Raw genomic sequence first — 48,016 nt, 5'->3', positions numbered from 1 at the left:
CCAAGTCTAATGTAATATTTACTTGGGTCATATTGATTCCCCCTGTTCATAATTTTCATGGCGAAAACATTGTAACATGGGATCAATATGACCCTTTTGACTTTTACACAATTATATGGACTCTACCAACGAAAAAGTGTAAGCCCCGGATTTTGTGCCGGAGAAGGGCGCTGTGCGGAACGAAAAAGTGTAAGCCCCGGAATTTGTGCCGGAGACGGGTGCTGTGCGGAACGAAAACGATTAAGCCCCGGATTTTGTACCGGCAAGAGGGGCTAGGTGGGCACCACCAGCGTAAACATCCCTCTTCGCCTTCCAGAACAGCTTTTCCTTGTTGACTTAGTTAACTTCATAAGAATTCCTCCAATATTTAGCGTTTGCTGTGCGCTTAACTCATTGAATTGTTTGGGAGGTGGTCATTTTTTGTGGCGTGAAAACTTTGGGAGATTAAGGCTGACAGTTATGAAATTCCTTCAATTATAAAGAAAAGCGAATAATGGATCATAAGTCATTATACGCATCTATTATCTAATGTCGTAACCCGACTTTTAGAAGTTAATAGATGTTAAACTGTACATGTCGTTAGGAGGTCACCGTAATTAAGAATGCATATCTGATTTCCACAGTAGTCTAATGCATATTCGGAATAATTTCTACTTTATGTCATCATTCCTTTTGAATTACCTTTATTTCCTGTACTTTTAGCAGTAAGTGTGTTGTTTAATACTGAATTTTTTTCTGAAAAAGAAAATCTGGCGGGTAAAACTGCAAATTTTATATTGTCGTTCTTATTCTTCATTTTGTTCGTTTTATTTATGTTTTCCTTTATTTCTTGATCCGTTCTTTACATTAGCATTAAGAAGTCCAACTGCCCCATATATTCATTTAAGTGACACTTGAGAAAGAAAAATTATCATTTTACACGTGGATGTGCACATAAACGGAGTCAACGGTCACAAAATGTGATCTATGTGACCGTTGACGGCCGAAAGTGCCCGGTTTAAAGGCTGGATTGTCACATAAGCGACAGGTCATAATATTCCTTGCTCCAGGTGGTGACCCTAGGTCACATCTTTATACCCTTCGGCCAACGTTTTTCGTGTTGTCCGCAACCTTTGCAGTATCGCTCAAAGGTCGGCAACGAAGTTGTTGAAGTGAGATGAACTTGAACAGACAATAGGAGGGCGTTTGCCTGTAAAGACCGATTTCAGTCATCGGTTTCAGTGAATTTCTTTCGTTCAACTTATACAACTTAAAATCTGCGCTAAAGTTAGCGGTAAAGAAACGATTTCGCTTAGGAAACCTCAAACTAGAGCGCAGATTCAACAGACATGAAGCCCTTCCCTCTACAAAAACTCCGAAAACGAGCGGGCAATACGGGTTTTTGCTCGGTCAAGCAGTGTGCGGTTGCCGACATCGGCTTCAGTCAATTGGCGTGCACCAGCGAAGTCGTCTTCGAGGGTTTGCACGAGTTGTTGAACGAACGGACTGCCGGGCAGAAAGAGGTCAAGCTCATCATTAAGATGAAAGCTGCGTTTGTCAAAGTTGCTTGAGCCGACGAGAGCCGTTCTTTTGTCGACGATGATCGCTTTGCCGTGATAGAAGCCTTCCACATATTGATATACTCCGCAACCGGCGGCGAGCAGGCTTGGAATGTAGGCGTAGGCGGCGGCTTTGACGAAGTTATGGTCTTCGATGGCTGGAATAAGGACGGTGACGTTGACGCCGTTTTTTTGTTTGGCAATGAGCAGGTCTTGCAGCGCTTTGCCGGGTACATAGTAGGGTGTCACAATTCGAATAGAGTGCTCGGCTGTAGCGAGCCAATCGTACAATTGATCGGCCAACCCTTTTCCTTCACTATAAAGCAGTTGTAATCCCTCGCCACTAACGGGTGAGACGGACTTTTGAGGGAGCAAAGGGGTAGGGGCTCCTGCTCCCGACCAGTCATCTAAGAATAATTGCTGGAGGTCATCGACGATTTGACCTTCTACACGCACGTGAAGGTCCCGCCAAAATCCGTACTTCGGGTCTTTGCTCACATATTCTTGGCCAACGTTAAAACCACCGATATAACCGATCTTTTGGTCAATGACCCCAATTTTTCGGTGGTACCTTCGGTTAAGATTATAGAACAAGTACGGGAATCTCGGAGCGTGGATGTAGGAGAAATAAACGCCAGAATGTCGCAAGCGCTGAATGGTGGGCTTGGAAATGGACGAGCCCAGCCGGTCAACGAGTATACATACTTGTACACCGTCTCGTGCTCGGCGTTCCAGTAAGTTCAGCAATTCTGTACCAATGCCGGGTTCTTTCCATATAAAAAAAGAGAGATGGATGGTTTGTGAGGCTGATTCGATATCGGTCTTTAATTGCTCGAAGAACGCGCGACCATCGCTGATCAGTTGTGGATGCCCGTAGCGGATGTTGGTGCGGGTCGCTGTCGTCGCCTTTTTATGATGATCAGCTCGGCCCCCACGAAAATCAAGATTGATAAGAAGTAGGATGAGAAGAACGATAATAAGTATTGACAATACAATCGCGGTGGTCACGGTAGCGCCTCCTTTCTAACATTATTATGTCCGAGAAAGAGTCTGTTCATGAGCAACGAAAAAAATGAATGGTCGTTCAGTGTTTTTTTTGTTATACTCTTTGTAATAGACAAAAAAAGGGGTAGGAAAGGAGCGTACTCATATGGAGATTTTCCATTGGATTCATGTAATCGCTTTCTTGCTAGTCACAGCGTACGCCGTATACTTATTTGCAAAACTCGTAAAAACGAGAATAGGATTTATTAAGCTCGGTCAAGAAGCGAAGTTCATTCTCACGTCGAAAGAACGTCGGCAAGCGGTGCTTGTAAACGTCTTTGGGCAAAAGAAATTACTGAAAGATAAGAAAAGTGGTATCATTCACCTGATTTTCTTTTATGGCTTTTTAATTGTACAGCTCAGTGCCATTGATGTGATTTGGAAGGGGATTAACCCAGGCAGTAGTTTGCCACTAGGGCCTTTGTATCCGTTTTTCACGCTTTCACAAGAAATTGTCGTACTTTTAATTCTTTTCGGTGTCGTTTGGGCATTCTATCGCCGCTACATTGAGAAGATTGTTCGCTTAAAGAGAAACTGGAAAGCTGGTCTCGTACTCATCCTCTTGAGTGGTGTCATGGTATTCAAGCTCATGACGAAAGGAATGGAGGCGGTTGCTGGTGGATCGGCAGTATGGTCGGTTTATGAGCCTGCTTCCTCAGCAATTGCTGCCGGACTTGGGTTTGTTGGCGCTGATGTAGCGACAGCATTGTTTTACGTGTTCTGGTGGTTCCACTTATTGTTCTTGCTCACTTTCCTCGTGTACATTCCGCAATCCAAGCACGCCCACTTAATTGCCGGGCCTGCAAATGTATGGGTTGGCCCGACGCACAAAACCGGGAAGCTTGAAGCGATTGACTTTGAAGATGAGTCAAAAGAAGAGTTTGGTAAAGGGAAAATTGAAGATTTTGATCAGAAGCAATTGCTTGATTTATATGCTTGTGTAGAGTGCGGACGTTGTACGAATATGTGCCCTGCAACTGGAAGCGGGAAGATTCTTTCACCGATGGACTTACTGCTAAAGATGCGTGATCACTTAACAGAAAAAGGTGCGGCAGTTACGTCGCAAAGCCCGTGGTTACCAGCATTTGCATTTGGCAATGCGACAGCGAATCAACTCGCTGCACAAGGTAGTGAAGAAGCAGCGGCTTCATATGATGTGAACCTCATTGGGGATGTCATTACTGAAGATGAACTATGGGCATGTACGACGTGCCGAAACTGTGAAGACCAGTGTCCAGTTATGAACGAACATGTTGATAAGATTATTGATATGCGCCGATATCTTGTGCTGACAGAAGGGAAAATGGACCCAGAAGCACAGCGGGCCATGACGAACATTGAACGTCAAGGCAACCCGTGGGGCATTAACCGAAAAGAGCGCGAGAATTGGAGAGACGGTCGCGATGATATCGATGCTCCGACTGTAAAAGAAATGAAGAAACGGGAAGAGACGTTTGAATATCTGTTTTTCGTTGGATCGATGGGTTCATATGATAAGCGTAGCCAGAAGATTGCTGCATCGTTTGCGAAGCTGATGAATGAAGCGGGCGTGAAGTTCGCAATTCTTGGAAACAAAGAGAAGAACTCTGGAGATACACCGAGACGTATCGGTAACGAGTTCTTGTTCCAAGAGCTTGCTGCGGCAAACATTAGTGAATTCCAAAAGAACGACGTGAAAAAGATCGTCACAATTGATCCCCATGCGTACAACATATTTAAGAATGAGTACCCGGAGTTTGGTCTTGAAGATGTCGAAGTGTACCATCATACCGAATTACTCATTGATTTGTTACAAGCTGGAAAGTTAACACCGACGCACGAGTTAAATGAAACGATTACGTATCACGATTCTTGTTATTTAGGCCGTTACAACGATGTGTATGATCCACCAAGAGAAATCTTACGTGCCATCCCAGGTCTTAAAGTTGTTGAGATGGAGCGAAATCGCGAAGACGGCATGTGCTGTGGTGCTGGTGGCGGTATGATGTGGATGGAAGAAGAAGCTGGACAGCGTGTGAACGTATCCCGTACCGAGCAAGCGTTAGCCGTTGACCCAACAATGATCGGGAGTGCGTGTCCATACTGCTTAACGATGCTTAGTGACGGTACGAAAGATAAAGAAGTTGAAGAGTCTGTTGAGACCCTTGACATTGTTGAAATTCTTGAACGTTCGGTTGTTGGCGTAAAATCAGACGTCACAGAGTCTGCGTAACAGATTTGAATGTGAAGGAGCGAGTGTGATGACAAAGACGGTCATTGTCGACGGGGCGAGAACCCCGTTCGGCCGCTTAGGTGGAGGGTTGTCGAGTTTAACTGCGATGGAACTTGGTGGCGAGGCGATGAGAGAGGCACTGCGGCGAGCAGGGACAGACCCAAATCGTGTAGATGAAGTTATCGTCGGTCATGTATTGCAAGGGGGTCAAGGTCAGCTCACCTCGCGCCAAGCGGCAAGACAAGCGGGCATTCCTTGGGAAGTAAAGACGGAAACAGTGAATAAAGTGTGCGCTTCAGGGATGAGAAGTGTGACGCTAGCGGATCAGATTATTCGTAGCGGGGACGCAAGCCGAATCGTTGCTGCAGGAATGGAGTCAATGAGTGCGGCACCTCATTTTATGAAAGGAATGCGTACCGGTCAGAAGATGGGAGACGCTTCGCTTCAAGACCTTATGATTCACGATGGGCTCACTTGTGCGTTTGAAGGAGTACACATGGGCGTGTACGGTAATGAGAATGCTACGAAGTTCGGCATTAGCCGTGAGTCTCAAGATGAATGGGCGCTTCGCAGTCACAATCGTGCTACAGCAGCTGAAGAACGCGGCGTGTTCGCAGAAGAAATTGTACCGGTGACGGTATCAACGCGTAAAGGCGACGTGACAGTATCTGTTGACGAAGCAATTCGAAAAGATGCGACACTCGAAGGGTTCCAAAAGTTAAAGCCGGTCTTTGGCAAAGACGGAACGATTACCGCAGGCAATGCTCCGGGTGTCAATGATGGTGCGTGTGCGCTCGTCGTCATGAGTGAAGATGCGGCTAAAGAAGATGGTCTGACCCCAATTGCAACGATTATCGGCCATACAGCTCTTGCTGTGGAAACAGAAAGGTTTCCTGAAACCCCAGGGCTCATCATTGATCAGCTATGTGAAAAAACAGGCTTGTCCAAAGATCAAATTGATTTATTTGAAATGAATGAAGCATTCTCAGTCGTGGCACTTGTCGGTGAAAAACTGGCGGGCATTGACCCTGAAAAGGTAAATGTAAACGGAGGTGCTGTTGCGCTCGGTCACCCGATTGGTGCGAGTGGAAACCGCATTCTTTTAACACTTGCGTACGAACTGAGAAGACGTGGCGGAGGCATCGGTGTTGCTGCGATTTGTAGTGGTGGCGGTCAAGGTGACGCTGTGATGATTTCTGTGTGAAGGCTAGAGGACCGGGCGTAGTTGTTCCGGTTCCTCTTTGTTTGATGTAATACTGAGCGCTCGCTCAGATTAACAGGAAGGGAAGTAACGCTGTGAATCTTAATCCGAATGAACAAGAGGAGATGCTTCGCAACGTCGTGCGAAAATTCGCTGAAAATGAGGTTCAGTCTTGGGTTCCTTCGATGGAAAAAGATGAGTTTCCTTATGGGCTTGTGGAGCAAATGGGTGAGCTAGGTTTGATGGGGATACCGGTCCCAGAGGAGTACGGTGGGTCAGAGATGGGCTTTGTTGCGTACATCGCCACGATTCATGAGTTATCTAAAATTTCTGCGTCAACAGGTGTGATTCTTTCCGTGCACACATCCGTTGGAACCGGTCCGATTGTGAAGTACGGAACAAAAGAACAAAAGCACGCCTATGTGACCGACCTTGCACAAGGCAAAAAAATTGGTGCTTTTGCACTCACTGAACCTGGCGCAGGCTCGGATGCGGCTTCTCTTAAGACGACAGCGGTCGACCGAGGAGACCATTACGTGTTAAATGGCACAAAGGCGTTTATTACAAATGCGGGTGCTGCAGGCGTGTATATTGTATTCGCACGTACGGGCGAGGAGCCAGGCAATCGAGGCATTAGCGCGTTTATCGTTGATGCAGATTCACAAGGGCTGATTGTCGGCAAAAAAGAGGAAAAGATGGGGATGCACGGGACGAATACGAGTGAGCTCATTTTTGAAAATATGATCGTTCCGAAGGAGAATCTCCTCGGGGAGTTAAACGATGGCTACCGTGTCGCTTTAGCGAACCTTAATGCAGGAAGAATTGGGATTGCGGCTCAAGCCCTTGGCATCGCTGAAGGAGCGCTACAGCGAGCCGTTCGGTATGCGAAAGAACGGAAACAGTTCGGCGCGAGCATTTCCAGAAATCAAGGCATCTCCTTTAAGCTCGCGGAAATGGCAACTGAAGTTGAAGCAGCGAAGTGTCTCGTCTATCAAGCCGCAAATCTTGAGCAGTCTGGTGTGCCCTGTGTGAAAGAAGCGTCGATTGCCAAATTGATTGCGTCAAAAGCGGCAGTTGAAGTCTCACAACAAGCATTGCAAGTATTTGGTGGTTACGGGTATACGAAAGAATATGAAATTGAGCGATATTTCCGTGACGCCAAAGTGTGTGAGATCTATGAAGGCACAAGTGAAATACAAAAAATGGTCATCAGTAAGCAGCTGATGAACAAAGGGTGATAAAGCGTGAACTTTCAACTAACAGACGAACAACAAATGATCCGAAAAATGGTGCGGGATTTTGCTAAGCAAGAAGTTGAACCTACAGCGGCAATTCGTGACCATGAAGAGCGCTTTGATCGTGAAATTTTTACGAAGATGGCAGAGCTTGGCCTGACGGGTTTGCCTTGGCCTGAAGAGGAAGGCGGTGCCGGTAGTGGATATGTGAGCTATGTGCTTGCGGTTGAGGAGTTGTCCCGAGTGTGTGCGAGTACCGGGGTTACGCTGTCCGCTCATTTATCACTAGCAAGCTGGCCAATTCATAAATTTGGCAATCAAGAACAAAAGGAAAAGTATTTAAAACCCCTGGCAGAAGGAAAATTCATCGGTGCGTATGCGCTAACAGAACCTGGAGCAGGCTCTGACGTTGCGTCAATGAAAACATCCGCCGTTCTTGATGGAGACGATTACGTGTTGAACGGATCAAAGATTTTTATTACGAATGGCGGCGTTGCCGATGTGTATATTGTGTTCGCCAAAACGGAATCTGCGGACGGTCATGGTGGTGTGACGGCGTTTATCGTTGAACAATCGTTTGCCGGCTTTTCCGTCGGTAAAAAAGAAGAAAAGCTCGGCATTCGCTCATCACCAACGACAGAGGTGCGGTTTGATCAATGTCGTGTACCGAAAGCGAACGTGCTTGGTGACGTGGGGGCTGGCTTTAAGATTGCAATGCAAACGCTCGATGGAGGCAGAAATGGGATTGCTGCTCAAGCGGTCGGCATTGCTCAAGGGGCACTGGACGCAGCTGTCCAATATGCAAAGGAGCGTAAGCAATTTGGCAAACCGATTGCTACGAATCAAGGCATTTCGTTTAAGTTAGCAGAGATGGCTGCTAAAGTAGAAGCAGCACGCTTGCTCACGTATCAAGCCGCTTGGCTCGAAGAGAACAATCAACCGTACGGACACGCATCGGCAATCTCCAAGCTATACGCCGGAGATGCGGCAATGGAAGTGACGACCGAAGCGGTCCAAGTATTCGGTGGGTATGGATACACACGAGAATATCCAGTTGAACGGTACATGCGTGATGCGAAGATCACACAAATTTATGAAGGAACGAATGAGATTCAAAAGGTGGTTATTAGTAAAGGGTTGTTAAAGGGGTGACCACAGGATGAAACGTCACGTACCAGCGATGGTAAAAGATGAAGTGTTAATAAAAAAACGTCGAGAACAGATGGTTAAAGCCGCTGTCCAATTGTTCCATGAAAAAGGGTTCCACCGAACGACAACACGAGAGATTGCAAAAGCGTCTGGGTTTAGCATCGGCACACTTTATGAATACATCGGCTCGAAAGAAGACGTCCTCTATCTCGTGTGCGACGCTGTGCATGATGGAGTAAAAGGGCGATTTAATGAACTGCTAGAAGAAAGCAGCCCAGGCATCGAACGCTTTAAACACTTAATTCGCAGCCTTATTCAAGTAATGGATGAAATGCAAGATGAAGTGTTAGTCATGTATCAAGAGTCAAAATCGTTACCAAAAGATGCACTAACGTATGTATTGGACCGAGATCGGAGCATGACCGACGATATTCGGAATGTCATCGTCGATTGTCGTGAACGAGGAGAGATCATTGCAAGCGATCAAGAGATTCAATTGCTGTCAGAAAACATCATGACAAAAGGCTATATGTGGACGTTTCGCCGGTGGGCACTTCGCAAGAATTTCTCGTTAGAAGAGTATACAGAATTGCAGTTGCAAGACGTGATGAGAAGCATACGTACCCAACAGTAAATGAAAGAAATAAAAGAAAGGGATTTTTATAGCATAAAGCTTGTGTTTATGTTTATAATGGTAGGTATGCACGCCGCTTTGCAGATCGAAAGCGAGCCACTTACGAAAGGGTGTAGGTTGCATTGACCATTAAAGAGCTTAGCCGTGAAGAGATTACGGAAATGTCTGCTGTCGAGATTTCGTATCGTTTGATTAAAGAAAAGAATGGCCCAGCAGAGTTTGCTAATTTCTTTACTCAAGTTTCAGAATTAAAGCAGATTCCGAGTAAAGACCTCGATGATCGTCGCACCAAGTTATTTACAACCTTGAATATAGATGGCCGGTTCGTTCATCTTGGAAACAATCATTGGGGGCTAAAAGAGTGGTATCCCGTGGATAAGACGGACGAAGACCTTGGGAATACCTTCCAAGCACCCGAACCAGAAGAAGCACAGGAATTTGAAGACATCGAAGATGAGTTGGATGAGATTGCCAACGAAGACGATTCGGATGCCGATGAACAATCAGACGATGACTTTGACGGCTACGACGACAATGATGAAAGCGACGACTATGACGAAGAAGACGACGCTGAAGATGATGACGAAGAAGACGATGATAACAACTAAGCGATAACTTACCTGCTGTCTGAGTGTATACTCAGCAGCTTTTTTTGTAGGTTAATTTAACTATGTTGCGCTAAAGAAATTCACTGTTTCTTCAGAGTGTACTTGCACAGAACCTCGTTTTCATACGCTCGGCGTAAAAAGCTCCACTACCCTTTTTGATTACATAAACGAACGAGACGTCAGCATGGGCTATGCCGAAGAGCACTCGGTTCACCTTCGGCACCTCCGGTGCCGATCGTTGCTCGCACTTGAGGTTTAGATGAATAAACAGGGTTGACGTACGGTTTTCAAAAACGAAGCATATGGGGAACGGCGGTGTTATCGTGCGACGTATATAGAATGAACGTAAGATTTTCCTGATTTGCGCTGTTGAGCGTTAGTTGGGAGGGATCGCCTGGTGCGGACTGCCTTTTTGCGCGCAGTTTGTTCCAACTGGAGCGCAGATTCAATGCCGATAAACGAGCAAACTGTCGGCCCCGCCGGATTCGGTTCGGCGCGAACCACGCCATCGTCTCCATATGTTCCCATCAAGCTTATCAGGCGGGGAAAAGCAAAGAGTGGCGATTGCGAGAGCGTGGATGAACGAACCTGATCTTATTCTCGCTGACGAGCCGACGGCCAGTCTCGATACTAAGCGCGGCCACCAAGTCATTGAGCAACTAAGTGAGCAAGTGAAAATGCGAAAAAAAGCAGCAGTGCTCGTTACACATGACGAACGTTTATTACCGATTTGTGATCGTGTCATTCAGGTCGTGGATGGTCATACCGAAGACACGTAAGTAAAGTTACGCCCAATGGTCGATACCATTGGGCTTAAGATGTTTTAGAATAATGGTAAAGGTTGTTGCTGCACGGGCTGAGTGACTGTACCAGGACCATTAATTAGGTTGTTATTAATGACAATACGAAATGGAGGTTGGTGAGAAAAGCCACCGTCATGACATTGTGAGCGAATAAAATCTCTCGTAGGGTTCCACAAATGATAAGGTTGTCTCATATTGAGCACACTCCTTTCTGAAAAGGATACAGTACATCGTATGTGTACGAGTTTGAAAAGCGTGTTCTCTTATCCCTAGTAAAGAAAAAAAGGCGCTGTCAAATATTGCCCGGGAAATAAAAAACGTGGCATATAAAAGAGGAATTTTTCGAGGAATGCTAGAGATTTCTTTAAGAATTCTATTTCGAATCTATAATAATCCAAAAAGATTTATAGTGAAAGGAAGAATGATCATGTCGTATGAAGTGAATATTGGCTTGCAGGTAGAGGAAGATGAAGTGCCGGCGTTACGGGAAAAGGTAGGGTGGGAGCGGCGTGACGAAGATTATCCAACACTTTTTGAGCGGTGTAACTTCTGGGCAGTTGTCCGCGATGAACACGACGAACTCATCGGCTTTGGTTATGTATGTGGGATGAGATTGGAGCACGGTTATATGGAAGACATCATTGTCCATCCAAGTTACAGAAAGAAAGGTATTGGAGGTCAGATCGTTGAGGCGTTGCTGCAAGAAGCTCGTGTTATCGGACTTGAGGTTGTGACAGTAACGTATGATCCCACGCACGAAAGTTTTTACCGTAAATCTGGGTTTTTACCCGGTGGTGGCGGTGTATGGCGAGCATCCTTATAAGACTCAACCCGTGCACTCACACTTGGCATTTCAATTCTTGACAATTGGGCGATCCGGGGGTAGAATCAATTTTGGGCTTGTCCAGAAGGTATAAAATAGGTTTGTCAGATAAATAGTAAGTAGACGCGAGAAGTGTGCCCCCGATGAAGGCGGAGGTCTCACTTTTTTTTATTGTATAAGCAAAATGGATGAAGAAGGAAGGGGTTGGCGAAATGGCCGTAAAGTATATTTTTGTCACAGGGGGAGTTGTGTCGTCCTTAGGAAAAGGGATTACAGCAGCATCTCTAGGACGTCTTCTAAAAAACAGAGGTTTGAATGTAACGATTCAGAAGTTTGATCCTTATATTAACGTAGACCCAGGGACAATGAGCCCTTACCAGCACGGTGAGGTTTTCGTTACCGATGATGGTGCCGAAACGGATTTGGACCTCGGTCATTATGAACGTTTTATTGACATTAACTTGAATCAAAACAGCAACGTGACAACAGGAAAAGTGTATTCATCGGTCATTCGTAAAGAACGCCGCGGCGATTATCTCGGAGGAACAGTTCAAGTTATCCCCCACGTAACAAATGAATTGAAAGACCGTGTGTACCGCGCTGGCAATGAAGCCAATGTAGATGTTGTCATTACAGAAATTGGCGGTACCGTCGGCGATATTGAAAGCTTGCCTTTCCTAGAAGCGATTCGCCAAATTAAGAGCGATGTAGGTAGAGAGAACGTAATGTACATTCATTGTACGTTGATCCCGTATTTATCAGCAGCAGGTGAAATGAAGTCTAAGCCAACGCAACATAGCGTAAAAGAATTAAGAAGCTTAGGGATTCAGCCGAATGTCATTGTCGTGAGAACAGAGCAACCCGTACCTGAAGAGATGAAAGAGAAAATTGCCCTTTTCTGTGACATTCATAAGGACTCGGTCATTGAAGCTAGAAATGCAAATCCGCTCTATCAAGTTGCACTCGATTTGCAAGATCAGCACCTCGATGATATCGTCTGCAATCACTTGAAGATTGATTCGCCAAAGCCTGAAGCTGATATGAAAGAATGGACCGAGTTGGTTGAGAAAGTGAAGCACCTTTCTAAGAAAACGACGATCGGGCTCGTTGGAAAGTACGTCTCGCTCCCAGACGCGTACCTTTCAATTGCTGAGTCGTTGAAGCATGCGGGTTATGCTTATGACGCAGATATCGACATTCGTTGGATTGATTCAGAAAACGTGACCGACGACAATGTCGCAGATCAACTTAAAGACGTTGACGGCGTATTAGTTCCTTATGGGTTTGGACATCGCGGAGTGGAAGGCAAGATTTCTGCCATCCGTTATGCAAGAGAAAACCGCGTGCCATTCTTTGGGATCTGTTTAGGAATGCAACTTGCATCTGTTGAATTTGCACGTAATGCACTTGGGCTAAGTGATGCAGCTTCTGCGGAGATGGTGCCAGAGACGAGCAACCCAATCATTGACTTGCTTCCCGAACAAAAGGACATTGAAGACCTTGGGGGAACTCTCCGCCTTGGACTTTATCCTTGTAAGTTAAAAGAAGGTACGGTCGCCAAACGTGCGTATGGTGAAGAAGTTGTGTACGAGCGTCACCGTCATCGTTACGAGTTTAACAACGCGTACCGCGAAGCATTTGAAGAGGCAGGGTTCATATTTTCAGGGGTTAGCCCAGATAACCGCCTCGTAGAGATTATTGAACTTGCTGACCACCCATACTTCGTTGCGGCGCAGTTCCACCCGGAATTCGTTTCACGACCAACACGTCCGCAACCGCTATTTAGAGAATTTATCCGTTGCTCCTTAGGAGAGAACTAAAAAAGCGCTGCATCCGTTTCCGAACGGAGCAGCGCTTTTTTTGTGCGAATAAGAAAAAACCACTGGTAATACAAGATTCTCGACAGCTTTTTCACATTTTGAGCGAGAAACCGTGATACACTGAATTCAATCTAGTAGTTCCTTTATGTGGAACATGAGCATTTGATACGCGTATACGATGGCAATTTCACCGGGATATCCGCTTCTCGAACCATCCAAGTTAGGGACAAGGCCTTTTGATGACGTTTCTACGTAGAAAGGTTCTTCCATGCCTTCGACTTGTTGTAGGTCTGGTGCTGCTGAACCAAGAAACACGACCGGCGTTTCGGCTGAAAGAATTTGTTGCAGACGTTGATTATCGTTCTCGTTGTCTGATTCTTCGGTGATATAAACGAGACGATCTGCTGGTGTGACGACCTTTAAGGCGTCATCTAATGGAAGATATACCGTTTTATCTAATGTGTCCGGGTTTTCTGTTAGTGCTTGTGCGAGTGATTGAAAACGTGCCGACGCACAAAGATAAATGGTTCCTTCACCGACGAGGGCGGCAGCGAGCATCCGGCTGCTTTCTTCTATTTGTTCTTCTTGGTTTTGAATAAGTGTAAAGACGCGTTGTAGTTGCGTCGTATACATTTTCATCATCTTAAAGTCACCTTTTCTAACGTTATTATCCACAAGTTTACCCGATTCTCAAGCTTACAAAAAGAGGAGATTTCAGTTGCTGTGAAGAATTCATGTAATGTGATGATGAATTCCGTACCATACCAAGTGGAATCTTTTAATGGCAAGAGGTGACTATATTTGCAAAAAATACTCATTGTAGACGACGAAGCAGGTATTCGTAAACTAATTGAAGCCATTTTGACAGAAGAAGGGTATGAGGTTCACCTTGCTTCTAATGGATATCAAGCATTGGAAGTGTTGGCAGAAGATTCCTTTAAACTTGCCATCTTAGATGTTAAACTCCCTGGTATAAATGGGATTGATGTTCTGAAACGAATTCGGGGGAGAAATTCGTCCATTCGCATCATTATGATGACAGCTTACGAAGAACTTGATTTTAATGACGTATTAAAAGAGCAAGGGGTGTATGGGTCAATTGCCAAGCCATTTGACATTAAAGAAATTCGCGATCTTGTGAGCGGTGCGATGGATACATAGATGTATCATGAAAACAGGATATGCTATAATATCAGAGAATGAAATTCTTTAGCCAGTACAAGGAGGAAGTAACATATGCCATTAGTTTCTATGACAGAAATGCTCAGAACAGCAAAGGAAAACCGCTATGCTGTTGGACAATACAATTTAAATAATATGGAATTTACTCAAGCAATTTTACAAGCGGCAGAAGAAGAGAAATCACCGCTTATTTGTGGTGTTTCTGAAGGAGCAGCCCGATATATGGGAGGCTTTGAAGCAGTTGTACAAATGGTGAAGTCATACATGAAGACATACAACGTCACAGTACCGGTAGCGATTCACCTTGATCACGGTTCAAGTTTTGAAGCGTGTGCCCAAGCGATTCATGCTGGATTTACTTCAGTTATGATCGACGGTTCTCATGATCCACTTGAGGAGAACATTGCGCTCACAAAACGTGTCGTTGAAATGGCTCATGCTGTTGGTGTATCTGTAGAAGCCGAACTTGGAAGAATTGGTGGACAGGAAGATGACCTCGTCGTGGATGCGGCAGATGCAAATTATGCCATTCCTGAAGAATGTGAGCGTCTCGTTAAAGAAACAGGTGTTGACTGCTTTGCACCAGCGCTTGGCTCAGTTCATGGTCCATACAAAGGCGAACCGAATCTTGGGTTTAAGCAAATGGAAGAAATCAACAAACTTGTCGGCTTAACGCCACTCGTATTGCATGGTGGTACAGGTCTACCTGTGAAAGATGTACAAAAAGCGATTGAATACGGCCATGCGAAAGTAAATGTAAATACTGAAAGTCAAATTGCGGCGACAGAGGCTGTAAAAGCGGTGTTTGAATCGAACCCTGAACAGTATGACCCGCGTAAATATATGGGTCCTGCACGCGATGCGATTAAAGAAACGGTAAAAGGAAAAATGCGTGACTTCGGCTCATCCGGAAAAGCGAAGTAACTTTTTACAGCAGGAGAGGAGAATTTCATGAAGTTTTTTATTGATACAGCAAACATTGAAGAGATTAAAAAGGCCTATGCACTAGGCATTTTGGACGGTGTAACAACAAACCCGAGCCTCGTCGCAAAAGAAGGCGTTGATTTTAAAGATCGTCTGAAAGAGATTACTGCACTTGTCGACGGTTCTGTGAGCGCTGAAGTTATTGCATTAGAAGCAGATGCGATGATTGAAGAAGGAAAAGAACTTGCAGCTGTTGCTCCAAACGTTACAGTAAAAGTGCCAATGACGGTTGAAGGGTTAAAAGCAGTTAAAGCATTTAAAGATCTCGGCATTAAGACGAACGTGACACTTATCTTCTCAAGTGTACAGGCGCTTCTAGCCGCACGTGCAGGCGCCTCGTACGTATCCCCATTTCTCGGTCGTGTAGATGATATTGGCGGCAATGGACTTGCCCTTGTTGAAGAAATTGCCGATATCTTCCTTACACATGACATTGATACTGAAATTATTGCCGCGAGTGTTCGCCACCCTGTCCATGTGACAGAAGCCGCGAAGCTTGGCGCCGATATCGCAACCATTCCTTATAATGTGATTGAGCAGTTAGCGAAGCACCCACTAACAGACCAAGGCATCGAGAAGTTTTTAGCTGATTGGGACAAAGTCGCAGGCAACAAGTAAACGTGTCTAGCATATAGAACTCGTGACTATACTGGCAAATAAGAGGATATGACCAGGCTTTCTTCGGAAAGCCTGCGTTTCTAATTGATTCCGATGGATGAGGGAAGTGACATACCAATGGAAAAGTTAATGGTCGAAGGGGGTCATCCGCTGACAGGAGAAGTGCAAATCGGCGGAGCCAAAAACAGTGCAGTTGCGCTTATACCGGCAGCTTTGCTTGCCGATTCACCAGTAAGGATTGATAACCTGCCAAACATTTCCGATGTGGAAGTACTTAGTGATCTGCTAACACATATTGGGGGCCATGTGACCCAAAAAGGCGATGAGATTACAATAGACCCGCGAGGAATCAAACCTATGCCCTTGCCAAACGGTCGAGTGAAGCAAATGAGAGCATCCTATTATATGATGGGCGCTATGCTTGGCAAATTCAAAAAAGCAGCCATCGGTCTTCCTGGAGGCTGTAACTTAGGCCCGCGTCCGATTGATCAGCACATTAAAGGATTTGAAGCACTAGGTGCAGTGGTCACGAATGAGCAAGGATCGATTTATTTACGTGCAAAAGAACTTGTTGGTGCACGAATTTATTTGGATGTGGTCAGTGTTGGTGCAACCATCAATATTATGCTCGCTGCTGTAAAAGCAAAAGGAAAAACGATTATTGAAAATGCTGCAAAAGAACCTGAGATTATTGATGTGGCAACGCTCCTTTCGAGTATGGGTGCAGACATTAAAGGCGCAGGAACGGATGTCATTCGTATCGAAGGAAAAGAACAGCTCAAAGGTTGCGGACATTCAATTATTCCTGATCGAATAGAGGCAGGCACTTACATTATTGCTGCTGCGTGTATGGGCACAGATGTAAAGATAAAAAATGTCATTCCAGATCATTTGGAATCACTCATTGCGAAGCTGGATGAAATGGGTGTGAACGTGCAAAGTGACGATGATGTAATTATCGTCGAGAAAAGTAAGCAAATTACAGGTGCAGACATTAAAACCCTCGTCCATCCAGGTTTTCCAACCGACTTGCAACAACCAGTAACATCTTTGCTCGTCAAAGCGAAGGGCACAAGCATTATTACCGATACGATCTATAATGCCAGGTTTAAACACATTGATGAGCTTCGCCGTATGGGTGCAGACATTAAGGTCGAAGGACGTTCGGCAATGATCAATGGTGGCAAACGCCTAGAAGGTGCTCGTGTAAAAGCAAGTGATCTTCGTGCCGGTGCAGCGCTGGTCATAGCAGGACTTATGGCAAATGGTGTGACCGAGATTACTGGCGTACATCATATCGATCGTGGGTATGAATCATTAGAAGAAAAGCTTAAAGGGCTTGGTGCTAAATTGTGGCGAGAACCGTTAAGTCATGAAGAGCAGGAACAGTTAAAAAGTTCATAACGATCGATCAGGGGGCAAAAAGATGGAACGTAGTTTATCAATGGAGCTTGTCCGTGTGACAGAAGCAGCCGCTTTATCTGCAGCCAGATGGATGGGCAGAGGCATGAAAGAAGAGGCTGATGATGCAGCAACAAGTGCCATGCGTGATGTGTTCGATACCATTCCAATGAAAGGTACGGTCGTCATCGGTGAAGGTGAGAAAGACGAAGCACCGATGCTCTATATTGGTGAAAAGTTAGGGAATGGCTACGGACCGAGAGTGGACGTTGCCGTCGATCCAGTTGAAGGAACGAACATCGTTGCCGCAGGTACTTGGAATGCACTTGCTGTCCTCGCTGTCGCAGACAACGGCAGATTGTTGCATGCACCGGACATGTACATGGACAAAATTGCCGTCGGTCCCGAGGCTGTAGGTGTTGTCAGTCTCGATGCTTCTGTGGAGGATAATTTGAAGGCGGTTGCAAAAGCGAAGAACAAAGATGTTGAAGACCTCGTCGTTAGCATTTTAAATCGTGATCGTCACGCCAAGCTTATTCAAGAGGTGCGTGAAGCAGGGGCAAGAATCAAACTCATTCAAGACGGTGACGTGGCTGCAGCCATTAACACCGCATTTGATGAAACCGGTATGGATTTATTAATGGGAACAGGCGGTGCTCCTGAAGGAGTAATCTCGGCAGTTGCCCTCAAATGCTTAGGTGGAGAATTCCAAGGACGTCTGTTACCAAAAGATGCTGCTGAAGAAGAGCGTTGTAAGCGAATGGGCATCGATGATACGAGCCGTATTTTAGAGATGGATGACCTTGTTGGTGGCGATGATTGCATTTTTGCAGCGACGGGCGTAACCGACGGAGAACTACTAAAAGGCGTTCACTATAAAAGCACCAAGGCGACAACACAATCGCTCGTCATGCGTGCAAAATCAGGAACTGTCCGATTCATCGACGGAAAACATAACGTTGTGAAAAAGCCTGATTTTGTGATGAAAGACTAGAAAGACGAGGGGGAGCGTGACAAAAATTCGGTTTTCATTCGAAGAAGACTATGGTACGTTATTACCAAGAGTTACACGCACCCCCCATCCTTATATATGAACATAGTTTACAAGTACATTCCCCTCATTGTTTTGCCTACCCGGTTTGAATCCAACAATTACAACTAGACACCAATGAAAATTAAATGAAAGCGGTGATGTAGATTGACTTTAGCTGAGCTAGAGCAAAAAACGCTACGTGATCTTTACAAACATGCAAAGGATTTGAAGATTTCTTACTATAGTAAGTTAACGAAACAAGAATTAATTTTTGCGATCTTAAAAGGGCAAGCAGAACAAGATGGGCACATGTTTATGGAAGGTGTATTAGAGATAATTCAGACAGAAGGCTATGGGTTTTTACGACCGATCAACTACATGGCTAGTTCTGAAGATATTTATATTTCAGCATCACAAATTCGTCGGTTTGACTTGCGCAACGGTGATCGTGTGTCTGGTAAAGTCCGAAAGCCAAAAGACAATGAACGTTACCATGGGTTATTGCAAGTGTCTGCAGTGAATGGTGATGAGCCAGATCTTGCGAAGGAACGACCACATTTCCCGGCGTTAACCCCACTATTCCCAGACAAACGAATCCAACTTGAAACGAACCCTGGGCGTCTGTCCGCTCGAATTATCGACATTGTGACGCCAGTCGGCTTCGGTCAACGTGGATTAATCGTTGCACCACCAAAGGCGGGTAAAACGTCTTTATTAAAACAAGTCGCAAATAGCATTTCCGAAAATCATCCAGATGCAGAATTGATCGTTTTGTTAATTGACGAACGCCCCGAAGAAGTGACCGACATTCAACGTTCGGTACAAGGGGAAGTTGTGCATTCGACTTTCGATGAAGTGCCAGAGAATCACATTAAAGTGACGGAGCTCGTATTGGAACGGGCGATGCGTCTCGTTGAACAGAAGAAAGACGTTGTCATCTTGATGGACAGTCTTACTCGTCTTGCGCGGGCGTACAATCTTGTCATTCCACCAAGCGGTCGTACGTTATCCGGGGGGATTGATCCCGCTGCATTTCACCGGCCGAAACGCTTCTTCGGTGCAGCGCGAAACATTGAAGAAGGTGGCAGTATGACGATTCTCGCGACAGCTCTTGTGGACACTGGCTCTCGCATGGATGATGTCATTTATGAAGAATTTAAAGGAACGGGAAATATGGAATTGCACTTAGATCGTCGCCTAGCTGAGCGTAGAATCTTCCCGTCCATTGACATTCGTCGCTCATCTACTCGTAAAGAAGAACTGCTCATTCCAAAAGGGCATTTAGAGAGCCTCTGGGCGATGCGTAAAACGATGAATGATTCGCCGGAGTTCGTTGACCATTTCATTCGCAGAATTAAAGATACAAAAACGAATGATGAGTTCTTTGAACGAATGGAACGAGAAAAAACGAGACAAAAGCAAAAGTCAAAAACCGGCGTGTAATGCCAAATTTTGAAAACTCATAAACAGATCCTTGTAAAAACACTGGCGTGTTGTTATAATCACGTTATGTGTAAAAATGACCTCTTTGTAAGAGGGAGGAGGGAAATACTTTATGAAAACGGAAATTCATCCGCAATATCAAAAAGTTGTTTTCTTAGATACAAGCACGGGCTTCAAATTCCTAGGCGGTTCAACGAAATCATCAAAAGAAACTGCCGAATGGGAAGATGGAAACACTTATCCGTTAATCAAAGTGGAAATCAGCTCTGATTCCCACCCATTCTACACGGGTAAACAAAAACTTGCCGATGCTGGTGGTCGTATCGACCGCTTTAAGAAGAAATACAACATGTAAGAAAAAAGACAAGCTCGGGGAAACCCCACTTGTCTTTTTTTTGTCTCCTTTCTGGGAGAATTGGGTGAGATTCTCATGATGAAGCCCGCTTCGTTAGGAGAAACTACGGGTGAGGACATGGGATCAAAATCGAAAGAAAAGCGAGTCGCTAATGATGGAGCAGCGACTCGCTTTTTCCGATGTGTATGGGCGAAGGTTAGGATACATTTCCGATATAGGGCAACAAGGCGCGTTGCCCTATATCGGAAATGTTTATTTTTCAGTAAGTGCGTATACATGGTATACGTCTTATAATTATTCTTTGAAGCAGCCTTACCCTTCCCATCGTGGTTACATAGCACGGTGTAGGGCGAGAATCTTACCATAGAACTGGATAGGGAAAAATTTCTCTTCATTTACGCACCCATTCGTTGAAAATCGTGCCATAGGAACTCCAAATCTTATCATAGAACAAACAATGGTAAGATTTTTAGCTAAATAAGTTTTCTAATTGGCAAATATCCTACCATAGCCATGAGCCACTCACCGAGTACCCTAAGTAAAAGCGCGAATTCACTAAAAAGCGTCTTACTTTCTACACACTCGTTCACGCTGACCAAGTTTTGGCTAGTCATGTTGCCCTCTTACACTGAAGTGTAGAGAAAACACGATAGAGTATTTAGCGACCGTCTTCTACTTAATAACGCTTTCTGCGCCGGGCCGCTTGCTGAAGAGGGTCCCAAACCCCGTTGTATGGTGGAGCGTAGGATAGATCTAAATCTTCAAGATCTCTGCACGTAAGTTCTTGATAAAGTGCGGTCGCTGCGACATCAATCCGTTTATCCGCACCTGCACCGATGGCTTGAGCACCGTACAACTGATCGCTCTTGCGGTCGTATACGAGCTTCACATGTAATGGCATTTTGTTTTCAAAATAACCAGCAATGTGCGTACCGTCATAAGTAACGGTTTCAATGTCTAAATTAAGATCACGGGCGGCTTGCTCGGTCAGGCCGGTCATTGCAGCGGTCAAATTGAAAAAACGGAAAACAGCAGTCCCAACCATGCCAGGGTACTTGCGCGGCGGTTCTGTCTCGCTCATGTTCATGCCAGCAATACGCCCTTGTTTATTTGCGTGCGTACCGAGGGGCATGTAGTCGTGTTGTTTCTTCACTCGGTGATACTGAGTTGCACAGTCTCCTGCTGCGTACACGTCACAGACGGTCGTCTCCAAATAATCATTCACGCAAACGGCCCCATTTTCATGCTGTTCAATCGGGCAGTCATTAAGAAATTCTGTGTTCGGAGCAATACCTGTCGCAAACAGAACCAAGTCGGTGTCAAAGGTGCCACGGTCTGTTTCAACTCGGTGTACTCGTCCGTTGTCGCCGGCATGTAACGCGCTTACGTTTGTTTGAAAAAGCACATTGACGCCTTGAGCGGTTGCTTCTTCCATTAAATGTGTAGCCATGTCAGCATCAAACGTTGACGCGAGCTGATGGCTCCGGGCAACCATGTGTACTTGTTTTCCTTCGGCGATGAGGGCCTCCGCCATCTCAAGCCCGATATATCCGGTACCGACAATGGTGATGTGTTTTGTACCGGCTAATTCTGTTTGAATGGCTTCAAGGTCTGGGATCGTTTTTAGTGTATGTACACCAGGTAGGTCATTTCCAGGTAAATGAGGAATAAACGGCTTAGCACCTGAAGCGATGAGCAGTTTGTCGTAAGCGATTGTCTCTTCCGTTTGCTTTTCGGTTACGAACGTTACGGTTTTGTTTTCACAATCAATGGACGTGACTTCGGTATGAATGCGCGCATCAATGCCGTGTTTTTCACGAAATGTGCTCACATCTCTCGCAATGAGTTGCTTCGTGGAGCGGACGGCACCTTCGATAACATAAGGTAACCCGCACTGCGCGTAAGAATAAATTCCGCCCTTCTCTAGCGTTACAATCGCGGTCTCTACGGGATCTCGTGCACGCACAATTTCCATAGCCGCGCTCATACCCGCAGCATCTCCACCGATAATGACATATTGTTTTTTCATTTGTGCACCTCTTTTGTACTGAATAATCCTACCATTCCCGCGCGTGTTTCACATGAAACATGGCGCTTTGACCTCCTTACCTCCTTATACTATACTAAATAAAGATGAAAAATGAGGTGAAGCGCGTGCTTGAAAAACTTCAAACGCTGGAAGATCGCTACAATCAACTGAACGAATGGCTTAGTGATCCCGAAGTAATTAGCGATACAAACAAATTACGCGATTACTCGAAAGAGCAATCGAACTTAGAAGAAACGGTTGGAGCGTACCGAACGTATAAATCGACGTCAGAAGAGCTTAGCGATGCAAAGGCAATGCTTGATGACAAATTAGATCAAGACATGCTGGAAATGGTTAAGATGGAGATTGAAGAGTTGCAGGAGCGAAAAACAGAGATTGAAGAGAAGTTAAAGATTCTCTTAATCCCGAAAGACCCGAATGATGACAAAAACGTTATTATAGAGATTCGGGGAGCAGCCGGTGGTGACGAGGCGGCTTTGTTTGCAGGGGACTTGTTCAAAATGTACAGTCGATTTGCTGAACAAAACCGTTGGAAAACCGATATTATTGAATCTCACAGTACCGACATCGGTGGTTTCAAAGAAATTATTTTCTCCATTAATGGCGATGGCGCTTATTCAAAGATGAAGTATGAGAATGGGGCCCATCGTGTGCAACGTATTCCTTCGACAGAGTCAGGAGGAAGAATTCATACGTCAACAGCGACGGTTGCAGTTTTGCCTGAAGCAGAAGAGGTCGAAGTCGAGATTCACGACAAAGACTTGCGTGTGGATACATTCGCTTCAAGTGGCCCTGGAGGGCAGAGTGTAAACACGACTATGTCTGCGGTTCGGATTACTCATGAACCTACTGGGATTGTTGTGTCTTGCCAAGACGAAAAGTCACAAATTAAAAACCGCGATAAAGCGATGAAAGTTTTGCGTGCGAGAGTGTATGATAAGTTCCAAAAAGAAGCGCAAGATGAATATGCTGAAAACCGGAAAGCAGCGGTCGGTACGGGTGACCGTTCTGAGCGGATTCGAACATACAATTTCCCACAAAGCCGTGTAACTGATCATAGAATTGGTCTCACTTTGCAAAAGCTTGAACAAATTTTACAAGGTGGCTTGGATGAAATTATTGACCAACTCATCGTTGAAGAACAAGCGAAAATGATGGAGAGCAATGAACAATGACAGAAGAACGTACACTACACGAAGCCCTCAAATGGGCTTCGTCTTTTTTGGAAGCACGAGGTGTTGAAGTAGCCGGAGCAAAATGGCTGTTAGAAGATGTTGTTGGGAAATCAGGCGTTTCCTTTCAATTAGCGCTGCACGAAAGATTAACCGAAAAGCAGTGGCAGCTATTTCAACAAATGATTCAAAGGTTTGCATCTGGGGAGCCTGCCCAATACATTACCGGCGAGGCACACTTTTATGGACGAACGTTACTTGTGAATCCAGCTGTTCTCATTCCTCGCCCGGAGACAGAGGAACTTGTAGAGCTCATATTGGAACGGGGCGAAGAGCGGTTCCAGCACCCTAAAATTGTAGATATTGCCACAGGAAGCGGTGCGATTGCCCTTACACTCGCAAAAGAGTGGCCAGAAGCTGAAGTGAGTGCTTCTGATTTATCCGCTGATGCATTACAGGTCGCTATGGCAAATGCTGAACGATTAGGCGTGAATGTGAGATTGCGTGAAGGCGACTTGACCGAGCCCTTCCAAGGTGAGAAGTTTCACATCATTATTTCTAACCCTCCATACATTCCTGAAAAGGATATTGAAGAGCTACAGACGAATGTACGGGCGCATGAGCCACATATGGCACTTGTAGGTGGGACAGATGGGTTAGATTTTTACCGCCGGCTCAGTGTTGAAATTCAAGACATCATCCGAGCGGATGGGATGGCATTTTTTGAAATTGGTTATGATCAAGGGTCTGCTGTTGCAGCGATTATGAAAAAAGCATTTCCACGTGCAAAAGTTTCGGTACATGCGGACCTGAATGGTAACGACCGCATTGTCGTTGTCGACCTTCAATAAGCAAAATTTGTCGGACGAATCATCGTTTAGAACCTTATCCTTTCTGACCACACTTTAGGTAGAGAGGATGGGGTGAAACGAAATGAAGCAAGCTATTATTTATACTTTTATTTGTTTATTTATGGTCGTAAGTACGTGGGAAAGTCAACAACAATACTGGATGGAAGAGGATGACGTGCCGGAGGAAGCCATTCGCCTTCGCATTTTCTCTCATTCAGATGCCCTCGTTCATCAACAAATTAAACGCGATGTCCGCGATGAAGTTGCGCTTTATACGAGAGAGATGCTTGAGGATACAAATACGAAACATGAGGCACGAGAAGTATTTGAGAAAGAGCTCAGAAACCTCGAACAATTGGCAGTGACAGTCGTCGAAAATCACGGATACGATCTGCCTGTCGATGTGTCTTTAAATACCGATGTAGAATTTCCGACGAAAGTATATGGGCCACTCGTTTATCCAGCAGGGTTATATGAAGCATTGGTGATTGAAATTGGTGAAGGAAATGGCGAGAACTGGTGGTGTGTCCTATTCCCGCCTCTCTGTCTCACCGATCTTGGTATCGGTACGGATGATGAGGAAGACGAAGAGGAGTTATCAACAGAGGGTGTGAATAACTCTGAGGATAACGAGGAACCTGAATTTCGATTTTTCGTCGTCGATTTGTGGGAAGATTGGTTTGGAGAAAAATCGTAGATGTTATCCTCAACCACCACGCGGTATGTGGATAACATGACGGTATATGTGGATAACTTATTAAGCGTGTGTACATCTCTTAAACCCTTGATATAGAAGAGATCCCAGCGATAGAAGGAGAATTATTAGTGAGTTCTCAACATACGAAAATATTAAATGTGAATAACTTTGACGATGCGAACAGTGTGAAAGAGGCGGCCAAATTATTGAAAAATGGCGAGTTGGTCGCTTTTCCAACCGAAACGGTCTATGGACTAGGGGCGAACGGGTTATCCACAGAAGCGGTGATGAACATTTTTACAGCAAAAGGGCGGCCGAGTGATAACCCGCTCATCTTACATATAGGTGAATTGGAGCAGCTCGATGCACTCGTCTCTGAACGAAGTGAATTGGCAAATCAATTAATCGAATCGTTTTGGCCGGGTGCACTGACGTTAGTTATGAAAAGAAGCCAGCTTGTTCCTGACATCGTGACCGCAAAGTTGGACACAGTGGCGATCCGAATGCCCTCCCACCCAGTCGCAAGGCGCATCCTCAAAGAAGTGCAGTTGCCGATTGCAGCACCGAGTGCAAACCGTTCCGGTCGTCCAAGTCCTACGCTTGCTGAGCATGTTATGAACGACTTGAATGGGCGTATTGCTGCAGTGGTAGACGGCGGGGCATGTGGGTACGGACTAGAATCAACCGTTGTCGATCTTTCAGGGGACGTTCCGGTTATCCTTCGACCTGGAGGTGTAACTGAAGAAATGATTGAAGACGCGGTTGGGACTTCTGTTATGCGACCCACAGCGAATACGGCTGAGCACACTCCGAAGTCACCAGGAATGAAATACCGTCATTATGCCCCCGATACGGCGCTCATTATTGGTGGCAAACAAGCCAATGAGCTTCAAGAGCTTATCGATCAATATCGAAACAAAGGAAAACGTGTGGCGGCGGCGGTAACCGCTGATCTACAAAAAGAAATTCAAGCAGACCACCATCTCAACCTTGGTGAAAAAGACCGGCTCGACCGTGTTTCGCAAAGAGTGTACCAAGTATTACGTGAAGTCGATGCTCTGCAACCAAATGTGGATGTGTGTATTATCCAGTCGTTTGAAGAAAAAGGTATTGGCCGAGCGATTATGAATCGATTAAATAAGGCAGCGAATGTCTAAAAACCCCCTTGTCTGCATACGCTTGTACAACAGACAAGGGGGTTTTTTATGGTTGAGTTTATGAGTATGTTCGTCATTGCGCTTGCCCTCGGGATGGACGCCTTTTCTATAGCGCTTGTATTTGGCATTGGCCCTGGTTTAAGAAGAAGTGAAGTATGGCGAATTGCTACAAGTGTAGGGTTGTTCCACATGATTATGCCGCTGGCGGGAATGGTGTTAGGTGCGTGGATTAGTGGGTTCTTTGGACCACAAGTAGCCAGCTTTGTCGCTGGAATCATCTTGACGGTTATTGGAATTCAAATGATATTCACAAGCCTCGGTGGCAAGAGTGAACAATCGTTTCGCCTTCGCGGAGCCGGGATTTTATTTTTTGCATTTATCGTTAGTCTTGACAGTTTTTCTGTCGGTGTTTCATTTGGCGTATTCGGTGCAGAAGCGACGATGGTCATTTTGACATTTGGTATAGTAACGACGATCATGACAGCCGCCGGTTTTATGCTTGGCAACTTGTTTAGAAACCGGATTGGGGATTACGGGGAGCTGCTCGCTGGGGTCGTATTGTCGGTATTTGGGTTGTATTCCGCGTACCCGTATATTGTTCAATTCCTTTAACTCTTTTTCGTTTTGGTGGTAAACTAAAAGAAGAGACGGTTAAAGGAGGATCTATCCTTGACGAGTGTATTATTTGTTTGTACAGGCAATACGTGCCGAAGCCCGATGGCAGAGGCACTGTTAAAAAAGGCAAACCCGGAGCTCACGGTTCGTTCTGCAGGGATCCAAGCGATGGTCGGAGCGAGTGCAGCTGAGCATTCACGCATGATTGTGCGAGAGAAAGGGCAAAGCTTAGAGCAGCATACGTCAACGCAAATTAACGAACCTCTGCTCGACAAATCGGATGTTGTGTTAACGATGACGCGTTCTCACCGAGACGTGTTGCACCGGCTCTATCCCGAGTATAAAGAACGGATCTTCACGCTTTCAGAATTCGGGGAAACGGACGAAGAAGTAACAGACCCGATAGGTGGAGATTTGGCTGAGTACCGGACGACGGCGGAGCAGTTGGAACGATTGTTGCAAAAGATTCAGCACAAATTAGTCTAGGAGAAGAAGGAGGAACGGATGATGAAAGTAATCATTGGTTCAGATCATGCCGGTCTTGCATTAAAGAAAGAGATTGTACCTTTACTTGAGGAGATGGGCATTGAGTATGAGGATGTGGGTGCTCATGAAACAGAGAGTGTGGATTATCCGGATTTCGCGCGCCCTGTCTCTGAAGCGGTCGCGGCGGGCACGTATGATCGTGGCATTTTAATATGCGGGACAGGAATTGGCATGTCGATTAGTGCAAACAAGGTAAAGAATATCCGTTGTGCGCTCGTTCACGATGTGTTTAGTGCAGAAATGACGCGTCGTCACAATGATACGAACGTGCTCGCGATGGGTGAGCGTGTGATCGGACCGGGACTTGCGAAAGCGATCGTTACAACGTGGCTGGAAACGGAATATGAAGGTGGCCGTCACCAACGTAGAGTGGAAAAAATGATGGAGCTAGACTAATGCACATTCGGGCAGATTTGAAAACGATGCTCGAAGAGTTACAAGCAGCGGCTCAGCTTCGGCCAGGTCACATTCTCGTAATCGGCGCAAGTACGAGCGAGGTAGCTGGCAAACAAATTGGAAGCAGCGGTTCTTTTGAGATCGCTGCCGATTTGTTTGCAGAAATTGAAGCATTTTGTGAAAAATACCAATTGTATCCTGCGTATCAAGGGTGTGAACACATCAACCGGGCGCTTGTCGTTCCGAAAGCGCTCAACATGGAGGAAGTGAATGTCACCCCCGTTCGAACGGCGGGCGGGGCGTTGGCTTCTCTTGCGTTTTCACAAGGCGGGGAGCGGGTGATGGTCGAACACGTCAAAGCCGATGCAGGCATTGACATCGGGCTCACACTCTTTGGCATGCACCTTAAGCATGTCGCTGTACCTGTCAGACCATCGATTCATAAATTAGGAGAGGCAATCGTCACGATGGCGAGAACTCGTCCAAAATATATTGGTGGACCTCGTTCAAGTTACGATCATTCATGATAGAATAGAAAAAAAGATAGGGAAGGGGATTTTCCGTACTATGAACCACGTTTCCAATCAAGACCCAGCCATTTTTGAAGCGATACAGAATGAACTTACCCGACAAAGAGAGAAGATTGAACTGATTGCATCAGAAAACTTCGTCAGTGAAGCGGTCATGGAAGCTCAAGGCTCAGTACTGACAAATAAGTATGCCGAAGGTTACCCTGGGCGTCGTTACTACGGGGGCTGTGAGCACGTCGATGTCGTTGAGAACCTCGCGCGTGATCGTGTGAAAGAAATTTTTGGTGGTGATCACGTTAACGTTCAACCGCACTCTGGCGCACAAGCAAATATGGGTGTGTACTTTACGATTTTGGATCACGGAGATACTGTCTTGGGAATGAACCTTTCTCACGGAGGTCACTTAACACACGGCAGTCCTGTGAACTTTAGTGGTGTCCAGTACAATTTCGTTGAGTACGGTGTGACCGATGGTGACCATCGCATTGACTATGACAAAGTGTTAGAAGCGGCTATTGAGCATAAACCTAAGCTCATTGTTGCTGGTGCATCAGCGTATCCGCGTGAAATAGATTTCAAGAAATTCCGTGAGATTGCGGATAAAGTTGATGCTTATTTGATGGTAGATATGGCTCATATTGCTGGACTTGTGGCAGCAGGCGTTCATAATAACCCTGTTCCGCATGCTCATTTCGTCACGAGCACAACACATAAGACGTTACGTGGACCACGTGGTGGACTCATCATTTGTGAAGAACAATTTGCAAAAAAAATTGATAAAGCGATGTTCCCTGGACTGCAAGGTGGCCCGCTCATGCACGTCATCGCTGCAAAGGCGGTATCGTTTCTTGAGGCGTTGCAACCTTCATTTACTGATTACGCAAAGCAAATTGTAAAGAACGCCAAACAGTTGGGCGAGTCATTAAAAGCACAAGGCATTGAACTTGTGTCTGGAGGTACCGACAACCACTTGTTATTGCTCGATCTAACGGGGCTAAACCTTACGGGTAAAGTAGTTGAAAAGGCACTGGATGATGTAGGTGTAACGACGAACAAAAATGCGATTCCATTTGACCCAGAAAGCCCGTTTGTAACGAGCGGCATTCGGATTGGGACAGCGGCTGTCACTTCTCGCGGTTTTAAGGAAGAAGATATGGTGGAAATCGCTGAAATTATTGGACTCGTCTTAAACAACATTGAGAACGAAGACAAGTTAAGCGAAGCAAAAGGGCGGGTGCATGCACTGACGAAGCGCTTCCCAATGTACGAGTAAGCAGGGGATTTCTCCTGCTTTTCTTACTGTATAAAAAACATCATGCTCATGTTTATCGTTTATCATCGGAGCCGATGCTAGATGGTGAACGATCATAACTCTTCTCGAGATGTGACCAAAAATTGGACACAAATGAGCGCAAATTTCACTTGAATCGGGTGCGCTTTTTCTGTAGAATTTTGAAAGGCTGAATACGACAAGTTAAAGGAGTGCAGGCAATTATGGGAAAAGTATACGTTTTTGACCATCCACTTATCCAACATAAACTCACATACATTCGTGACGTATCTACGGGAACGAAAGAATTTCGTGAACTAACGGATGAAGTCGCCACGTTGATGGCATTTGAAATTACAAGAGACTTATCACTTGAGGAAGTAACGATTAACACACCAGTCGGTCCTGGTCAGTCCAAAGTAATTGCCGGCAAAAAGCTCGGCCTTGTGCCAATTCTACGCGCTGGCCTCGGTATGGTTGATGGGATCTTGGACTTGATCCCCGCAGCAAAAGTCGGTCATGTCGGGTTGTATCGTGACCCTGAGACATTCAAACCTGTTGAATACTACGTTAAGCTCCCAAAAGATGTGGAAGAGCGTGAACTTATCGTAATCGATCCGATGCTTGCCACAGGAGGATCTGCCGTCGAAGCGATCCACTCCTTGAAAAAACGGGGAGCGCAAAACATCAAGCTAATGTGCCTCATCGCCGCTCCAGAAGGCGTAGAACAAGTTCAAAATGAGCACCCAGACGTGGACATCTACTTGGCCGCACTCGATGAAAAATTGAATGAAAAAGGCTACATTGTTCCAGGACTCGGCGACGCCGGAGACCGTTTGTTTGGTACAAAATAGTGGCGGAAAAGCGTGAGGATGGTAATTATCCTTGCGTTTTTTTATATGGTGTGCCTTGTGGGACGTGCTGTTTACTGTGTGCATGGCGTCGGGAAAATAGGCAAATGGATTGGATATGTATATAAACAGGGATTGAAGTACAGAAAAAGTGTGGTTATCGGCGTTAGGTATTCAAATGCTAGAAACGAAATACCGAAAAAGAGCGGGTATCGGCATTAAGTGCCCAGAAACTGTAAACGCAATACCGGAAAAGTGTGGATACCGGCATTAAGCACCCAAATACTGGAAACGTAATACCGAATTCGGCATTATAGTGCTTTTATGCAACAACCGTAGCAGGCAGTATACGATAAGATGCACCTATTTATTCTAGATTACCTCAAAAGTAGATATGCACGATCAGCTGAAAGAAGACTGTCTGCTGTAACATACGAATTTACATAGTTTTTAACCCCTCATCTACGCCCAAAAAACGACAACAACTCCCCGGTTGATTTTGATTTCTACTTCCCCCGACAACCGAGAAAAATGCTGTCGAGAAGTATTTCCTATATAAAAAGAATTAGTTATTGTCAATCTAATTCCATAGTTTTATGATAAATAGCGTAAACCATTAACAAAACATGCCATTTGGAGGGTAGCTGTGAAAAAGTTATGCGGTTTAAGTGTTGGGTTGTTGTTGCTCAGTGTGACGAGTGGAGTTCTTGCTGAGGATTCTGGAAGTACCGATGTGGACATTAACATTACGGAGGCGTTACCAGCGCCAGGCGAGTTAACGTTAGACGAAGTTCCGAGCGCGTTTAACTTTGGGGAAAGAGAACAATCGTCAGACGGAACATATGATCTGGATGTCGGTGCACCGGTCACAGTTACAGATGAACGCTACAATGGAATGGGTTGGCAAGTTAAAGTGCAGGCAGATCCATTAAGGTCCTCTGATCGCCAAACCTATATTTTAAATGCTTCCCTTGATATCCATGCAAGTGAGCCAACCGGTGAAGGTACAGCACCAGTTAACAAAAATTATACGACGGTTGTGTTCGGAGGCGAGTCACAAACGCTCATCAAAGCAGCTCCTGGCTCAGGTGAAGGAACATGGAGCTCAGATATTGAACGTGTAAGATTGAATATTCCTGAGCGAGATAACAACCCTAGACAACTAGAGTCACGAATTACTTGGCAACTACAATCAACACCTTATTAATTTCGCTACGTCATGAAAGGCCCGCCCGGGCCTTTTTTCAATAAAAAGGAGGAAGGCTGGATGGGAAGGAAAATGATGGCTTGTGTGGGTATGCTCATCGGGGTGTGGTTGCCGATGACCGGTTATGCGAATGACGAGGACATTATGTTTCAAGTACAACCCGTCGTGTCTGAATCGCAAGTAGACACGCATGCGTCGTACTTTGATATGGAGCTCGAACGAGGGGAAGAGGAGACGGTACATATGTTGCTTGTGAATAACGGAGCGGAGCAGATTGAATTAGTGATGAATTATCATCCGGCAACAACGACGAGTCAGTTAGAAGTGGATTATTCTGAAGCGGGAACGAATCAATTAGAAAATAACATTGAATATGATGAACATCATCTGCTCGAGCCGTTTGAGACGAAAGAAGTGCCAATTACGGTGACGATGCCTGATGACGTTCAAGAAGGAATTATTCTCGGAGGCATGTATGTAGAGATGGACCAAGATGACGAGGCGTCGGGGTTGATCAACGCGTACGCCTACATTATTGGCATGCAACTTATGAACGACCGAGATGAAGCCGAGGCGTTGCGACCGAATCTTAATTTGCAATCAGTCCGTACGGATTTGGTGTACGGTGAACCGGGATTGGTGGCCGAATTAGCTAATGATGTTGCGGTTGCTGCGACGCCTCTTCACGTACAAACGACCATCTACCGGGACGGGGAATTGTTTTTGGAGGATGAGCGCCAAGCTGGGAGCATGGCGCCGAGCTCAGTGGCCGATTTTTTTATTGCGTGGCCAGACCGACAAGTGGCACCGGGAAATTATGAAGTTGACTTGACGATCTCTGATGAAGAAGAGACGTGGCAATGGACCGATTCTTTTCACGTTGAGGCGGACGAAGCGGACGATCTAAATGAAGCATCGATTATTTCATCCGACAATTCAACAATGTTGTGGCTTATCATGGGTGGGGCGATGATTGCATTGCTCGTTGGCGTCGCCTATTATGCAGGAAAACGCGGCTCCGCAAAACGGTCTGCATGATTCTCTTTAACAGGTGCAAAATAAAGAGAATGAAAAAGGGGGCCTGTTATGGGACATCGCAAACATCGAACACGAATGATGATCATTGCTGGATGCTGTTTTCTTTTATTAGTAACGGGTCTTGCACGTACCGAAGCTATGGAAGTGAAGAGTTCATATATTGTGCAGTTTCATGAGGATGTGGAGGACGAGGAGGAGCTGCTCGCAGATGTGTTGCAAAATGTGACTCCAGATTTTGTGTATGACCAGAGTATTCGTGGCCTTGCTTACTCGTTAACTGCAGAGCAAGCGCAGGCAGTGAAAGCGGTAAGAGGTGTAACATCTGTGGATGCGGGCGTGGATTATGAAGTGTCGCTCCGTGAAAGTGTTCCGTTTATCGGTGCTGACGATTTACGGTCTGAACTCGATCATCGTGGCGTTAAGTTAACGGGAAAAGGAGTGAAGGTCGGCGTAATTGACACAGGCATTGATTATACCCACCCTGATTTAAGCCGCAATTACAAAGGTGGATATGATGTCGTTGATGACGATGATGATCCAATGGAGTCGAAGGTAAAAGGAAAGGCGCAGACGTTTCACGGCACACATGTGTCAGGAATCATTGCGGCGAATGGCAGTGTAAAGGGTGTTGCACCAGATGCTGAGCTGTATGTGTACAGAGCACTTGGTCCGGAAGGACAAGGTTCCACGGCCTACATCTTAGACGCGATTGAGCGGGCGATTGATGATGGGGTTGATGTGTTGAATCTGTCTCTCGGCAGTCCGATTAACGGTCCAGATTGGCCGACGAGTACGGCGCTCGACCGAGCAACAGAAGCGGGTATTATTACTGTTACATCAAACGGAAACAGCGGTCCAGATTTGTGGAGTGTTGGCTCGCCAGGAACGGCATCAAAAGCGATTTCAGTAGGTGCATCAACGCCGCCACTTAAAGCGCCACACTTAAAAATGGATGGTTCAGATGAGCATGTTCTTTTACAAGCTGTCCAAGGCACAAAACCGTGGGATCTAAAGCGGAAAAACCGCGTAATTGATGGAGGGATGGGGCTTCCTGATGATTTGGATGGTGCCGAAGGCCGTGTCGCGCTCATTGAGCGCGGTGGAATTCCAATTCGCGCCAAAATCGAAAATGCGAAAAATGCAGGAGCGGTTGCGGTGTTGCTCATGAACAACGTACCTGGAACGTTTATGGCCGGTGTCGAGGAGCCATTGGCGTTTACAGCTGCAGCGATTGACCATAAAACCGGCAACCAACTGCGTGAGCAGATTCAAGCAAATGAAGACGATGAAACAATGATGGAAACAACATACATTGAAGAGACCGACCATATGGCAATTTTTAGTTCCCGCGGCCCGGTCACGCAAACGTGGGACATTAAACCAGATGTGGTTGCGCCAGGTGTGGACATTGACAGTACCGTTCCGGACGGATATTTGGCGCTAAACGGCACGAGTATGGCCGCCCCGCATATCGCAGGAGCAGCTGCCCTAATTAAACAAGCGAAACCCGATTGGGGACCTGAACAGGTGAAGGCGGCAATTATGAACACTGCGGTGCCGCTCGTAAGTGAGGACGGAGACCGGTATCCGCCGTTTGTACAAGGATCTGGAAGAGTAGATATTCAGGCAGCCGTTCTAAGTGACACGCTTGTATACCCAGGTGCCCTTTCATTTGGTGTGTGGGACGCAGATCCGGACCTTCAACTGTTCCAACGATTAGAAAAAGAATTGACGATTGAAAACCATAGTGATGAAAAACGAACGTACACGTTTGACGTGCCTTCATCTATTGGCACAGGCTTAAGATGGCACTTGCCGATGGCGACGACCGTTCAACCTGGAGAGAAGAAAAATGTGAAGGTGCGTGTTGAGATTGAACCAGACATCATTGACTTTAAGCGCGTTGATGGACTCATTCGTGTAAATGGTGGCACAGAACCGGTCACATTACCGTTCCTCTTATTCAGTGATGAACCGGACTATCCCCGTGTGAGTGCGTTTCAGTTTGGGAAATTACCTGGAAACGGAGATTGGATGTACGAAGTGTTTCTCCCCGGCGGTGCTGAAGAACTAGAAATCACACTGTATGACCCGGACACATTTGCGTATATCGGTACGCTCGATCATGAAACCGATTTGCCAGAGGGGCCGTTTGAAAAACGTATTGATCGCAATGAGCTCCAGCTAAAACCAGGTCTCTACCACGTTCTCGTGTATGCGAAGTTAAAAGATCGTGAAGATACGTTAGAATCAAAAATTCTATTGTTGGAGAGTAAATAAGATAAGGACCAGAGGATGATGTCGTTCTCTGGTCACTGTTGTGTAATCGCTGAACAAATACGCCCCGAGGGGTTGTCATTAGAGCCATGACTTTGTGAAAAACTGGAAAGTGTCAAGGAAAAGAGTAAGTTTCTATAGTGATTGTCAATGTTTTGACACATTGTTTATTTCGGAGGAACACTGTCACATCAGGTTTTTTTCATAGAAAACGTTCGTTGACATGTGAATGTCGCTATTGTACGATTACTGAGGGTATGCTGATTGTTTTTTCTTGTCCTAGTACAGAGAAAGTAATTTGCGCGCATTGTTCAAATAAAAAGGACCTTTTTCTTTTATTGAACAACGGCTTACAGTTGAAGGGAGTCGCCAAAATGGCCAATGACAACGGCAAACGCAATCCTTACAAAGGTGCAGCCGTCGTGTCGACCGTACTTTTTTCAATGGTTGGTTCGATGTTTGGTGGAATTTTGCTAGGCTATTGGGCTGATGGGCATTTCGGTACAACCCCGCTGTTATTAATTCTCGGCTTGCTAATTGGTATGACAGCAGGCTTTTACGGTGCGTATCAGGTCATTAAGTCTTTACTTGGAGACGATGAGTAATGCATACGCAACTGCAACAACGAATGAAGTATTATTTTCGCGTCGTCATGATCGTCGCCATTGTCTGTTTGATTGGCGTGTTCACGACAGCTTATCTCGCTTCATTCCTCGGATTTCTTTTAGGAATATTTTCCTCAATGATTAGCTTCACGTCGACCTACATTAAAACAGAGGTGGTCGGAGCGGCGGCATCAGGTGAATCTTCGAATTTATTTTCATATGTCGTTGCGGGATTCAGCTTATTGATCCGTTATGGTATGATAGCGGTTGCGGTAGTTGTCTCGCTTTTCAATCCAGAGTCATTTGCCTTGTGGGCAGTACTTACAGGATATGGAAGCCTCTATCTCTATATTATGGTGGACATGCTATTACAATTACGAAAAGTGAGGTGAAATTATGGATGCACAATCAATTTATTGGACCCCCTTTGAACTTTTCGGAGCTCCGATTACGTTTAACGTTACAACAATGATAACGTTTTCGATCGCCGGATTAATCGTTTTTCTCTTTACGTTCATAGGTGCAAGAAAGATGGCGATGAGACCTACAGGCTTACAAAACTTTATTGAGTGGGTCATCGACTTCTGTCGTGGGATCATTAAAGCGAACATGGATTGGAAAACCGGAGGCCGCTTTATTGCACTCGCCTACACTTTACTTTTCGTGATTTTCGTATCAAACATGATGGGGATCCCATTTGAAATGGCGACGAACGACACACATAGCGTAATTTGGAAGTCGCCAACGTCAGATCCGTTCTTGACACTGACGTTAGCAGCATTTGTTGTTATTCTAACGCACATTTACGGGATTAAATTGAGAGGTACAAAAGAATACTCGTTGGATTATTTCCGCCCGAAGTGGTTCTTGTTCCCATTCAAGATCATTGAGGAATTTGCCAACACACTAACGCTTGGTATGCGACTTTTCGGTAACGTATTTGCCAAAGAGGTACTCATGCTACTTATCGTAGGTCTTGGTACAGCAAGTATTGGGTGGGGACTAGCAATGTTCGCGCCAACAATGGTTTGGCAAGCGTTCGGAATCTTTATCGGTTCCTTACAAGCGTATATCTTTGCAATGCTTGCGATGGTGTACATGTCGCACAAAGTTGAGTCACACTAAAGATTGGAATAACGCCTGCTCACATTGCTGAGCATGTTATCAATATTACCCGGGGAGAAATTCCTCAAAACATTTAACTACATTAAAGGAGGATGTCATTATGCATCTTGGAATTGGATTAGCAGCTGGACTAGCAGCCGTCGGTGGAGCGATCGGTGTTGCAATTATCGTTAAAGCAGTACTTGAAGGGGTTGCACGTCAACCAGAACTACGTGGTTCACTACAAACGCTTATGTTTATCGGGATCCCACTTGCAGAGGCCGTTCCGATTATCGCAATCGTTGTATCAATTCTAATGCTTTTCGGCGTTGGTGCGTAAGCTTAGGTAATGGTAAGAAGCTGATGGGATGGCGATGATGTTCTTCGATGAGGATCTTCGCCATTCCTTATGTATCATGTATTGCGAAAGGAGCGTAAACGATGGAGATACTCGGTGAAGGTATTGAGTGGGGCACGATAGCATATTCTTTAGTGGCTTTCACAGTATTGATGCTAATAATCGGTAAGTTCGCCCTCAAACCGTTGATGGGTGTAATGGAAAAGCGCCAGAATCAAGTAAATGATGACCTTGATAATGCTGAGAAGAGCCGTGTTGAAGCAGAAAAATACTTGGAGCAACAACGCGAAGAGTTAAAAGCAGCACGCGTTCAAGCGCAAGAAACGCTCGAGCAAGCGAGCAAGATGAGCGAACAACAATCACGTGAAGTCCTTGAGAATGCAAAGCAAGAGGCAGAACGTATTAAAGAAGCAGCCGTTCAAGATATTGAACGTGAAAAAGAGCAAGCTCTTGAGTCCGTTCGTGATCAAGTCGCCAGCCTTTCTGTTGCAATCGCAACGAAAGTGATTGAAAAAGAATTGGATGAAAAAGAGCAGCAGAAATTGATCGACAGCTACCTTGAAGAGGTTGAAGCGAAATGAGTAACGTCGCCGTAGCTGGCCGTTATGGAAGTGCACTCTTTCAACTGGCGAAAGAAAAAGACGTATTAAAGCGCGTAAGTGAAGAACTAAACGTCGTTTCATCCGTCTTCGAATCGCTTCCAGAGCTTCAGTCGATCCTCGCTCATCCACGGATTACTAAATCCGAAAAACGAGCTTTGCTTCAAGACGGGTTTTCTGACGCACACGATTTCGTGAAGAATACATTACTTGTTCTTGTTGATCGGGACCGTATTTCCGCATTATCAGAAGTGATTTCTGCGTATCATGCATTAGCAAACGAAGCGATGGGCGTCGAAAAAGCAACGATCTACTCCGTTCAGCCGTTATCAGAGGCAGAACAAAAGGCCGTTACAGATCGATTCCAACAAAAAATCGGGGACCGCACACTTGATGCGGTAAACAAAACCGATAAAGATATGCTTGGCGGGTTAATCGTACGTATCGGTGACACCGTCTACGATGGCAGCGTACGCAATCAGCTGCAAAAACTCGAAAGAAAGATTGTTAGTGTAAATCGTTAATTGATAGGGGTGAACAATATGAGCATTAAACCTGATGAGATCAGTGCGCTGATCAAAGAACAGATTGAAAACTTTCAGTCGACAGTAGAAGCGAGCGAAGTCGGTACAATCACTCAAATTGGTGACGGTACAGCTCGTGTTCACGGCTTAGAGAATGCCAAAGCCGGAGAACTTCTTGAGTTCTCAAACGGTGTAATGGGTCTTGCTCAGAACCTAGAAGAAAACAACGTCGGTGTTGTTATTTTAGGACCGTATGATCAAATTCGTGAAGGCGACCAAGTGAAACGTACAGGTCGTATTATGGAAGTACCTGTCGGTGAAGAACTTCTTGGCCGTGTCGTTAACCCACTCGGTCAACCGATTGATGGTCAAGGCCCAGCAGGAACGGTAAAAACACGTCCAATTGAAGCACAAGCTCCTGGTGTAATGGATCGTAAGTCCGTTGATGAGCCACTTCAAACAGGAATCAAGTCGATTGACTCAATGGTTCCAATCGGTCGTGGACAGCGTGAGTTAATTATCGGAGACCGTCAAACAGGTAAAACCCAAGTAGCGATCGATACGATTCTTAACCAAAAAGAAGAAGACGTTATTTGTATTTATGTTGCCATTGGTCAAAAGCAATCAACTGTTGTAGGTTTGACGGAAACGCTTCGTCAAAAAGGTGCGCTTGACTACACCATCGTCGTTGCTGCCAACGCATCAGACCCAGCACCACTTTTATACCTCGCACCATATGCAGGGGTATCAATGGGTGAGGAGTTCATGTACAACGGCAAGCACGTATTGATTATTTATGATGACCTTACAAAGCAAGCAGCGGCTTACCGTGAGCTTTCATTACTCCTTCGTCGTCCTCCAGGTCGTGAAGCTTATCCAGGGGATGTTTTCTACCTACATTCACGTCTACTTGAGCGTGCGGCAAAGCTAAGTGATGCAAAAGGTGGCGGCTCAATTACAGCTCTACCGTTTATTGAAACACAAGCGGGTGACATTTCTGCATACATTCCGACAAACGTAATTTCAATTACGGACGGACAAATCTTCTTGCAGTCTGACCTTTTCTACTCAGGTGTACGTCCTGCCGTTAACGCAGGTAGTTCCGTATCACGTGTTGGTGGTTCAGCTCAGATTAAAGCGATGAAGAAAGTTGCCGGTACACTTCGTCTTGACCTCGCGTCATTCCGTGAACTTGAGTCTTTCTCACAGTTCGGTTCTGACTTAGATGAGTCAACGAAAGCGAAGCTTGGCCGTGGACAACGTACTGTTGAAATGCTAAAGCAAGACTTGAACTCACCACTTCCGGTAGAGAAGCAAGTTGCGATTATTTATTCTCTTGTTAACGGATTCCTTGATGATATCCCTGTTAGTGACGTTCTTCGCTTCGAAAAAGAATTGTTCACGTACATGGATAACAATGCTGTAGAACTTCTCAAAGGCATCCGCGAAACAGGTAACCTTCCTGATAAAGAAGAATTCGACGGCGTCATTTCTGAGTTTAAGAAGAACTTTAGTCCTTCAGACGCAGAGTAACGTTTTCGATTCAGTGAAAAGGTGGTGAGACGACAGTGGCTTCTTTACGTGAGATAAAGTCAAGAATTACTTCGACGAAGAAGACGAAGCAAACGACGAAAGCGATGCAAATGGTAGCGGCTTCTAAGCAGCGCCGTGCCCTAGCAAAAGCACAAGCTTATCAGCCGTATATGGAGAAAATCCAAGAGGTTGTAGGCAGTATCGCAACTGGCGACACTGACATTAGCCATCCGATGATGGAAAATCGTGAAGTGAAAAAGACAGGTTATGTAGTCATTACTTCTGACCAAGGTCTAGCCGGCGGTTATAATGCAAGTCTCATTCGTGATTTGACGAAGAAACTCAAAGAGCGACACAAGTCTACAGACGAATATACAATTATCATGGTCGGGAAAATTGGCCGTGACAACGCAAGACGACTCGGGCTGCCTGTAAGTGAGGTTGTAACTGAACTCTCTGATTCACCATCATTTGATGAGATCAAAACGATTACTCGTAAAGCGATTGGCATGTATGAGAACGAGGAAATTGATGAGCTGTACATGTGGTATAACCACTTTGTCAGTGCGATCCGTCAAGATGTGACAGAGAACAAATTATTGCCGCTTACCGACTTGGCTGAGGATCTTGGAGAAAATGCAAGTGCTACACCAAGCTATGAGTATGAACCAAACGAAGCAGTCATCTTAGAAGGCTTACTTCCACAATACGGAGAAAGCTTGATCTACGGTGCATTGCTTGATGCAAAAGCTGCTGAATTTGGTGCGAGAATGACCGCGATGAGTGCTGCATCTGATAATGCAGATAACCTCGTAGGGGAATTAACGCTCGTCTACAACCGTGCTCGTCAAGCAGCAATTACACAAGAAATTAATGAGATTGTTAGTGGGGCAAACGCTGCTAACTAATCGACTCTGAAATACAACAGGATTACAAAGGAGGTCAAAAGGATGAGCAAAGGAAACATCACTCAAGTGATGGGTCCAGTTGTTGACGTTCGCTTTAATAGTGGCGAACTTCCAGAACTCAACAACGCCTTACTTGTTGAACAAAAAGCATCTTCAGACAACGATGCTGACATTAGCGTTACACTTGAAGTCGCTCTCCACCTTGGTGATGATACGGTCCGTACCGTAGCCATGGGTTCAACAGACGGTCTTCAACGCGGAACGTCTGCAGTTGACACTGGAGCGCCAATCTCAGTACCTGTAGGTGAAGCAACACTTGGTCGTGTATTTAACGTAACAGGTGATGCGATTGATTTGGACGGGCCAGTTGCGGCTGACGTACCAAGAGACCCGATTCACCGTCAACCACCAGAATTTGATGACATGACAACAAAGACGGAGATTCTTGAAACAGGAATCAAAGTTGTAGACTTACTTGCTCCTTATGTTAAGGGTGGTAAGATCGGTCTATTTGGTGGTGCGGGTGTAGGTAAAACTGTACTCATTCAAGAGCTCATTAACAACATCGCACAAGAGCACGGCGGTATTTCGGTATTCGCCGGTGTAGGTGAGCGTACACGTGAAGGTAACGACCTTTATCACGAAATGACGGACTCTGGCGTTATTAAGAAGACTGCCATGGTGTTCGGTCAGATGAATGAGCCGCCTGGTGCTCGTATGCGTGTTGCACTTACGGGCCTTACGATGGCGGAGCACTTCCGTGATCGCGAAGGCGCCGACGTACTTCTTTTCGTTGACAACATCTTCCGTTTTACACAAGCAGGTCAAGAGGTTTCCGCCCTTCTTGGACGTATGCCTTCAGCGGTAGGTTATCAGCCGACACTTGCAACAGAGATGGGTCAACTTCAAGAGCGTATCACGTCAACGAAAAAAGGTTCAGTTACGTCAATCCAAGCGATTTACGTACCTGCCGATGACTATACGGATCCGGCTCCAGCAACGACATTTGCTCACTTGGATGCAACAACGAACCTTGAGCGTCGTCTTTCTGATATGGGTATCTACCCTGCCGTGGATCCACTTGCGTCAACTTCACGCGCACTTTCTTCTGAAATTGTTGGTGAAGAGCACTACAGCGTTGCAATGCGCGTACAGCAAACACTTCAAAAGTATCGTGAACTTCAAGATATCATCGCCATCCTCGGTATGGACGAGCTATCTGAAGACGATAAACTTGTCGTAGCGCGTGCACGTCGTATTCAATTCTTCTTGTCTCAAAACTTCCACGTAGCTGAGCAATTTACAGGTATGCAAGGATCTTACGTACCTGTTCAAGATACAGTTCGCGGATTTAAAGAGATTCTTGAAGGCAAGCACGATGACATCCCTGAGGATGCATTCCGACTTGTTGGTGGAATTGATAAAGTGGTTGAAAAAGCTCAAAATATGTAAACCCGTTGGTGAAGGAGGACGATTACTTTGAAAACGATCAATGTTAGCGTCGTTACCCCCGACGGGAGCGTATATGAAGACGATGTACGTATGATTTCTGCGAGAACGGAAGTCGGAGAAATTGGCGTGCTTCCCGGCCATATTCCGCTCGTTACCCCACTCATTATCGGTACAATACGTATGAAAAAAGATAATGGGGAAGACACGGTTTCTGTAAGCGGGGGCTTCATGGAAGTTCGCCCCGACAAAGTAACCATCTTGGCAGAATCTGCTGAGCGCCCAGAAGATATCGATCGAGCTCGTGCCGAACAATCGAAATCACGCGCAGAGCAGCGTCTAAGTAACGACAGCGATGTCGACAAAAAGCGTGCAAAGGCCTCGCTAAAACGAGCAGAAACTCGCCTAAGCATCGCTTCAAAATAAGAAAAGCCCTGCCATTCGGCGGGGTTTTTCTTATTTTACATAAGTAGCAAAAATGTCTTCATATGTTTGCGCGCAGTGGAGCGTGGATCGGATTGTGCGCGCAGTTTGATCCAATTAGAGCGGAGATTCAATGCCGATAACCGAGCAACCTGTCGGCCCCAGCGGGGCCGACGCCAAACTGAACTCGGTTCGGCGCGACCCGCGCCGACAGCATTTCGGGTTTTTCAACTGAGGGTTCGGTCCAGGACGGGCCTCTCAACAATTATCACTTTTCATGGTCCTCACGAGCGGTGACACGGCCGCCGTGACCCCATCAGGTGACCTCTCGTAACGGGGACTCATCTAACCAATTGAGCGCTCAGTCAGGAGAGGGAGCCACTTGAATCCGAACAACAAATAAATACTGACACAAAATATTCAAAATTTAGGTTGTCGAACGAGCGAGCAACCTGCATACATATACGTGTGGTCGAAAACAGTGCGGGTGGTGCTTGTACCAGTATGTTTGTTGAATTGTGTCACATTTTCGTGATGGTGAAATCTGTCTATACTAGGCATTTGAACACTTAATTAGTGTTAATTCGTCAATATTTGACACCAATTTGATATGTCGACAAGGGATAACCTGTTTGATATAATTATATCGTTATGAAATTTTTAGGTTGATGAAGAAACGTTTACATAATGACGTTTTGTTAAGGAAGGAATCGTTGATTTTGCTGATATTTGATCAAATCGGACAACATGCTTTGCTTCATATTACATTTAACTTATTTGTGCTTGTTATCGTATGGTGGAGTTTGCAAGCACTGAAGTTGGACCGGATCATCCAGCATCCTAAAAGCGGTAGAGGTATGATGTTGTTTATTTTAATTGCCGTTGCGATTACCCACCTTGTGAGCACATTTTTCCTTGAGTATTTAAATCAAGCGCTCATGCTTAGGTACTTATTCTAATGGAACAGAGTTCTAGGTATGTGTGTACTGAAAAAGCAAACACTACTCACAAGTAAACATCGACAGTTTTTCTCATTTAAAAACGTTTGACCATGAAACATGTTGGGAATAAGTCAATGTGAATGAACAAACACAATGACAAACAAATATGCTTGTAACTTTTTACCTGAGTTCACGACTAAGAAAGTGTGTTTCTGTAAAAAGGTACTTAGCAAACGGCTACAGACTGAAACATACTGTGAATTTGGTTGCCAGGTGAATGAAATGGGCGCGGTTCAAGGGGTTTTGTTGGGAACGCCCATCCACGATTCTGAATAGAATAGGAACGAAGTGAGCATTCCTGTCTGGTTGCCAAGCGATCCAGCATTGCCAACGAGTACATTGGCATGCACAAGTGAAAAGATTAATGGACGCGGAGGGGAATACGTTGGAAAAAATTAGAGTCAGAGGGGGTAAAAGGCTCAACGGAACGGTAAAGACAGAAGGGGCAAAAAATGCTGTTTTACCTGTACTTGCAGCCTCCCTACTCGCTGAAAAAGGAACCAGCACCATATATGATGTACCAGCTCTAGCAGATGTATACACAATGAAAAGTGTTTTAAACCACCTACAAATGGACGTTGATTATAAAGAAGGCGTTTTCTATGCGAATGCCGAAAAACCGCTTCGTCCGAATGCGCCGTTTGAATATGTGAGAAAAATGCGTGCGTCATTTCTCGTAATGGGGCCACTTCTTGCGCGGACCGGTCATGCGCACATTGCGCTACCGGGTGGCTGTGCGATTGGCTCAAGGCCGATTGATCAGCATTTGAAAGGCTTCGAAGCCATGGGTGCAACCGTAGAAATCGGTCAAGGATATATTGAAGCTCGCGTAGATGGCAGACTTCAAGGTGCAAAGATTTACCTTGATTTCCCAAGTGTAGGTGCAACAGAGAATATTATGATGGCAGCAGCGCTTGCTGAAGGAACGACGGTGCTTGAGAACGTAGCGGAAGAACCGGAAATTGTTTGCTTGGCCAATTACTTGAATGCGATGGGAGCAAAAGTGCGTGGTGCAGGGACAGGAACCATCCGCATTGAAGGTGTTGAGCGCTTAGTTGCAGCTGACCACACAATTATTCCGGACCGTATTGAAGCCGGCACATTTATGATTGCGGCAGCGATTACCCGTGGAGACGTTTTTGTAGAAGGTGCGCTCGCTGAGCATATGCGTCCGCTCGTTGCAAAGATGCGTGAAATGGGCGTTGTCATTGAGGAATCTGACAACGGTATGAGAGTAATCGGGCCGGACATTTTGCGCCCGGTTGATATTAAAACGATGCCACATCCTGGCTTCCCAACAGATATGCAAGCACAATTTATGGCGTTACTCACACAAGCAAAAGGCTCTAGTGTCGTTACAGAGACGGTATTTGAGAATCGTTTTATGCATGTGGAAGAATTCCGCCGTATGAATGCAAACATTAAGATTGAAGATCGCTCAGCGATTGTAACCGGTCCAGTGAAATTGCAAGGGGCTGAAGTTGCAGCGACTGACCTTCGAGCTGCCGCTGCACTCATTTTAGGCGGTCTCGTCGCTGACGGTGTGACGGAGCTATCTGAACTTCGCCATATTGACCGTGGTTATGTCGACTTCCACAAGAAATTAGAAGGCATTGGCGCGAGAATTGAGCGCGTTGATGTGGAAGAGGCTGCAGAAGGCACGAACCTTCAAGTATTAGACAATGAAGCCATTAATTAACATGTAATGAAAGAACTGAGGTGAAAGCTTCAGTTCTTTTTTGTATACTTAAAAGAAAAAAGGGGATCAACAACGCATGGATCGACGATTTAAAGTCGCCCATCGGGAAGCGTGGATTGGTGTTGGACTTGCTGTAATCAACTTCGTATGGTGGTATGGGTTTGCTTACGGCTTAGGGTCACGACCGGTCTCGGAGTACCAATGGGTGTTCGGAATGCCTGCGTGGTTTTTTTACAGCTGCGTAGTCGGCTCCATTGTTATGATTGTGCTCGTCATTATCGCTGTTCGCTACTTCTTTACCGAAGTGCCACTTGAGGAGGATGATGATCAATGAATTGGGACGTCATGATTCCACTCATTATTTTCGTCGTCCTCGTATTTGCGATCGGTTTTTGGTCATCAAGAAAAGTGTATGCGAAGTCAAACTTCATGCAAGAATATTTTCTTGGCAGTCGTGAGCTTGGTGGACTGATTCTAGCGATGACGATGATTGCGACATATGGAAGTGCTAGCAGTTTTGTTGGCGGCCCAGGCGCGGCATATACAGAAGGCCTTGGGTGGGTGCTATTATCGATGGCCCAAGTGGCGACCGGATATTTTATACTTATGATATTAGGAAAGAAGTTTGCAATCATGGCGAGGCGTTACAACGCGGTCACGATTGTCGATTATATGAAGGGAAGATACGATAATAGCAAACCTGTCGTCATCTTAAGCGCATTGTCGATTATTATCTTTCTGTTTGCGGCGATGACGGCTCAATGGGTTGGTGGCGCCCGTTTAATTGAAGCCATTACAGGTTTGCCGTATACGAGCGCCTTGTTTTTATTTGCTGTCGCAGTTCTTTGCTACGTGATTATCGGTGGTTTTCGGGCGATAGCAATTACCGATGCTGTTCAAGGGTTCGTTATGTTTTTCGGTACACTCATTTTACTTGTGGGAACAATTATTGCTGGCGGCGGTTTGCCGAACATTATGAATGACCTTGCGCAAGAGAATGAATTGTTACTTACGCCGTTCGGACATGATGGTAGTCTAACAGCGCTATATGTGTCATCATTTTGGATTCTTGTCGGGGTCGGTGTTGTTGGGTTGCCACAAGTTGCGGTGAGGGCGATGTCTTATAAAGATTCTCGTTCAATGCATCGCGCGCTCATCATCGGAACGATCGTCGTCGCCTTCATGATGTTTGGTATGCACTTTGCAGGCGTACTTGCCCGCCCCATTCTTCCAGGGATTGAAGAGCCTGACACGGTTATGCCGACGCTTGCGATGACTGTGCTGCCTGCTTGGCTAGCGGGTATTGTGCTTGCGGCACCGATGGCAGCGATTATGTCAACCGTAGATGCGCTTTTGCTCATGGTCAGCTCTTCGGTCGTAAAAGATATCTATTATAATTATGTAAATCCAGATGCAACAGAAAAACGGATCAAGCAAATGAGCTTAGGGGTTACAACTGTCATTGGAATTCTCGTCGTCTTGTTCGCCCTCAGTCCACCCGACCTTCTCATATGGTTAAATTTGTTTGCTTTCGGCGGGTTAGAGTCTGCGTTCGTTTGGCCGCTCGTGCTCGGTTTGTATTGGTCTCGCGGGAATAAATACGGGGCGCTAGCGTCGATTATCTTAGGGGTGGGAAGTTATGTCGCGATCTCCATCTTTATGCCAGAGCCGTTTGGTATGCACTCGGTCGTTCTGCCTGTCGCCTTGTCTCTTGTCGGTTATGTTGTGGCTAGTTTGTGCACTCCAGCACCAGCCTTGCAACAAGCCCGCTCGTAAAACTTGTTCTAATCAGTCACGTTTCGCCATAGGCTCATAGTGGTTATCATTGCTAACGAAACAGTGATATGGACAAGTGTTTAGATTGGAGGGGCGTTTTTTGAGGCAGATCTTTGTCGTCGTGAGTATCCTTGCAAGTGTGATTCTCGTCCTTCCCGCCTTACTCGTGATGGTTTTTTCAGATTCCGAGGCGAATATGAAAACCGTTGATGTGGAAGAGACAGAGGACATACAAACCGTAGAAGAGGCTGAAGAAACAGATGAAGTAGAAGAAGCCGTCGATGTTTTCGTGCCCGTGTATCGCGACCAAACAGAACAAGTAGAAGAAGTGGAACTTGAAACTTATGTTCGAGGAGTCGTAGCCAGTGAGATGCCTGCTTCTTTTGAAATGGAAGCATTAAAAGCGCAAGCGCTCGTAGCAAGAACGTACGTCGTAAAACAAATGGAATATGAAGAGAGCATCAATTTGCCGGGAGGCGCTTTAGTGACCGATACGACATCCCATCAAGTGTACTCAAGTGATGAAGAGTTACAACAACGGTGGGGCGCGGATTATGAAGAACAGATGACGCGAATCGAAGAAGCCGTCAATGCAACGGCTGGGGAAGTCATCACTCACGATGGCGATCCGATTACCGCATCTTTTTTCTCTACAAGCAATGGATATACAGAAAACGTTGAAGACTATTGGAAAACATCATTGCCTTATTTGCGAAGTGTGGAGAGTCCTTGGGATCAGGAAGTCTCCCCTCGATTTAACAATACAGTTACGCTAACTGTAGGGGATGTAGAAGCCGCCCTCGGCGTTTCGCTCCCTGAGGCTGGCGACTTTGCACCAATCACGGAACGAACAGAGGGTGGACGGGTCGCTAAAGTCTCAATTGGAGAACAAACTTTCCATGGAAGAGAAATCCGTGAAGCACTCGGTTTAGATTCGAGTGATTTTGATTGGCGTCGGGAAGGTAATGAAGTGATTGTGCAAACACGAGGTTGGGGTCATGGGGTCGGTATGAGTCAATACGGTGCGGATGGCATGGCGAAAGACGGCCGTAATTATGAAGAGATCGTAACTCACTATTATCAAGATATTCAAATTGATGATACGACCCAAGCGGCTGAAAGTTACGTATTGAATTTCACAAAAGAAGATGAGACAGATTAGAAACCGCCGAACATGGGCGGTTTTTTAATTTTTAACCGAACTATCAAAAAATTTTCATTTACAAGTATATCTTTCTGTGAAATTGATCAGAATGGTTGCTGAGGTGGTGATCAAATGAAAGATCAAGAGAAAAAA

At 45.6% G+C, this 48,016-nt stretch carries 48 protein-coding genes and 1 pseudogene (1 of these 49 only partly in view); 45 read left to right on the top strand and 4 right to left on the bottom strand.

Going from position 1 to position 48,016, the window contains the following annotated elements; all coding sequences use genetic code 11:
* Positions 1–1,343 precede the first annotated feature (1,343 nt).
* Positions 1,344–2,546 (bottom strand): phospholipase D-like domain-containing protein, encoded by a 1,203-nt coding sequence (locus tag ACE1TF_RS14415; RefSeq protein ID WP_375017751.1) that lies wholly within the window; start codon positions 2,544–2,546, stop codon positions 1,344–1,346.
* A gap of 142 nt (positions 2,547–2,688) precedes the next feature.
* Here ACE1TF_RS14415 and ACE1TF_RS14410 point away from each other — a divergent pair, with 142 nt between their 5' ends.
* The 7 genes and pseudogenes from ACE1TF_RS14410 to ACE1TF_RS14380 all read left to right on the top strand — a co-directional run.
* Complete coding sequence (locus ACE1TF_RS14410; RefSeq protein ID WP_375017749.1) at positions 2,689–4,794, top strand: (Fe-S)-binding protein; 2,106 nt, start codon at positions 2,689–2,691, stop codon at positions 4,792–4,794.
* A gap of 28 nt (positions 4,795–4,822) precedes the next feature.
* Positions 4,823–5,998 carry an acetyl-CoA C-acetyltransferase gene (locus tag ACE1TF_RS14405; RefSeq protein WP_375017747.1) on the top strand — a complete coding sequence of 392 codons (1,176 nt, stop codon included), beginning with the start codon at positions 4,823–4,825 and terminating at the stop codon, positions 5,996–5,998.
* A gap of 92 nt (positions 5,999–6,090) precedes the next feature.
* Positions 6,091–7,233 carry an acyl-CoA dehydrogenase gene (locus tag ACE1TF_RS14400; RefSeq protein WP_375017745.1) on the top strand — a complete coding sequence of 381 codons (1,143 nt, stop codon included), beginning with the start codon at positions 6,091–6,093 and terminating at the stop codon, positions 7,231–7,233.
* A 6-nt stretch (positions 7,234–7,239) separates the two neighbouring features.
* Positions 7,240–8,382: an acyl-CoA dehydrogenase gene (locus tag ACE1TF_RS14395; RefSeq protein ID WP_375017743.1), complete on the top strand. Its 1,143-nt coding sequence runs from the start codon at positions 7,240–7,242 to the stop codon at positions 8,380–8,382.
* 7 nt (positions 8,383–8,389) lie between these two features.
* Positions 8,390–9,013: a TetR/AcrR family transcriptional regulator gene (locus ACE1TF_RS14390; protein ID WP_375017741.1), complete on the top strand. Its 624-nt coding sequence runs from the start codon at positions 8,390–8,392 to the stop codon at positions 9,011–9,013.
* A gap of 122 nt (positions 9,014–9,135) precedes the next feature.
* The gene (gene rpoE / locus ACE1TF_RS14385; protein ID WP_042403610.1) at positions 9,136–9,621 is read left to right on the top strand and encodes a DNA-directed RNA polymerase subunit delta; all 486 of its coding nucleotides are present in this window, start codon (positions 9,136–9,138) and stop codon (positions 9,619–9,621) included.
* Positions 9,622–10,127: 506 nt separating this feature from the next.
* Positions 10,128–10,400, top strand: a pseudogene (locus ACE1TF_RS14380) (ATP-binding cassette domain-containing protein); the annotation flags it as partial.
* 44 nt (positions 10,401–10,444) lie between these two features.
* On the opposite strand, the gene ACE1TF_RS14375 reads toward ACE1TF_RS14380, so the two are convergent.
* Positions 10,445–10,618, bottom strand: coding sequence for a hypothetical protein (locus tag ACE1TF_RS14375; protein WP_375017739.1), 174 nt, complete (start codon positions 10,616–10,618; stop codon positions 10,445–10,447).
* A 233-nt stretch (positions 10,619–10,851) separates the two neighbouring features.
* Here ACE1TF_RS14375 and ACE1TF_RS14370 point away from each other — a divergent pair, with 233 nt between their 5' ends.
* On the top strand, positions 10,852–11,247 hold the full coding sequence (locus ACE1TF_RS14370) for a GNAT family N-acetyltransferase (RefSeq protein ID WP_042403673.1): 396 nt from the start codon (positions 10,852–10,854) through the stop codon (positions 11,245–11,247).
* Positions 11,248–11,459: 212 nt separating this feature from the next.
* Positions 11,460–13,067, top strand: coding sequence for a CTP synthase (locus ACE1TF_RS14365; RefSeq protein WP_042403613.1), 1,608 nt, complete (start codon positions 11,460–11,462; stop codon positions 13,065–13,067).
* 126 nt (positions 13,068–13,193) lie between these two features.
* Here ACE1TF_RS14365 and ACE1TF_RS14360 read toward each other — a convergent pair whose 3' ends face one another.
* Complete coding sequence (locus tag ACE1TF_RS14360) at positions 13,194–13,709, bottom strand: DUF2529 family protein (protein ID WP_042403615.1); 516 nt, start codon at positions 13,707–13,709, stop codon at positions 13,194–13,196.
* Between the two features lie 159 nt (positions 13,710–13,868).
* On the opposite strand from ACE1TF_RS14360, the gene ACE1TF_RS14355 reads away from it, so the two are divergent.
* The 7 genes from ACE1TF_RS14355 (at position 13,869) to ACE1TF_RS14325 (ending at position 20,083) form a co-directional block, all read left to right on the top strand.
* Complete coding sequence (locus ACE1TF_RS14355) at positions 13,869–14,228, top strand: response regulator (RefSeq protein WP_042403618.1); 360 nt, start codon at positions 13,869–13,871, stop codon at positions 14,226–14,228.
* 75 nt (positions 14,229–14,303) lie between these two features.
* The gene (gene fba, locus ACE1TF_RS14350; RefSeq protein WP_042403620.1) at positions 14,304–15,173 is read left to right on the top strand and encodes a class II fructose-1,6-bisphosphate aldolase; all 870 of its coding nucleotides are present in this window, start codon (positions 14,304–14,306) and stop codon (positions 15,171–15,173) included.
* Positions 15,174–15,200: 27 nt separating this feature from the next.
* Positions 15,201–15,851, top strand: coding sequence for a fructose-6-phosphate aldolase (gene fsa, locus ACE1TF_RS14345; protein WP_375017735.1), 651 nt, complete (start codon positions 15,201–15,203; stop codon positions 15,849–15,851).
* Positions 15,852–15,968: 117 nt separating this feature from the next.
* Positions 15,969–17,255 carry a UDP-N-acetylglucosamine 1-carboxyvinyltransferase gene (locus ACE1TF_RS14340; protein WP_375017733.1) on the top strand — a complete coding sequence of 429 codons (1,287 nt, stop codon included), beginning with the start codon at positions 15,969–15,971 and terminating at the stop codon, positions 17,253–17,255.
* Positions 17,256–17,277: 22 nt separating this feature from the next.
* The gene (gene glpX / locus ACE1TF_RS14335; RefSeq protein ID WP_375017731.1) at positions 17,278–18,246 is read left to right on the top strand and encodes a class II fructose-bisphosphatase; all 969 of its coding nucleotides are present in this window, start codon (positions 17,278–17,280) and stop codon (positions 18,244–18,246) included.
* A gap of 204 nt (positions 18,247–18,450) precedes the next feature.
* Positions 18,451–19,728, top strand: a complete 1,278-nt coding sequence (gene rho, locus ACE1TF_RS14330; protein ID WP_375017729.1) for a transcription termination factor Rho — start codon at positions 18,451–18,453, stop codon at positions 19,726–19,728.
* Between the two features lie 112 nt (positions 19,729–19,840).
* A complete protein-coding gene (locus tag ACE1TF_RS14325; protein ID WP_042403624.1) occupies positions 19,841–20,083 on the top strand; it encodes a type B 50S ribosomal protein L31 in 243 nt (80 codons plus the stop codon).
* A gap of 676 nt (positions 20,084–20,759) precedes the next feature.
* Here the strand turns inward: ACE1TF_RS14325 and ACE1TF_RS14320 are convergent.
* Positions 20,760–22,112, bottom strand: a complete 1,353-nt coding sequence (locus tag ACE1TF_RS14320; protein ID WP_375017726.1) for an FAD-dependent oxidoreductase — start codon at positions 22,110–22,112, stop codon at positions 20,760–20,762.
* A gap of 125 nt (positions 22,113–22,237) precedes the next feature.
* Here ACE1TF_RS14320 and prfA point away from each other — a divergent pair, with 125 nt between their 5' ends.
* The 29 genes from prfA to spoIIQ all read left to right on the top strand — a co-directional run.
* Complete coding sequence (prfA, locus tag ACE1TF_RS14315; protein ID WP_042403626.1) at positions 22,238–23,308, top strand: peptide chain release factor 1; 1,071 nt, start codon at positions 22,238–22,240, stop codon at positions 23,306–23,308.
* Positions 23,305–24,156, top strand: a complete 852-nt coding sequence (gene prmC, locus ACE1TF_RS14310) for a peptide chain release factor N(5)-glutamine methyltransferase (RefSeq protein ID WP_375017724.1) — start codon at positions 23,305–23,307, stop codon at positions 24,154–24,156. Before prfA ends, prmC begins: the two co-directional genes overlap by 4 nt.
* Positions 24,157–24,238: 82 nt before the next feature.
* Positions 24,239–24,853: a stage II sporulation protein R gene (spoIIR, locus tag ACE1TF_RS14305; RefSeq protein ID WP_052364052.1), complete on the top strand. Its 615-nt coding sequence runs from the start codon at positions 24,239–24,241 to the stop codon at positions 24,851–24,853.
* Positions 24,854–24,981: 128 nt separating this feature from the next.
* Entirely contained in the window at positions 24,982–26,010 is a 1,029-nt protein-coding gene (locus ACE1TF_RS14300) for an L-threonylcarbamoyladenylate synthase (protein ID WP_375017721.1), read from the top strand.
* A gap of 48 nt (positions 26,011–26,058) precedes the next feature.
* Positions 26,059–26,622 carry a manganese efflux pump MntP gene (locus tag ACE1TF_RS14295; protein ID WP_375017719.1) on the top strand — a complete coding sequence of 188 codons (564 nt, stop codon included), beginning with the start codon at positions 26,059–26,061 and terminating at the stop codon, positions 26,620–26,622.
* 57 nt (positions 26,623–26,679) lie between these two features.
* The gene (locus ACE1TF_RS14290; protein ID WP_375017717.1) at positions 26,680–27,111 is read left to right on the top strand and encodes a low molecular weight protein arginine phosphatase; all 432 of its coding nucleotides are present in this window, start codon (positions 26,680–26,682) and stop codon (positions 27,109–27,111) included.
* 21 nt (positions 27,112–27,132) lie between these two features.
* A complete protein-coding gene (rpiB, locus tag ACE1TF_RS14285) occupies positions 27,133–27,567 on the top strand; it encodes a ribose 5-phosphate isomerase B (RefSeq protein ID WP_042403630.1) in 435 nt (144 codons plus the stop codon).
* Entirely contained in the window at positions 27,567–28,094 is a 528-nt protein-coding gene (locus tag ACE1TF_RS14280) for a TIGR01440 family protein (RefSeq protein ID WP_375017715.1), read from the top strand. The genes rpiB and ACE1TF_RS14280 overlap by 1 nt, the downstream gene beginning before the upstream one ends.
* 40 nt (positions 28,095–28,134) lie before the next feature.
* Positions 28,135–29,370, top strand: a complete 1,236-nt coding sequence (glyA, locus tag ACE1TF_RS14275) for a serine hydroxymethyltransferase (RefSeq protein ID WP_042403633.1) — start codon at positions 28,135–28,137, stop codon at positions 29,368–29,370.
* Between the two features lie 221 nt (positions 29,371–29,591).
* Positions 29,592–30,221, top strand: a complete 630-nt coding sequence (upp, locus tag ACE1TF_RS14270; RefSeq protein WP_042403635.1) for a uracil phosphoribosyltransferase — start codon at positions 29,592–29,594, stop codon at positions 30,219–30,221.
* Between the two features lie 643 nt (positions 30,222–30,864).
* A complete protein-coding gene (locus ACE1TF_RS14265) occupies positions 30,865–31,425 on the top strand; it encodes a WxL domain-containing protein (RefSeq protein WP_375017712.1) in 561 nt (186 codons plus the stop codon).
* A gap of 60 nt (positions 31,426–31,485) precedes the next feature.
* Positions 31,486–32,463 (top strand): DUF3324 domain-containing protein, encoded by a 978-nt coding sequence (locus ACE1TF_RS14260; RefSeq protein ID WP_375017710.1) that lies wholly within the window; start codon positions 31,486–31,488, stop codon positions 32,461–32,463.
* A gap of 48 nt (positions 32,464–32,511) precedes the next feature.
* Positions 32,512–34,743 carry a S8 family serine peptidase gene (locus ACE1TF_RS14255; RefSeq protein ID WP_375017708.1) on the top strand — a complete coding sequence of 744 codons (2,232 nt, stop codon included), beginning with the start codon at positions 32,512–32,514 and terminating at the stop codon, positions 34,741–34,743.
* A gap of 371 nt (positions 34,744–35,114) precedes the next feature.
* On the top strand, positions 35,115–35,345 hold the full coding sequence (locus ACE1TF_RS14250) for an AtpZ/AtpI family protein (RefSeq protein ID WP_042403645.1): 231 nt from the start codon (positions 35,115–35,117) through the stop codon (positions 35,343–35,345).
* Positions 35,345–35,737, top strand: a complete 393-nt coding sequence (locus tag ACE1TF_RS14245; protein WP_042403648.1) for an ATP synthase subunit I — start codon at positions 35,345–35,347, stop codon at positions 35,735–35,737. Before ACE1TF_RS14250 ends, ACE1TF_RS14245 begins: the two co-directional genes overlap by 1 nt.
* 4 nt (positions 35,738–35,741) lie before the next feature.
* The gene (gene atpB, locus ACE1TF_RS14240; protein WP_375017705.1) at positions 35,742–36,470 is read left to right on the top strand and encodes a F0F1 ATP synthase subunit A; all 729 of its coding nucleotides are present in this window, start codon (positions 35,742–35,744) and stop codon (positions 36,468–36,470) included.
* Positions 36,471–36,570: 100 nt separating this feature from the next.
* Positions 36,571–36,789 (top strand): F0F1 ATP synthase subunit C, encoded by a 219-nt coding sequence (gene atpE / locus ACE1TF_RS14235; protein WP_042430586.1) that lies wholly within the window; start codon positions 36,571–36,573, stop codon positions 36,787–36,789.
* A 101-nt stretch (positions 36,790–36,890) separates the two neighbouring features.
* Positions 36,891–37,388, top strand: coding sequence for a F0F1 ATP synthase subunit B (gene atpF, locus ACE1TF_RS14230; RefSeq protein ID WP_375017703.1), 498 nt, complete (start codon positions 36,891–36,893; stop codon positions 37,386–37,388).
* Positions 37,385–37,930 (top strand): F0F1 ATP synthase subunit delta, encoded by a 546-nt coding sequence (locus ACE1TF_RS14225; protein WP_042403659.1) that lies wholly within the window; start codon positions 37,385–37,387, stop codon positions 37,928–37,930. The genes atpF and ACE1TF_RS14225 overlap by 4 nt, the downstream gene beginning before the upstream one ends.
* Positions 37,931–37,948: 18 nt before the next feature.
* Complete coding sequence (gene atpA / locus ACE1TF_RS14220; protein WP_042403661.1) at positions 37,949–39,463, top strand: F0F1 ATP synthase subunit alpha; 1,515 nt, start codon at positions 37,949–37,951, stop codon at positions 39,461–39,463.
* A gap of 35 nt (positions 39,464–39,498) precedes the next feature.
* Positions 39,499–40,371, top strand: coding sequence for an ATP synthase F1 subunit gamma (atpG, locus tag ACE1TF_RS14215; protein WP_042403663.1), 873 nt, complete (start codon positions 39,499–39,501; stop codon positions 40,369–40,371).
* Between the two features lie 42 nt (positions 40,372–40,413).
* Positions 40,414–41,823 (top strand): F0F1 ATP synthase subunit beta, encoded by a 1,410-nt coding sequence (gene atpD, locus ACE1TF_RS14210; protein ID WP_042430597.1) that lies wholly within the window; start codon positions 40,414–40,416, stop codon positions 41,821–41,823.
* A gap of 27 nt (positions 41,824–41,850) precedes the next feature.
* Positions 41,851–42,246 carry a F0F1 ATP synthase subunit epsilon gene (locus tag ACE1TF_RS14205; RefSeq protein ID WP_042430600.1) on the top strand — a complete coding sequence of 132 codons (396 nt, stop codon included), beginning with the start codon at positions 41,851–41,853 and terminating at the stop codon, positions 42,244–42,246.
* Positions 42,247–42,956: 710 nt separating this feature from the next.
* Positions 42,957–43,202, top strand: coding sequence for a DUF1146 family protein (locus ACE1TF_RS14200; protein ID WP_238544805.1), 246 nt, complete (start codon positions 42,957–42,959; stop codon positions 43,200–43,202).
* A gap of 427 nt (positions 43,203–43,629) precedes the next feature.
* A complete protein-coding gene (gene murA / locus ACE1TF_RS14195; RefSeq protein WP_375017699.1) occupies positions 43,630–44,943 on the top strand; it encodes a UDP-N-acetylglucosamine 1-carboxyvinyltransferase in 1,314 nt (437 codons plus the stop codon).
* Between the two features lie 76 nt (positions 44,944–45,019).
* A complete protein-coding gene (locus ACE1TF_RS14190) occupies positions 45,020–45,277 on the top strand; it encodes a YhdT family protein (RefSeq protein ID WP_042403668.1) in 258 nt (85 codons plus the stop codon).
* Positions 45,274–46,719 carry a sodium/pantothenate symporter gene (gene panF, locus ACE1TF_RS14185; RefSeq protein WP_375017697.1) on the top strand — a complete coding sequence of 482 codons (1,446 nt, stop codon included), beginning with the start codon at positions 45,274–45,276 and terminating at the stop codon, positions 46,717–46,719. The genes ACE1TF_RS14190 and panF overlap by 4 nt, the downstream gene beginning before the upstream one ends.
* A 100-nt stretch (positions 46,720–46,819) precedes the next feature.
* Complete coding sequence (spoIID, locus tag ACE1TF_RS14180; RefSeq protein WP_042402702.1) at positions 46,820–47,881, top strand: stage II sporulation protein D; 1,062 nt, start codon at positions 46,820–46,822, stop codon at positions 47,879–47,881.
* Positions 47,882–47,995: 114 nt separating this feature from the next.
* Positions 47,996–48,016, top strand: the start of a protein-coding gene (gene spoIIQ / locus ACE1TF_RS14175; protein ID WP_375017695.1) for a stage II sporulation protein SpoIIQ. The gene runs 846 nt beyond the window's last position; the window shows 21 of its 867 coding nt (coding positions 1–21); its start codon is at positions 47,996–47,998; the stop codon falls past the right edge of the window.

The organism is Geomicrobium sp. JSM 1781026, from assembly GCF_041949955.1.
Taxonomy (GTDB): domain Bacteria; phylum Bacillota; class Bacilli; order Bacillales; family Marinococcaceae; genus Geomicrobium_A.
This window is presented reverse-complemented; position numbering and strand designations above follow the sequence as displayed.

Excerpts from the sequence above, each read along its gene's own strand:
- ACE1TF_RS14410 (WP_375017749.1), top strand. The coding sequence starts at position 2,689 with ATGGAGATTTTCCATTGGATTCATGTAATCGCTTTCTTGCTAGTCACA.
- glyA (WP_042403633.1), top strand. The coding sequence starts at position 28,135 with ATGAACCACGTTTCCAATCAAGACCCAGCCATTTTTGAAGCGATACAG.
- ACE1TF_RS14365 (WP_042403613.1), top strand. The coding sequence starts at position 11,460 with ATGGCCGTAAAGTATATTTTTGTCACAGGGGGAGTTGTGTCGTCCTTA.
- atpA (WP_042403661.1), top strand. The coding sequence starts at position 37,949 with ATGAGCATTAAACCTGATGAGATCAGTGCGCTGATCAAAGAACAGATT.
- fsa (WP_375017735.1), top strand. The coding sequence starts at position 15,201 with ATGAAGTTTTTTATTGATACAGCAAACATTGAAGAGATTAAAAAGGCC.
- ACE1TF_RS14190 (WP_042403668.1), top strand. The coding sequence starts at position 45,020 with ATGGATCGACGATTTAAAGTCGCCCATCGGGAAGCGTGGATTGGTGTT.
- ACE1TF_RS14250 (WP_042403645.1), top strand. The coding sequence starts at position 35,115 with ATGGCCAATGACAACGGCAAACGCAATCCTTACAAAGGTGCAGCCGTC.
- ACE1TF_RS14390 (WP_375017741.1), top strand. The coding sequence starts at position 8,390 with ATGAAACGTCACGTACCAGCGATGGTAAAAGATGAAGTGTTAATAAAA.
- rpiB (WP_042403630.1), top strand. The coding sequence starts at position 27,133 with ATGAAAGTAATCATTGGTTCAGATCATGCCGGTCTTGCATTAAAGAAA.
- upp (WP_042403635.1), top strand. The coding sequence starts at position 29,592 with ATGGGAAAAGTATACGTTTTTGACCATCCACTTATCCAACATAAACTC.
- ACE1TF_RS14370 (WP_042403673.1), top strand. The coding sequence starts at position 10,852 with ATGTCGTATGAAGTGAATATTGGCTTGCAGGTAGAGGAAGATGAAGTG.
- ACE1TF_RS14360 (WP_042403615.1), bottom strand. The coding sequence starts at position 13,709 with ATGATGAAAATGTATACGACGCAACTACAACGCGTCTTTACACTTATT.
- atpF (WP_375017703.1), top strand. The coding sequence starts at position 36,891 with ATGGAGATACTCGGTGAAGGTATTGAGTGGGGCACGATAGCATATTCT.
- ACE1TF_RS14255 (WP_375017708.1), top strand. The coding sequence starts at position 32,512 with ATGGGACATCGCAAACATCGAACACGAATGATGATCATTGCTGGATGC.
- atpD (WP_042430597.1), top strand. The coding sequence starts at position 40,414 with ATGAGCAAAGGAAACATCACTCAAGTGATGGGTCCAGTTGTTGACGTT.
- ACE1TF_RS14260 (WP_375017710.1), top strand. The coding sequence starts at position 31,486 with ATGGGAAGGAAAATGATGGCTTGTGTGGGTATGCTCATCGGGGTGTGG.
- atpB (WP_375017705.1), top strand. The coding sequence starts at position 35,742 with ATGGATGCACAATCAATTTATTGGACCCCCTTTGAACTTTTCGGAGCT.
- spoIIR (WP_052364052.1), top strand. The coding sequence starts at position 24,239 with ATGAAGCAAGCTATTATTTATACTTTTATTTGTTTATTTATGGTCGTA.
- ACE1TF_RS14295 (WP_375017719.1), top strand. The coding sequence starts at position 26,059 with ATGGTTGAGTTTATGAGTATGTTCGTCATTGCGCTTGCCCTCGGGATG.
- glpX (WP_375017731.1), top strand. The coding sequence starts at position 17,278 with ATGGAACGTAGTTTATCAATGGAGCTTGTCCGTGTGACAGAAGCAGCC.
- ACE1TF_RS14320 (WP_375017726.1), bottom strand. The coding sequence starts at position 22,112 with ATGAAAAAACAATATGTCATTATCGGTGGAGATGCTGCGGGTATGAGC.
- ACE1TF_RS14405 (WP_375017747.1), top strand. The coding sequence starts at position 4,823 with ATGACAAAGACGGTCATTGTCGACGGGGCGAGAACCCCGTTCGGCCGC.
- prmC (WP_375017724.1), top strand. The coding sequence starts at position 23,305 with ATGACAGAAGAACGTACACTACACGAAGCCCTCAAATGGGCTTCGTCT.
- ACE1TF_RS14280 (WP_375017715.1), top strand. The coding sequence starts at position 27,567 with ATGCACATTCGGGCAGATTTGAAAACGATGCTCGAAGAGTTACAAGCA.
- ACE1TF_RS14340 (WP_375017733.1), top strand. The coding sequence starts at position 15,969 with ATGGAAAAGTTAATGGTCGAAGGGGGTCATCCGCTGACAGGAGAAGTG.
- panF (WP_375017697.1), top strand. The coding sequence starts at position 45,274 with ATGAATTGGGACGTCATGATTCCACTCATTATTTTCGTCGTCCTCGTA.
- ACE1TF_RS14245 (WP_042403648.1), top strand. The coding sequence starts at position 35,345 with ATGCATACGCAACTGCAACAACGAATGAAGTATTATTTTCGCGTCGTC.
- ACE1TF_RS14375 (WP_375017739.1), bottom strand. The coding sequence starts at position 10,618 with ATGAGACAACCTTATCATTTGTGGAACCCTACGAGAGATTTTATTCGC.
- atpE (WP_042430586.1), top strand. The coding sequence starts at position 36,571 with ATGCATCTTGGAATTGGATTAGCAGCTGGACTAGCAGCCGTCGGTGGA.
- ACE1TF_RS14325 (WP_042403624.1), top strand. The coding sequence starts at position 19,841 with ATGAAAACGGAAATTCATCCGCAATATCAAAAAGTTGTTTTCTTAGAT.
- ACE1TF_RS14225 (WP_042403659.1), top strand. The coding sequence starts at position 37,385 with ATGAGTAACGTCGCCGTAGCTGGCCGTTATGGAAGTGCACTCTTTCAA.
- fba (WP_042403620.1), top strand. The coding sequence starts at position 14,304 with ATGCCATTAGTTTCTATGACAGAAATGCTCAGAACAGCAAAGGAAAAC.